Source organism: Acrocarpospora sp. B8E8, from assembly GCF_039871605.1.
In the GTDB taxonomy this organism is placed as follows: domain Bacteria; phylum Actinomycetota; class Actinomycetes; order Streptosporangiales; family Streptosporangiaceae; genus Acrocarpospora; species Acrocarpospora macrocephala.
In genome coordinates this window covers 1-57,671 of sequence record NZ_JBDPLV010000067.1, presented here as the reverse complement: position 1 = coordinate 57,671, position 57,671 = coordinate 1, and the positions used below count along the sequence as shown (strand labels likewise).

At 66.9% G+C, this 57,671-nt stretch carries 42 protein-coding genes, 2 tRNA genes and 1 pseudogene (1 of these 45 running past the window's edge); 18 read left to right on the top strand and 27 right to left on the bottom strand.

The annotated features are described in order from the left end of the window. The 3 genes from ABGB08_RS42905 to ABGB08_RS42895 all read left to right on the top strand — a co-directional run. On the top strand, nt 1-1,396 hold the 3' portion of the coding sequence (locus ABGB08_RS42905; protein ID WP_347602859.1) for an alpha/beta hydrolase. 512 nt of this gene lie to the left of the window's left edge; 1,396 of the gene's 1,908 nt are visible here — the last part of the coding sequence; its start codon lies beyond the left edge, outside the window; its stop codon occupies nt 1,394-1,396. 84 nt (nt 1,397-1,480) lie between these two features. After that, nucleotides 1,481-1,924 carry a hypothetical protein gene (locus ABGB08_RS42900; RefSeq protein ID WP_347602856.1) on the top strand — a complete coding sequence of 148 codons (444 nt, stop codon included), beginning with the start codon at nt 1,481-1,483 and terminating at the stop codon, nt 1,922-1,924. 70 nt (nt 1,925-1,994) lie between these two features. Continuing rightward, complete coding sequence (locus tag ABGB08_RS42895) at nt 1,995-3,179, top strand: esterase-like activity of phytase family protein (RefSeq protein WP_347602853.1); 1,185 nt, start codon at nt 1,995-1,997, stop codon at nt 3,177-3,179. A 318-nt stretch (nt 3,180-3,497) separates the two neighbouring features. On the opposite strand, the gene ABGB08_RS42890 is transcribed toward ABGB08_RS42895, so the two are convergent. From ABGB08_RS42890 to ABGB08_RS42880, 3 genes are all read right to left on the bottom strand, one after another. Next, nucleotides 3,498-3,568 (bottom strand) — tRNA-Cys (locus tag ABGB08_RS42890). Between the two features lie 14 nt (nt 3,569-3,582). Next, nucleotides 3,583-3,654: transfer RNA gene (locus ABGB08_RS42885), tRNA-Gly, on the bottom strand. A gap of 50 nt (nt 3,655-3,704) precedes the next feature. Beyond that, a complete protein-coding gene (locus ABGB08_RS42880) occupies nt 3,705-4,412 on the bottom strand; it encodes an ACT domain-containing protein (protein ID WP_347602850.1) in 708 nt (235 codons plus the stop codon). A 47-nt stretch (nt 4,413-4,459) separates the two neighbouring features. Here ABGB08_RS42880 and dusB point away from each other — a divergent pair, with 47 nt between their 5' ends. Next, entirely contained in the window at nt 4,460-5,578 is a 1,119-nt protein-coding gene (gene dusB / locus ABGB08_RS42875; RefSeq protein WP_347602846.1) for a tRNA dihydrouridine synthase DusB, read from the top strand. Between the two features lie 37 nt (nt 5,579-5,615). Here dusB and ABGB08_RS42870 read toward each other — a convergent pair whose 3' ends face one another. From ABGB08_RS42870 to ABGB08_RS42860, 3 genes are read right to left on the bottom strand one after another with little or no spacing between them, the layout of a single operon-like run. Continuing rightward, nucleotides 5,616-8,111, bottom strand: a complete 2,496-nt coding sequence (locus tag ABGB08_RS42870; protein WP_347602843.1) for a DUF3516 domain-containing protein — start codon at nt 8,109-8,111, stop codon at nt 5,616-5,618. Nucleotides 8,112-8,169: 58 nt separating this feature from the next. Next, on the bottom strand, nt 8,170-8,571 hold the full coding sequence (locus tag ABGB08_RS42865) for a nitroreductase family deazaflavin-dependent oxidoreductase (protein ID WP_347602840.1): 402 nt from the start codon (nt 8,569-8,571) through the stop codon (nt 8,170-8,172). Between the two features lie 25 nt (nt 8,572-8,596). Continuing rightward, a complete protein-coding gene (locus tag ABGB08_RS42860; protein ID WP_347602837.1) occupies nt 8,597-9,199 on the bottom strand; it encodes a helix-turn-helix domain-containing protein in 603 nt (200 codons plus the stop codon). A gap of 112 nt (nt 9,200-9,311) precedes the next feature. On the opposite strand from ABGB08_RS42860, the gene ABGB08_RS42855 reads away from it, so the two are divergent. Further along, nucleotides 9,312-10,886 carry an MDR family MFS transporter gene (locus ABGB08_RS42855; protein WP_347602834.1) on the top strand — a complete coding sequence of 525 codons (1,575 nt, stop codon included), beginning with the start codon at nt 9,312-9,314 and terminating at the stop codon, nt 10,884-10,886. A gap of 38 nt (nt 10,887-10,924) precedes the next feature. On the opposite strand, the gene ABGB08_RS42850 is transcribed toward ABGB08_RS42855, so the two are convergent. The 5 genes from ABGB08_RS42850 to ABGB08_RS42830 form a co-directional block, all read right to left on the bottom strand. Next, nucleotides 10,925-11,776, bottom strand: a complete 852-nt coding sequence (locus ABGB08_RS42850) for a sugar ABC transporter permease (RefSeq protein WP_347602831.1) — start codon at nt 11,774-11,776, stop codon at nt 10,925-10,927. After that, nucleotides 11,773-13,365: an ABC transporter permease subunit gene (locus tag ABGB08_RS42845; RefSeq protein ID WP_347602828.1), complete on the bottom strand. Its 1,593-nt coding sequence runs from the start codon at nt 13,363-13,365 to the stop codon at nt 11,773-11,775. Before ABGB08_RS42845 ends, ABGB08_RS42850 begins: the two co-directional genes overlap by 4 nt. After that, the gene (locus ABGB08_RS42840; RefSeq protein WP_347602825.1) at nt 13,362-14,630 is read right to left on the bottom strand and encodes a maltose ABC transporter substrate-binding protein; all 1,269 of its coding nucleotides are present in this window, start codon (nt 14,628-14,630) and stop codon (nt 13,362-13,364) included. The genes ABGB08_RS42845 and ABGB08_RS42840 overlap by 4 nt, the downstream gene beginning before the upstream one ends. Before the next feature lie 341 nt (nt 14,631-14,971). After that, nucleotides 14,972-16,390 carry an NADP-dependent phosphogluconate dehydrogenase gene (gene gndA, locus ABGB08_RS42835; RefSeq protein ID WP_347602822.1) on the bottom strand — a complete coding sequence of 473 codons (1,419 nt, stop codon included), beginning with the start codon at nt 16,388-16,390 and terminating at the stop codon, nt 14,972-14,974. A 26-nt stretch (nt 16,391-16,416) separates the two neighbouring features. Further along, entirely contained in the window at nt 16,417-17,595 is a 1,179-nt protein-coding gene (locus tag ABGB08_RS42830) for a TIGR03118 family protein (RefSeq protein WP_347602819.1), read from the bottom strand. A gap of 199 nt (nt 17,596-17,794) precedes the next feature. Between ABGB08_RS42830 and ABGB08_RS42825 the strand changes: the two genes are divergently transcribed. The 5 genes and pseudogenes from ABGB08_RS42825 to ABGB08_RS42805 all read left to right on the top strand — a co-directional run bounded on the left by ABGB08_RS42825 (nt 17,795) and on the right by ABGB08_RS42805 (nt 20,278). Then, the gene (locus ABGB08_RS42825) at nt 17,795-18,703 is read left to right on the top strand and encodes a hypothetical protein (protein WP_347602816.1); all 909 of its coding nucleotides are present in this window, start codon (nt 17,795-17,797) and stop codon (nt 18,701-18,703) included. A 60-nt stretch (nt 18,704-18,763) separates the two neighbouring features. Further along, a pseudogene (locus tag ABGB08_RS42820) lies at nt 18,764-19,123 on the top strand (type II toxin-antitoxin system RelE/ParE family toxin). Further along, complete coding sequence (locus ABGB08_RS42815; protein WP_347602813.1) at nt 19,120-19,437, top strand: helix-turn-helix transcriptional regulator; 318 nt, start codon at nt 19,120-19,122, stop codon at nt 19,435-19,437. Before ABGB08_RS42820 ends, ABGB08_RS42815 begins: the two are co-directional and overlap by 4 nt. A 65-nt stretch (nt 19,438-19,502) precedes the next feature. Beyond that, on the top strand, nt 19,503-19,772 hold the full coding sequence (locus ABGB08_RS42810) for a hypothetical protein (protein ID WP_347602810.1): 270 nt from the start codon (nt 19,503-19,505) through the stop codon (nt 19,770-19,772). A 38-nt stretch (nt 19,773-19,810) separates the two neighbouring features. Beyond that, nucleotides 19,811-20,278, top strand: coding sequence for an NUDIX domain-containing protein (locus ABGB08_RS42805; RefSeq protein WP_347602807.1), 468 nt, complete (start codon nt 19,811-19,813; stop codon nt 20,276-20,278). Between the two features lie 31 nt (nt 20,279-20,309). Here the strand turns inward: ABGB08_RS42805 and ABGB08_RS42800 are convergent, their stop codons facing one another. Both ABGB08_RS42800 and ABGB08_RS42795 read right to left on the bottom strand, forming a co-directional pair. Then, nucleotides 20,310-20,447, bottom strand: coding sequence for a hypothetical protein (locus tag ABGB08_RS42800; RefSeq protein WP_347602804.1), 138 nt, complete (start codon nt 20,445-20,447; stop codon nt 20,310-20,312). Between the two features lie 629 nt (nt 20,448-21,076). Next, nucleotides 21,077-22,372: a helix-turn-helix transcriptional regulator gene (locus ABGB08_RS42795; RefSeq protein ID WP_347602801.1), complete on the bottom strand. Its 1,296-nt coding sequence runs from the start codon at nt 22,370-22,372 to the stop codon at nt 21,077-21,079. A gap of 181 nt (nt 22,373-22,553) precedes the next feature. On the opposite strand from ABGB08_RS42795, the gene ABGB08_RS42790 reads away from it, so the two are divergent. Next, nucleotides 22,554-23,474, top strand: a complete 921-nt coding sequence (locus ABGB08_RS42790; protein WP_347602798.1) for an ATP-binding protein — start codon at nt 22,554-22,556, stop codon at nt 23,472-23,474. 5 nt (nt 23,475-23,479) lie between these two features. Here the strand turns inward: ABGB08_RS42790 and ABGB08_RS42785 are convergent, their stop codons facing one another. The 6 genes from ABGB08_RS42785 to ABGB08_RS42760 form a co-directional block, all read right to left on the bottom strand. Continuing rightward, nucleotides 23,480-24,436: a sulfotransferase gene (locus ABGB08_RS42785; RefSeq protein ID WP_347602795.1), complete on the bottom strand. Its 957-nt coding sequence runs from the start codon at nt 24,434-24,436 to the stop codon at nt 23,480-23,482. Between the two features lie 97 nt (nt 24,437-24,533). Continuing rightward, complete coding sequence (locus ABGB08_RS42780; RefSeq protein ID WP_347602792.1) at nt 24,534-27,389, bottom strand: CARDB domain-containing protein; 2,856 nt, start codon at nt 27,387-27,389, stop codon at nt 24,534-24,536. Nucleotides 27,390-27,609: 220 nt separating this feature from the next. After that, on the bottom strand, nt 27,610-28,239 hold the full coding sequence (locus ABGB08_RS42775; RefSeq protein WP_347602789.1) for an HNH endonuclease family protein: 630 nt from the start codon (nt 28,237-28,239) through the stop codon (nt 27,610-27,612). 446 nt (nt 28,240-28,685) lie between these two features. Continuing rightward, complete coding sequence (locus ABGB08_RS42770) at nt 28,686-29,561, bottom strand: nucleotidyl transferase AbiEii/AbiGii toxin family protein (protein ID WP_347602786.1); 876 nt, start codon at nt 29,559-29,561, stop codon at nt 28,686-28,688. 38 nt (nt 29,562-29,599) lie between these two features. Next, nucleotides 29,600-30,649: a type IV toxin-antitoxin system AbiEi family antitoxin domain-containing protein gene (locus ABGB08_RS42765; RefSeq protein ID WP_347602783.1), complete on the bottom strand. Its 1,050-nt coding sequence runs from the start codon at nt 30,647-30,649 to the stop codon at nt 29,600-29,602. 436 nt (nt 30,650-31,085) lie between these two features. Beyond that, a complete protein-coding gene (locus ABGB08_RS42760) occupies nt 31,086-32,435 on the bottom strand; it encodes a condensation domain-containing protein (protein WP_347602780.1) in 1,350 nt (449 codons plus the stop codon). Nucleotides 32,436-32,742: 307 nt separating this feature from the next. Between ABGB08_RS42760 and ABGB08_RS42755 the strand changes: the two genes are divergently transcribed. Genes ABGB08_RS42755 through ABGB08_RS42740 form a run of 4 tightly spaced genes read left to right on the top strand, consistent with a single transcriptional unit; the run spans nt 32,743 to nt 44,654 of the window. Continuing rightward, nucleotides 32,743-34,035 carry an AMP-binding protein gene (locus tag ABGB08_RS42755; protein WP_347602777.1) on the top strand — a complete coding sequence of 431 codons (1,293 nt, stop codon included), beginning with the start codon at nt 32,743-32,745 and terminating at the stop codon, nt 34,033-34,035. A gap of 34 nt (nt 34,036-34,069) precedes the next feature. Further along, the gene (locus ABGB08_RS42750; RefSeq protein ID WP_347602774.1) at nt 34,070-39,151 is read left to right on the top strand and encodes an amino acid adenylation domain-containing protein; all 5,082 of its coding nucleotides are present in this window, start codon (nt 34,070-34,072) and stop codon (nt 39,149-39,151) included. Then, nucleotides 39,148-44,484: an amino acid adenylation domain-containing protein gene (locus ABGB08_RS42745; protein WP_347602771.1), complete on the top strand. Its 5,337-nt coding sequence runs from the start codon at nt 39,148-39,150 to the stop codon at nt 44,482-44,484. Before ABGB08_RS42750 ends, ABGB08_RS42745 begins: the two co-directional genes overlap by 4 nt. Next, nucleotides 44,481-44,654 carry an MbtH family NRPS accessory protein gene (locus tag ABGB08_RS42740; RefSeq protein ID WP_155352247.1) on the top strand — a complete coding sequence of 58 codons (174 nt, stop codon included), beginning with the start codon at nt 44,481-44,483 and terminating at the stop codon, nt 44,652-44,654. The genes ABGB08_RS42745 and ABGB08_RS42740 overlap by 4 nt, the downstream gene beginning before the upstream one ends. A gap of 1,503 nt (nt 44,655-46,157) precedes the next feature. Here the strand turns inward: ABGB08_RS42740 and ABGB08_RS42735 are convergent. After that, nucleotides 46,158-48,362: an NACHT domain-containing protein gene (locus tag ABGB08_RS42735; protein ID WP_347602768.1), complete on the bottom strand. Its 2,205-nt coding sequence runs from the start codon at nt 48,360-48,362 to the stop codon at nt 46,158-46,160. A 165-nt stretch (nt 48,363-48,527) separates the two neighbouring features. Here ABGB08_RS42735 and ABGB08_RS42730 point away from each other — a divergent pair, with 165 nt between their 5' ends. After that, nucleotides 48,528-49,217, top strand: coding sequence for a DUF3800 domain-containing protein (locus tag ABGB08_RS42730; protein ID WP_347602765.1), 690 nt, complete (start codon nt 48,528-48,530; stop codon nt 49,215-49,217). 344 nt (nt 49,218-49,561) lie between these two features. On the opposite strand, the gene ABGB08_RS42725 is transcribed toward ABGB08_RS42730, so the two are convergent. The 3 genes from ABGB08_RS42725 to ABGB08_RS42715 all read right to left on the bottom strand — a co-directional run bounded on the left by ABGB08_RS42725 (nt 49,562) and on the right by ABGB08_RS42715 (nt 50,574). Next, a complete protein-coding gene (locus ABGB08_RS42725; RefSeq protein WP_347602762.1) occupies nt 49,562-49,822 on the bottom strand; it encodes a hypothetical protein in 261 nt (86 codons plus the stop codon). 129 nt (nt 49,823-49,951) lie between these two features. Continuing rightward, nucleotides 49,952-50,353: a PIN domain nuclease gene (locus tag ABGB08_RS42720; protein ID WP_347602760.1), complete on the bottom strand. Its 402-nt coding sequence runs from the start codon at nt 50,351-50,353 to the stop codon at nt 49,952-49,954. Continuing rightward, entirely contained in the window at nt 50,350-50,574 is a 225-nt protein-coding gene (locus ABGB08_RS42715) for a type II toxin-antitoxin system VapB family antitoxin (RefSeq protein WP_347602757.1), read from the bottom strand. The genes ABGB08_RS42720 and ABGB08_RS42715 overlap by 4 nt, the downstream gene beginning before the upstream one ends. A gap of 172 nt (nt 50,575-50,746) precedes the next feature. Between ABGB08_RS42715 and ABGB08_RS42710 the strand changes: the two genes are divergently transcribed. After that, nucleotides 50,747-51,172, top strand: coding sequence for an MmcQ/YjbR family DNA-binding protein (locus ABGB08_RS42710; protein ID WP_347602754.1), 426 nt, complete (start codon nt 50,747-50,749; stop codon nt 51,170-51,172). A gap of 26 nt (nt 51,173-51,198) precedes the next feature. Here the strand turns inward: ABGB08_RS42710 and rph are convergent, their stop codons facing one another. After that, nucleotides 51,199-53,796 (bottom strand): rifamycin-inactivating phosphotransferase, encoded by a 2,598-nt coding sequence (gene rph / locus ABGB08_RS42705; protein ID WP_347602751.1) that lies wholly within the window; start codon nt 53,794-53,796, stop codon nt 51,199-51,201. A 643-nt stretch (nt 53,797-54,439) separates the two neighbouring features. Further along, nucleotides 54,440-54,736: an NUDIX domain-containing protein gene (locus ABGB08_RS42700; RefSeq protein ID WP_347602748.1), complete on the bottom strand. Its 297-nt coding sequence runs from the start codon at nt 54,734-54,736 to the stop codon at nt 54,440-54,442. 178 nt (nt 54,737-54,914) lie between these two features. On the opposite strand from ABGB08_RS42700, the gene ABGB08_RS42695 reads away from it, so the two are divergent. Next, complete coding sequence (locus ABGB08_RS42695; RefSeq protein ID WP_347602745.1) at nt 54,915-55,256, top strand: cupin domain-containing protein; 342 nt, start codon at nt 54,915-54,917, stop codon at nt 55,254-55,256. Between the two features lie 34 nt (nt 55,257-55,290). On the opposite strand, the gene ABGB08_RS42690 is transcribed toward ABGB08_RS42695, so the two are convergent. Continuing rightward, entirely contained in the window at nt 55,291-57,111 is a 1,821-nt protein-coding gene (locus ABGB08_RS42690; RefSeq protein WP_347602743.1) for an ABC transporter ATP-binding protein, read from the bottom strand. A gap of 57 nt (nt 57,112-57,168) precedes the next feature. Further along, on the bottom strand, nt 57,169-57,567 hold the full coding sequence (locus ABGB08_RS42685; RefSeq protein ID WP_347602740.1) for a MauE/DoxX family redox-associated membrane protein: 399 nt from the start codon (nt 57,565-57,567) through the stop codon (nt 57,169-57,171). Nucleotides 57,568-57,671: the final 104 nt, after the last annotated feature.

Below are 57,671 nucleotides of genomic sequence, written 5' to 3'. Positions count from 1 at the left end.
CGCCCCCGGCCTGACCTCCCCGGCGATGGCGGCCTTCGGCCTGTTCGGCGGCTTCGCCCCCGACTCGGCCGGCGCCGCGAAAGCCCTCACCCTCGCGGCGACAGGCGACAAGAAGGCCTTGGCTCTGCTCCTCACCTTCCAGCGCACCGGCAAGGACCCGACCCTGGCCGCCCGCTTCAACGCCTGGTGGCACCTGCTCGACAAACAGACCCAGGAACACCTGATCGCCACCGCCCCGAACCTGATCGGCGGCCTCAACGGCCTCCCCGCCGCCACCCGCGACCGCGCCAACCGCGGCTATCTGACCGCACAACACACCGAGATCACCCAGCGCCTGGAACAACTACGCCGCTCAGCGGAAGCGGCGAAGGCCGAAATAGCAACGCTGGAGTTGAAGCTGCGGCAGATCGACGAGGTCAACAAGAGCCTGGCACTCGGCGAACGCGACGGACGCCCGCCGGCGCTCCTGCTCAGCATCGGCCTCGGCTGCCTCGGCCGGACCGCCATCTCCTTCGGCGACCCGGACACCGCCGACTCGGTGATCACGTCAGTGCCAGGCACCGGTACCAAGCTGGAAGGCATCTACGGAGACGTCATGCGAGCCTCCACGCTCTGGAAGCAGGCCATCTCCTCGGCTGACCAAAAGAAGATCGCCTCGATCGCGTGGTTCGAATATGAGGCCCCGCAGCTGGATCTCAGCGCGTTCCTGGCCGATCGTTCGGTGTCGGCCCCGTACGTCGCCGCGGAAGGTTCGAAGTCGCTTGTCTCCTTCACCGACGGGCTCAACGCCGCGCACAAGGTGGGGGCCGATCCGCGGTTCACGGTGCTGGGACACAGCTATGGCTCCCTGGTCGCGGGGTTCGCGGCGCGACGAAGGGCGGGGAACTTCGCCGACCAGCTGATCTTGGTAGGAAGTCCCGGGGTGGGCGCCTCAGCGGCGAAGGAACTGGGCGTCGACCAGGTGTGGGTCGGTGAGGCGCCCCAGGACCCGGTAGCCGACTTCGGCCGAGTCCCGGCCAGCGTCGAGAAAGCCCTCGGAGGAGGCCTGTCACCGGTGCTTCCCGACATGGACGGCCCATTCGGCACCGATCCCAGCGACTTCTCCTTCGGCGCGCATCAGTTTGTGGTTGACGGGCCTAAGAAGGGCCTCATCGATTATGACTTCGCTGCTCACTCCAGCTGCTGGAACGCGGACTCGCAGTCACTGGCGAATATGGGCTACCTGATCAACGGTCAGTACCATCGCGTAACAAAGATCCTGCCACCGATACCCACTCCCATTCCGCAACCTTCGCCGACCCCGCCAGAGCCCACCTCGCCTGCCCAACCTGCGGAGGTTCCGACGGCAACGCCATCGCCATCGCCGCAACCGGCGCCGACCCCGCCCGGAGGCTAGATGTTTCACCCCCTCAGGTTGATCATCGCTGGAGCCGTGCTCCTCTCCGGCTGCGCCTCAGGCGAAGCTCTGAAAGGGGGCACCATGACCACGTCATCCAACAAGCCGACGATCACGAAAGCCCAGGCGCTCGCCCGGGTGGAGCAGCTCATCAACGAGGCCGCATCCGCCATCGACATCCCCAAGAAGCTCGAACTGTTCGAACCCAGTCTCGGTGACGACCTCTGCCTCGACCCCACCGACGGCGGCTCCGAGGAACGCATCATCGTCAACCGGAAATACTTCCTCCGGGGCATACCCAAGGATCGCGTCACCGAGGTCGCCCAGCGCGTGAAAACCTACTGGGAGCAGCAAGGACACGTCATCGACGGGGTATCGGCCGACGGCCTCGTCGTCTACGGACGCACCCGCCCCGACGACTTCTACGTCACGCTCGGCTGGACGGCAGACGATGTGCCCACTCTTGCCGCCACCTCGACCTGCATCTGGCCCAACGGCACCCCGGAACCCGCCCAGCCAGGCAGTTGAGCCCTGACATCACCGGCAACGCCACCTGAAGTTAGGGCGGCTGTCACCGGGAACCCCTAACGTGCCCGACATGAGAAGAACATTGATCATGTTGGGTACGGTGGCGCTCACCCTCGCCGTCGCCGTGCCCGCCCAGGCCGACCCCTCCCGGCACGGCCAGTACGGCAGGGCGACGCTCACCGGTTTCGCCTCCCTGCCGGCGCAGACCTACGTCCCCGGCAGCGAGCCCTCCGGCTCCCTCCTGGGGACGGCGCCGAGCAACGGCATCACCCCGCCGTTCCCCGGCCAGCCGGTGCAGGGCTTCAGCGGCATCGTCCGCAACCACGACGGCACCTTCTTCGCGCTCTCCGACAACGGCTACGGCGCGAAGGCCAACAGCTCCGACTTCCTGCTCCGCGTGCACCACATCAAGCCCTCCTTCCGGGACGGCACGATCGAGGTGCTCGGCGGCTTCAACTTGACCGACCCGTACGGCAAGGTGCCCTTCCCGCTGACCCGCCAGGACCGCAAGCTCACCGGCTCCGACTTCGACGTCGAGTCGATCGTGCGCACCAGCGACGGCACGTACTGGATCGGTGACGAGTTCGGCCCGTTCCTGCTGCACTTCTCGGCCGGCGGCAAGCTGCTGGAGGCGCCGATCGCGCTGCCGGGTGTGCAGGCGCCGGAGAATCCGTACCTCAACGGAGGCACGCCGAACCTCGGCGGCAGCAAGGGTTTCGAGGGCATGGCCCGGTCGGTGGACGGGCGCACGCTCTACCCGCTGCTGGAGGGCACGGTCACCGGCGACCCGGCCGGCACGCTGCGGATCAACGAGTTCGACCTGCGCCGTCGCGCGTACACCGGCCAGCGCTGGGCCTACCAGTTGGACTCGCCGTCGAACGCGATCGGTGACTTCATCGCGATCGACAAGCGCCGGTTCCTGGTCATCGAGCGGGACAACGGCCAGGGCGACGCCGCCGCGTTCAAGAAGATCTTCGAGGTGACCCTGAGCAACCACGGCGTCAAGAAGACCCTCGTCGCCGACCTGCTCGACATCGCCAACCCCCGGCACATCGGCGGTTTCGGCGACACCTTCCGCTTCCCGTTCCAGACGATCGAGGACGTCGTCATCCTCGACGACCGCACCCTCGGCGTCCTGGACGACAACAACTACCCGTTCTCGAACGGCCGCACCGCGGGCGTGGCCGACAACAACGAGTTCATCACCATCCGCCTCGGGCGTGACCTGCACGCGGACTCGCGGGTCTATGAATGAGAAATTTTGCCTGGCCAGGGCAATTGCAGTGCGGCCGTGTATAGGACGGGTTTCTCGTTAATTTCCTGATGGACGCGTGGGCCGGGGCGTCGTGTACGGGCACCCTGGCCAAACGCGCGAAAAACGATCGTTTCGAGGCGGGAGCTACTGCTCACTTACTCGACCACGGCAACCGCGCTAGCAACCTATGGGGGCGTGGGGGGCTGTGCCCCCACATCGGGGGGCTCGGGGGGTCGCCCCCCGTGTAAACGACGAAGGGACCCGCTGGGAGCAAGCCGCCAAAGGCGGATCTTGCGACCAGCAGGTCCCAGTCACGAGAGGTGGAGACGGGATTTGAACCCGTGTACACGGCTTTGCAGGCCGTTGCCTCGCCTCTCGGCCACTCCACCGGGGAAGATCTGCGAGCGGAAGACGGGATTCGAACCCGCGACCCTCACCTTGGCAAGGTGATGCTCTACCACTGAGCCACTTCCGCGCACGCCTCGCGGCGACCCTCGGATTCTAGCGGGTTTTCGTCAGCCGCCGTTAATCCTGCACCCGCGTGGCGAGGTTGCGGAACGCCCGGTCGGCGCCCCGCTCGATGGCGGGCAGCATCAGGAAGATTTCCAGGATGCGGGTGAGCCGGTGCACCTCGATGCGGTGGAAGTCGGGGCCTTCCGCGCGGGCCAGCACCAGCGAGAGGGCCAGCGGCGGCAGCGGCGCCGTGATCAGATGCAGGCCGGATTCGAGCGTCGACGCGGTCGGCCTGGACGGGGTTTCGGCGGGATACGGGATGGTTTCCGGGGCACGCCAGCTGGAGTAGACGGTTTCCCGGGGCGTACGTTCGGTTCCGGCGGCGGCCCAGTCGGCGCTGAACAGGACCGGCATCGAGTCGATGAGGGTGGCCAGGGCGCGTTCGCCGGCCGTGGTCAGGAACTTGAGGATTTCCAGTTCCGGGTAGGTGCCGGGCGCTTCCCGGGTGGACCAGACGCCTTCGATCTTGATGTCGTCGAGCTCTTCCAGGGCGCTGATCAGGTATTCGCGCGGCGCCGCGTCCGGCCAGTACACGGTGAAGTCGTCGACGGCCCGGCCGTCGCCGCGTTCCAGCACGATGACCTGGGTGATGTCCGCACCGGCCGACCCGAGCGCGCTGGTCACCTGACCTAGCGAACCCGGACGATCCGGCACGGCGATACGCAGCCGCAACAACATGGACGCCTCCCCGACCGCTCCAGACCTCAGATTATCGGCCATAACGCGATCTTGTAACCCGAGGACCCGCTCAAAGACGGGACAATGGCATGGTGAAAATCGGGACGCTCGACGTGTGGCCGCCGGTGGTGCTCGCCCCGATGGCCGGAATCACCAATATCGCCTTCCGCACCCTCTGCCGCGAGCAGGGCGGCGGCCTCTTCGTCTGCGAGATGATCACCTCGCGCGCCCTGGTCGAGCGCAACCCGCTGACCTTCGAAATGATCAGATTCGGCCGGCACGAACGCCCCCGAAGCCTCCAGTTGTACGGAGTCGACCCGGCCATCATCGGCAAGGCCGCTCGAATGATCGCGGAAGAGGATCTGGCCGACCATATCGACCTCAACTTCGGCTGCCCCGTGCCCAAGGTGACGCGACGTGGCGGCGGGTCGGCGCTCCCGTACAAGCGGAGGCTCCTGCGGGCGATCCTGCGCGAAGCCGTCACGAACGCGGGCGGTCTGCCGGTGACGATGAAGATGCGTAAAGGCATCGACGACGATCACCTGACATATCTGGACGCGGGCCGGATCGCCGCCGAGGAGGGAATCGCGGCCATCGCCCTCCATGCCCGCACCGCCAAGCAGCACTACGGCGGCGCCGCCGACTGGGACGCCATCAAACGCCTGAAAGACGCGGTTCCCGACATCCCCGTCCTCGGCAACGGCGACATCTGGACCGCCGACGACGCCCTCCGCATGGTCGCCCACACCGGCTGCGACGGCGTGGTCGTCGGCCGCGGCTGCCTCGGCCGCCCCTGGCTCTTCCGCGACCTGGAAAACGCCTTCAACGGCAGCCCCGACCGCGCCCGCCCCACCCTCGGCGAGGTCACCCGCACCCTCCTCCGCCACGCCGAACTCCTCTGCGAGGTCATCGGCAGCGAACGGTACGGCGTGGCCGACTTCCGCAAACACATCGGCTGGTACCTCAAGGGCTTCGTCGTAGGCGCCGAAACCCGCCGCGTCCTCGCCCTCTCCACCAGCCTGGCCGAACTCGAAGACCATCTCGCCGAACTCGACCACACCCAGCCCTGGCCCGGCGAAGCCGCCGACGGCCCCCGCGGCAAAAGCGGCGAACGCCAGAAAGTTCTGCTCCCACACGGCTGGCTCGACGACCCCGACGAACTGGCCATCCCGTCCCCCGACGCCGAGGACGCCACTTCGGGCGGCTGACCCATACGGCTGATCGACGCTCCGCCGGATCGCGGAGTTACATCCGGCTCAGGCCGCTGACATGGAGGACGGCGAAGCCCGCCTCGTCGGAGGCGGCGAGGTCGACCTCGGCTTTGATGGACCAGTCGCCGTGGCCGGCGGGGTCCTCGATGACCTGGCGGACGCGCCAGAGTTCCTTTTCCTCCTCGATCTGGAGGAAGGCGGGGCCGCGGGCCGAGGGGCCGGTGCCGATCTCGTCGTGTTCCTCGTAGTAGGCGTCCATGGCGGAGGCCCAGTCCACGTCGGGGTAGAGCTCTTCGAGTTCTTCCTGCTTGTCCAGGGCGGTGAGTTCGACCAGGCGGAACATGGCGTTGCGGACCAGGACGCGGAAGGCGCGCGTGTTGGCGGTGACCGGGCGGATCTTGGATTCGAGTTCGTCGCGGGTTTCGAGGGCCTCGGAGGGGTTGGCGAGCTTCTCCCACTCGTCGATGAGGCTGGAGTCGACCTGGCGGACCAGCTCGCCCAGCCATTCGATCAAGTCGATGAGATCGTCGGTCTTGGCGTGTTCGGGGACGGTCTTGGAGAGGGCGCGGTAGGCGTCGGCGAGGTAGCGCAGGACGGTGCCCTCGGAGCGGGCGAGCTCGTAGAACTGGATGTAGTCCACGAAGGTCATCGCGCGTTCGTACATGTCGCGGACGATGCCCTTGGGGCTGACCGTGTGGTCGCCGACCCAGGGGTGGCCCTGGCGGTAGGTCTCGTACGCGCCGAAGAGCAGGGTCTCCAGCGGCATCGGATAGGTGATCTCCTGGAGCAGCTCCATCCGCTCCTCGTACTCGATGCCGTCGGCTTTCATCTGGGCGACGGCTTCGCCGCGGGCCTTGTTGAGCTGGGCGTGCAGGATCTGGCGCGGGTCGTCGAGGGTGGATTCGACGATGGAGACGATGTCCAGCGCGTACGTGGGGGAGTCGGGGGACAGCAGCTCGAAGGTGGCCAGGGCGAAGGTGGACAGGGCCTGGTTGAGGGCGAAGTCCTGCTGGAGGTCGACGGTGAGGCGGGCGCGGCGGCCCTGGTCGTCGGGCTCCTTGAGGGTTTCCACGATGCCGCCCGCGAGCAGGGAGCGGTAGATCGCGATGGCGTGGCTGATGTGGCGGCGCTGCCACTTGCGGTCTTCGTGGTTGTCGGTGAGCAGGCGTTTCATGGCCTGGAAGCAGTCGCCGGGGCGGTTGATGACGGCCAGCAGCATGGCGTTGCTGACCTTGAATCGGGAGGTCAGCGGTTCCGGTTCGGCCGCCTGGAGGTTGGCGAAGGTCTCCTCGCTCCAGTTGACGAAACCCTCCGGGGGCTTCTTGCGGGCGTAGCCGCGGCGGCGTTTGGGGTCATCGCCGATCTTGGCGAGGGCGCGCTCGTTCTCGATGACGTGGTCGGGGGCCTGGCAGGCGACATACCCGATGGTGTCGAATCCGGCGCGGCCGGCGCGGCCCGCGATCTGGTGGAACTCGCGGGCGCGCAGGCGGCGGACGCGGTTGCCGTCGAACTTGGTGAGCGCGGTGAACAGGACGGTGCGGATCGGGACGTTGACGCCGACGCCGAGGGTGTCGGTGCCGCAGATGACCTTCAGCAGGCCGGCCTGGGCGAGGCGTTCCACCAGGCGGCGGTATTTGGGCAGCATGCCGGCGTGGTGCACGCCGATGCCGTGCCGTACCAGCCGGGAGAGCGCACGCCCGAACTTCGTGGTGAACCGGAAATTTCCGATAAGTGCGGCGATGGATTCTTTTTCGGCTTTGGAGCACATGTTGATGGACATGAGCGCCTGGGCGCGTTCCATCGCGGCGGCCTGGGTGAAGTGCACGACGTACACGGGGGCCTGGTTGGTGGTCAGGAACTCTTCCAGGGTCTCGTGCAGCGGACTCATCCGGTACGAGTAGACCAGCGGAACCGGGCGTTCCGAATTCTTGACCACAGCCGTGGGGCGGCCGGTGCGGCGGGTCAGGTCCTTCTCGAAGCGCTCGACGTCGCCCAGCGTCGCCGACATCAGGACGAACTGCGCCTGCGGGAGCTCCAGCAGCGGAACCTGCCAGGCCCAGCCCCGGTCGGGTTCGGCGTAGAAGTGGAACTCGTCCATGATGACCATGCCGACATCGGCGCGCGCCCCCTCGGCCAGCGCCACCTGCGCCAGGATCTCCGCGGTGCAGCAGATGATCGGGGCGTCCGCGTTCACGGAGGCGTCCCCGGTCATCATGCCGACGTTCTCGGTCCCGAACACCGCGCACAGGTCGAAGAACTTCTCCGACACCAGCGCCTTGATCGGAGCCGTGTAGAAGCTGACCTCATCCCGCGCCAGCGCCGCGAAGTGCGCCCCGGCGGCCACCAGGCTCTTCCCGGAACCGGTCGGCGTCGCCAGGATCACGTTGCTGCCCGAGACCACCTCCATGAGGGCCTCTTCCTGCGCCGGATACAGCGTCAGACCACGTTCCTCGTTCCACTGCACGAACGTCTCGAACAGGGAATCAGGGTCGGCGGTCCGCGGCAGTCGCCGCGTGAGGTTGAGGTCCACGCCCCCTATCCTGCCCCCGACAGCCGCATTCGCCGAACGGGAATGTCAGCTCCCGCTGTCAGACCCGCTCCAGCACGACCACCGGGATCTCGCGCGAGGTCTTCTTCTGGTAGTCGTCGTACGCGGGCCAGGCCGCCGCCATCACCCGCCACATGTCCGGCTTCTCCTCGGCGGTGGCCGTGCGCGCGCGAGCCTTGAAGCGCTCGCCCAACACCTGGAACTCCACCTCGGGGTTGGCCTCCAGGTTGAGGAACCACTCCGGTGACTCCGGGGCGCCGCCCTTGGACGCCACCACCAGATACGCGTCCCCATACCGCTGGTAGATCAGCGGCGTGACGTGCTGCTTGCCCGTGCGGCGGCCCTTGGTCGTGAGCAGCGCGGCCGTCGTGCCCTGCCAGTCGTGGCCTTCCTGGCCATCCGTGGCCAGATACCTTTCAATATGTTGCGCACCAAAGAGCATGGTCGCCACCTCCTTTTCGTCCGCCTCAACCATCCGAGGCGTCGATCAATTCCAGGGCGACCTCCAGTGACGTGTCGGCACGCTGGGCGTCCGTCACGTCGGGCATCATGAACCACACCGCATGCAGCGCGAACACGGCCAGCGTCCGCTTCAGCCGGACCGCCAGCGAGTCGTCGCTGTCGACGAAGAACCCCATCAAGGTCAGCATTTTCCCGCGCATCTGGCCCATGGTCTGATGGTCCTTGAGCGCCGTCTGATTGCGCTCCATGAAGCGCATGATCTGGGTCTGGCTGCCCGCGTGCAGCCAGTCGGCATAACGCCGGATGGCCTCGCGCCGGACCTCCGACGTGCGCGGCTGGTCGCGCACCCAGTCGATCAGGGAGTCCATGAAGGACACCCGATCGATCATCATGCTCGCGACGATGTCCTCTTTCGTCTTGAAGTGGTAATACAGTGCCGCTTTCGTCACCCCGAGTTCCTCGGCGATCTCCCGCAGCGAGGTCGCCTCGTAGCCTTGCTCGGTGAAAAGCCGGAGCGCGATCTCCTGGATGCGCGCGCGAGTGTCCCGTGGACGCTCGTCGCCGGTCTCGGTGGCGAACGCACTCTCCGTGCTCGTTCGCTCGCTCATGATCACCTATGTCCCTTTTATTCAACTTGACGGGCGGCAAGTAAGGACCCTACCGTATCTCCGGTACCTAGCCGGTCGGCAAGTAAGTAAGAGTTTATCAAGGGGGCCCCCAATGACGGAAACCTCGGCCGCGCCAGCGCGGTCGAAAGAGGTCATGATCGTCCTGCCAGGCCTGATGCTGGCCATGATGCTGGCGATGCTGGACAACATGATCGTCGGCACGGCCATGCCGCGCATCGTAGGCGAATTAAACGGCCTGGAATACTTCACCTGGGTCACCACCGCCTACGTGCTGGGGACCACCGTCTCCACCCCCATCTGGGGCAAGCTGGGCGACCTTTACGGACGCAAGAACATCTTCCTCGGCTCGATCGTCATCTTCCTGGTCGGCTCCGCGCTCTGCGGCATGGCCGGTTCCGCCCTGTTCGGCGGCGTCGACGGCGGCATGACCGAACTGATCGCGTTCCGCGCGGTGCAGGGTCTGGGCGCGGGCGGTCTGATCGTCGGCGTCATGGCCATCATCGGCGACCTGGTCCCGCCCCGGGAGCGCGGCCAGTACCAGGGCATCATGGCCGCGATCATGTCGCTGGCGATGATCGCCGGTCCGCTGGCCGGGGGATTCATCACCGACCATCTCGACTGGCGGTGGGCCTTCTACGTGAACCTGCCGCTCGGGGGCATCGCGCTGGCCTGGCTGTTCCTCAAGCTCGACCTGCCCAAGCGCCGTACCGAGCACCGCATCGACTGGCTGGGCGCCGCCGTCCTCACCGTCGGCATCACCGCGCTGGTCCTGCTCACCTCGTGGGGCGGCCAGAGCCACGGCTACCCGTGGGGCTCCTGGCAGATCATCTCGCTGGGCGTGCTGGCGGTCGTGTCGCTCGCCCTGTTCGTCCCGATCGAGCGCCGCGCGCCCGAGCCGATCATGCCGCTGCACGTCTTCAAGGACCGCAACTTCAACCTGATCTCCTGGATCGGCTTCCTGCTCGGTTTCGCCATGTTCGGCGCGATCAGCTTCCTGCCGCTGTTCCAGCAGACCGTGCAGGGCTCGACCGCCACCAACTCGGGCCTGCTCCTGCTGCCGATGATGGGCGCGGCCATGGTCGTCTCCCTGTTCGTCGGCCGGGCGATCACGAAGACCGGCAAGTACAAGATCTACCCGGTGCTCGGCGGCGTGGGGATGGCGGCCGGCATGTATCTGCTGTCCCTGATGGACGTCCACACCCCCGCCTGGCAGACCGGTGTCTTCATCGCCGTCCTCGGCCTCGGCATGGGCTTCCTCATGCAGACCACCATGCTGATCGCCCAGAACAGCGTCGAGCAGAAGGACCTGGGCGTCGCCAGCAGCGCCAGCACCTTCTTCCGCTCGATCGGCGGCTCCTTCGGCGTCGCCCTGTTCGGCGCCGTCTTCAACAACCACCTCACCAGCAGCCTGACCGAGAAGTTCGGCGCCGAGGCCGGGAAGATGGTCTCCTCGGGCGGCCAGATGAGCCCCGCCGCCCTGGCCGACCTGCCCCCGGCCATCAAGACCGGCTTCCTGGACTCCCTCGCCGGTGCCATCAGCGGAGTGTTCGTCTGGGCGCTCATCTTCGCCGTGCTCGTCCCCGTCCTGGCCGTCTTCGTGAAGGAGGTCCCGCTCCGCGGTGGCAACGAGCCCACCCCGGAGCCGGAACCGGCCGCCGTCCTCTGACCAAGCAGCCGGGGTACGGCTGCGGCAGCCGTACCCCGTCAGCCTTTGACGGCCCCCGCGGTCAGGCCGCTGACGATGTATTTCTGCAGCCACAGGAAGACGCCGACCGTGGGGATGGCGGTCAGCAGGGCGCCCGCGGCGAACATGCCGAAGTTGGCGTTGCGTACGTCGTTGCCGAGCATGCCGAACATGCCCACCGCCAGGGTCTTGGTCTCCGGGTCGCGGAGGAAGACGCTGGCGACGATGAACTCGCTGATGATGCCGATGAAGGCCAGCAGCCCAGTGACCGCGATGATCGGGGTCACCAGGGGCAGGATGATCCGGAAGAAGATCTGGGCGTGGGTCGCGCCGTCGATCGCCGCGGACTGGTCCAGTTCCTTGGGGACGGTGTCCAGGAAACCCTTCATCAGATAGGTGTTCACGCCCAGCGCGCCGCCCATGTAGAGCAGGAACAGGCCGCCCATCGAGTCGAAGCCGAAGGCGGGCCAGAGCTCGCTCACCCGGGTGAACATCATGATGATGGCGACGATGGCCAGGAACTGCGGGAACATCTGGATCAGCAGCAGCGAGAGCAGGCCCACCCGGCGGCCGGCGAACCGCATCCGGCTGAACGCGTAGGCCGCGCAGACGCCCAGGAAGATGCTGGAGAAGGCCGAGATCAGCGCCAGCGCCAGCGAGTTCACCATCCACCGCAGGAACGGGTAGTTCGGGTTGCCGAAGAGCTTCCCGAAATTGTCCAGGGACGCCCCGGTGGGCAGCAGCTCCGAGGAGCCGAGGGTGCCCAGCGGATTGAGGGCCGCCGACAGCACGAACAGGATCGGGAAGACGGCGAACAGGGTGAGCGTGATCAGCACCAGGTGCCGCCAGCCCATCTTCCTGAGCCACGTCATGCGTACACCTCCTCTTGGTAACGCGTCCGGCGGAAGGCCAGCGCCGAGATGATCCCGACCAGGATGAAGATGAAGACCGAGATCGCCGCGGCGAAGCCGAATTCGGCGGAGCCGCCCTCGAAGGCCAGCCGGAAGGTGTAGGTGATCAGCAGGTCCGTGCCGCCGACGGTGGTGTTGTCGACGGAGAAGGGCGCGCCGTTGGTGGTCAGCCGGATCGCGTTGAAATTGTTGAAGTTGAACGCGAACGAGGAGATCAGCAGCGGAGTGACCGCGATCAGCAGGAGCGGCAGCGTGACCCGGCGGAAGTTGTGCCAGGGGGTGGCGCCGTCGATCCTGGCGGCCTCGCCGAGTTCCGACGGGATGGCCTGCAGGGCACCGGTCGTGACCAGGAACATGTAGGGGAAGCCCAGCCACAGGTTCACCAGGATGACCGCGAACCGCGCGCTGACCGGTTCGCCGAACCAGTCGGTGTGCAGGCCGAGCACCCGGTTGATCAGCCCGAAGTCGGTGTTGAACATGTCCCGCCAGACCAGGAACATCGCGAACGCCGGCATCGCGTAGGGCAGCACCAGCAGCACCCGGTACAGGCGCGTGCCCCGCACCTTCACGCCGTGCAGGGCGAGCGCGGCGATCAGGCCGATCCCGAACGTGCCGAGCACGCTGGCGGCGGCGAAGAACAGGTCCCAGGCGAACAAGCTCAGGAAATGCGCCGAGATCCGCGGATCGGTGAAGACCCGGGTGAAGTTCGAGAACCCGACGTTCACCTGCCAGCCCTGGGCGAGCCGGGACCCGTCGGCGGCGACGAAGGCGCCCTCATCCGGATCGGCCGTCCATTTCTGCCCGGTCGCGCTGTCGGTGACGCAGTCACAGTCCGGTGCGTACGCCTTCGCGGCCCGCCCTTCGAAAGCGCGGCTCAACCCGTTCGCCTTGATCGCGCCCGCGGCGGTCGGCACGGTCAGGGCGGAGATCTCCGCGCCCCGGGCCGCCGCCTGCGGAATCGTCAGGACCTGGAACCCCGGCGCGCTGAGCACCTTGCCGGTCAGCCCGAGCTCGGCGCCCGAGACGGGTTCCAGGCCGGCTGCCGTACCCGCCTGGACCTGCTTGGTGGCGGTGTCGACCAGCAGGAAGACCAGCTCGCCGTCGCGTACGGCGACCGACAGGTTGTACTCGGGGGAGCCGGGGACCTGGGCGACCGACGAGGTCTGGATGGAGGTGATCGCCTCTTCCTTGGTGCCCCGGTGGCCCTCGCCGAAGTTGGTGAAGGCCGTGCTCAGGGTGAAGAGCACCGGGAAGATCTGGAAGGCGATCAGGAACACCGTGCCGGGAACCAGGTATTTCAGCGGCAGGTGCCGTCGGCTGAGGTAGACGTAGGCGATCAGCGCGGTGGCGGCGGCCAGGACCGTCAGGCCGGTCCAGCTCTCCGCCGCGATCAGCGGCGGCGCGGCGTAGAACGCGACGGCGGAGCCGACCGCGAGCACGAGGATCCGGCTCACCACGAACCCGGTGCTCAGCTCCCGCCGGGGCCGGGCGAGCGCGCGCCGATGCCCGGAGGGCGGGGAATCCTGCCCCGCCCTGGGCTTCGTCTTCACTTCTCGATGGCCTCGGTGATCGCCTTGTTGGCGGCGGCCGCGGCCTTCGCCGGGTCCCCGCCGTTGATGACGGCGGCCTCGGCCACGCCGAACGGCTGCCAGATGGCGGCCATCTGCGGGATCGCGGGCATCGGGATGCCCGTCTTGCCGGCTTCGATGAACTTGCCCATGTCCGGGTTGGCGGCCTTGGCCTGGTCCAGGGCGGCGGTCAGCGCCGGCGGGCGCGGGTCGGCGTTGTAGAGGGCCATCGCCACGTCCGGGTTGGTCACGTAGTTGGTGACGAACTCCTGCGCGAGCGCCTTGCTCTTGCCCTTGCTGGCGACGTAGAAGGTCTGCACGCCCACGAACGGGGTGGCGGGGGAGCCGCCGTCGAAGGCGGGCACGGCGGTGACGTCGTAGCTGATCCCGGCCTTCTTCACATCCGCGATCGCCCACGGGCCCGAGATCAGGTAGGCGCACTTGCCGGACGCGAACGTCGCGATCGTGTTGTCGTTGCCCAGCGACGTCTTGAGCGCGCCGACGCCCTTCTTGCCCAGCTCGTTGAGCTTGGTGAACGCCGGAGCCGAGTCACCGACCGTGATCTTGGTGGGGTCGGGGTCGCCGCTGGCGGTGGTGCCGAACAGCGAACCGCCCGCCGAGGAGTAGAACGGGTAGATGTGATAGGCGTCGCCTTCCTGGCCGACCGGGACGCAGAGGATCTCCGACACCTTCCCGGCCTTCTTCAGCGCCTGGCCGCTCTCGATCAGCGCCTCCACCGACGCCGGGGCCTCCGGCGCCAGCGCGGTGTTGCGGATCAGGCCCAGGTTCTCCACCGCGTACGGCGCGCCATAGGTCTGCCCGCCGAAGGTGACCGCCTTGATGGCGATCTCCTGGAAGGCGCTCTTCTGCTCCGCGGTGAGCTGGACCGGGTCGATCGAGCCGTTCTGGACGAGGTTGCCGATCCAGTCGTGCGCGGCGATCAGCACGTCGGGGCCGCTGCCCTGCTGGGAAGCGGTGAGGAACTGGTTCTGGAGCTCCTCGGCGATCTCCTTGATCTCGACGGTGACGCCGTTCTCCTTGCCGAACTGCTCGGTGAACGGCTTGAGCGCGGCCGTACGGACCGGGTCGGCCCAGATGACGAGCTTGCCGTTGCCCTTGTCGACGGCGGGAGCCGAGGCGGGGGCGGAATCGGCGGGGGCGGCGGCCGGCTGGTCGCTGCCGCAGGCGGTCAGTCCGAGCACGATGCCGAGCAGGGCGGCACTCAGACCCGCGGCGCGCTTGCGCATGGGTTTCTCCTCTGAAGGGGTCAGGCCCGCAGACGCGGTCCTCGGGGGAATCCACCGTTGGTGCCGCGAAGTTAGCAACCCATTGCAAGAACTGGAAGAGTTTTCAACCAGCCAACATCAGGCTTGGGCGAGCTGCGCGGCAAAGCGCGAGCTTGCAGCGTCCTTGCACAGTCGCCGAGACCTAATCGTTAGGAAATGTCCAGCTAAATCAGCACGCGTTGGGGCGATTTTGCCTCCGATCTTGGTTGGAAGCTTGCTGCAAGTTTCTGGGTCGACGTTGCTGTCCTTCGGTCGTCCTGGGCAGCACGAAGCCAGCCCAGGACGACCAGAGACGATCAGACTCAGGCAGGGCGCTCGGTCCGGTCGCCGGACCAGTCCGTGTGGAACGTCCCGTCACGGTCGATCCGGCGGTAGGTGTGCGCGCCGAAGTAGTCGCGCAAGCCCTGGATGAGCGCGGCGGGCAGCCGCTCCCGGCGCAGCCCGTCGTAGTAGGCCAGCGCCGAGGAGAACCCAGGCGTCGGCACGCCGATCTGCGCGGCCGTGGACACCACCCGCCGCCAGGCCTGCTGGGCCTCGGTCAGCGCGTCGGCGAACGTCGGGTCGGCCAGCAGCGTGGGCAGCTGCGGATTCGCCTCGTACGCCGCCCGGATCCGGTCCAGGAACCGGGCCCGGATGATGCAACCGCCCCGCCAGATCGTCGCCATCGCGCCGCGGTCGATGTTCCAGCCGTATTCCTCGCTGGCGGCGGTGATCTGGTCGAAGCCCTGGGCGTACGCGATGATCTTGGATGCGTACAGGGCCAGCCGGACGTCCTCCACCAGGGAGTAGTTCGGCGCGGTCCCGTTCGGCCCCTGCAGGTGGCGCGCGGCGTCCCGCTGCTCCGGGTGGCCGGACAGCGCGCGGGCGAACACCGCCTCGGCGATGCCGGTCACCGGCACCCCCAGATCCAGCGCGCTCGTCACGGTCCAGCGGCCGGTGCCCTTCTGCTCGGCCTGGTCCACGATCACGTCCACCAGCGGCTGCCCGGAGGCGTCCACATGATCGAGCACCTCGGCGGTGATCTCGATCAGGTACGACTCCAGGTCGCTCCGGTTCCACTCCCGGAAGATCTCCGCCAGCTCGGCGGGGGAGCGGCCCAGCGCCTGCCGGAGCAGGTCGTAGGCCTCCGCGATGAGCTGCATGTCGGAATACTCGATGCCGTTGTGCACCATCTTCACGAAGTGCCCGGCGCCGTCGGGGCCGACGTGCACGCAGCACGGCACGCCGTCCACCTGGGCCGCGATGCTCTCCAGCATCGGCCCCAGGTCCCGATACGCCTCCGCGGCGCCGCCCGGCATGATGCTCGGGCCGTTGAGCGCGCCCTCCTCACCGCCGGAGATGCCCGCCCCGACGAAGTGCAGCCCGCGCTCCTTCAACGCCGCCTCCCGGCGCCGGGTGTCGGAGAAGTGCGCGTTGCCGCCGTCGATGATCATGTCGCCCGGTTCCATGTGGGCGGCCAGTTCCTCGATCACCGCGTCGGTGCCGGGACCGGCCTTCACCATGATGATCGCGCGGCGCGGGCGGCGGAGCGAGGCCACGAACTCGGCCATCGAGCTCGCGGGCAGGAACGCGCCCTCGTCCGAATGATCCGCCATGAGCTGCTTGGTCTTGCTCTCCGAGCGGTTGTGCACCGCCACCACGTAGCCGTGGTGGGCGAAGTTCCTGGCCAGGTTGCGGCCCATTGTCGCCAGGCCGGTGACTCCGATGTCTGCTGTCTCCATGAGCCGCTCCTTTCCTTGAGGCCAGGTCAGTAACCGTACGACGAGCCCCCGGCTTTACTCGGCGTCGGGGTGGGGGTTGCGGTTGGAGTCGCGGACGCCCCGGTGCCTGCTGCGGCGGCGTTGGACGGCTTCAGCAGCCCCAGCAGACCGTGCTGGGCCTTGCTGATCCCGGCCGAGAACCAGAGCGAGTTCACGCCGCCGTTCTCGGCGGTCCCACGTTCCAGATCCCACAGACCCTCGATCGCGATCGGCGAACCGTTGGCGTTGCGCAGCGGGCCGAGGTAACGGCCGTTACGTGGATTGTAGGCGTTGACCCAGCCGTCGCCGAAGTTGCCCACCAGCAGGGCGCCGGAGAACCCGCCGAAGCCCTGCGGCGCGATCGTCATCGCCCACGGCGCGTTGAGCGCGCCCCGGTTGACGACCCGCCCGAGGAACCGGCCGTTCGCGGTGAACTGGCTGACGAAGCCCTTGCCCTTGCCAGGCACGACCTTGCCCGTGGCGTTGTCGCGCACGGCGTACGCGACCAGGACCGAGTTGCCGACGATCTCGACGTTCCACGGCGAGTAGGTGGCGGGCATGGTCGGGTCGCGGAACTGCCAGCGCGCCAGCCGTACCCGGTTGAAGTCGCTGTCGAAGACGTGCACCTTTTTGTGGGAGAACGACGGGGCCAGCAGGAACTGGCCCTTGTTGGTCTCCATCAGGGCCAGGCCCTTGTAGTCGGCGTTGCGGGTGAACGCGGCGATCTGGGCGTTCTTCGCGTCCACCTCGGCGTTCCACGCGGTGATCGCGCCGGACGGGCTGGAGAAGATGAACGTGGCCGGTTTGCCCTTGATGGTGAAGCCGTCACCCTTGTTGACGACCTGTCCGGTGGGCGCGCCGCCCGGGATCGCGACCTCGGTCTGCTCCTTCTTGACCGCGCCGGAGTAGACGGTCGCGGTGCCCGTGCCCGTGCCCGAGACCCAGAGGGTCTTGCCCATGGCGAGCCCCCACGGGTTGACCAGCTTGGGGTCGGTGACGGTGGCTTTGCCCGCCACGTCGGAGACGAGGTTGACCTGGCTGAACCGGGTCGCCAGGCCTCTGGGTGTGTGTCCTGCCGTCGCTTTGGGTTTAGATTTCGTGGCCGGGGTTTTCGTGGTCGCGTGCGCCGTGCCGGGGATGCTCAGGATGAGAGCGCCGGCACAGAGAACGGCGATGCGTGATCGCATCGAGCCTCCTAGAAACCTGCTCGGGGTTCTTGACTGCTGAGGTAGCTGAGTTCGCGAAGCTCCCTTACGGGCCGAGATACGCGGACGTTTCAGGTTCGGTTCAGCGGATGAAAAAACCTGGTAATCAGATAGGCTTTGTGGAGTTAACGACCCGGCAAAGCTCGGCGGCCGCCGGGACCTGGGCGTCTATCGTCGTCGTGTGATCAACGGAGACCCGCACGTGTTCCTACCGCAGCCTGCCCTTTCGGCCGTCGCAGTCCCCCCGCCCGGCGAGGGTCCCGGCTTCTGGGCGGGCGCGCCCAGCGCCGTCGCCGCCGACGGCTTCGTCTACCTCGCCTACCGGCTGCGCCGCCCCGTCGGCGAGGGTCGTGGGTACGCCGTGGTGGTGGCCCGCTCGACCGACGGCCAGAGCTTCGAACCCCTGCTCACCATCACCAAAGAGCAGATGCACACCGAATCCCTGGAACGTCCCACCCTCGTCCGCACGCCCGCCGGTTCGTGGCGGCTCTACCTCAGCTGCGCGACGTACGGCACGAAACACTGGCGGGTGGAACTCCTCGAAGCCGCCACCCCCGCCGCCTTCGACCCCGCCCAGGCCCGCGTGGTCCTCCCCGGCGACCTCAAAACCGGCGTCAAGGACCCCGTCATCGTCCACCACGACGGCATCTGGCACCTGTGGGCATCATGCCACCCGCTGGAAATCCCCGCCGAAGCCGACCAGATGGTCACCGACTACGCCACCAGCCCCGACGGCCTCGACTGGACCTGGCACGGCACCGCCCTCGACCGCCGCCCCGGCCACTGGGACTCCCGCGGCGTCCGCGTCTCCGCCGTCCAGTTCACCCCCCACGGCCTCACCGCCTACTACGACGGCCGCGCCTCCGCCCCCGAAAACTACGAGGAACGCACCGGCCTGGCCACCGGCCCCGATCCCTCCACCCTCGCCGCCCACGGCCACACCCCCCACGCCCAATCCCCGTACGGCGGCCTCCGCTACCTGGAAATCCTCCCCCTCCCGGAGGGCCACACCCGCCTCTACTACGAGTACACCCGCCCCGACGGAGCCCACGAACTCCGCACCGAACTCCTCCAATCACCCCAGAACTGACCACATCAACTCTGGTTGTGCTCGCCCCTCTTGAGGTATACCAATCGCTATACTCGCTCTGTGAGTGCCGGAGAGTGGGACGTCTACGTCGTCAACGAGGTACGGGGACTGGATCACTGCGCTTGACGACGCGACCAGGTCCCGGATCGTCCAGGCGATCGATGCCCTGGCCGAGGGCGGACCTGGGCTCGGCCGTCCTCTTGTCGACACGATTACCGGCTCAAAAATCTCAAGGAATTGCGTCCCGGCACCGTTCGGATTCTCTTCGCCTTCGAGCCATGGAGATCGAGCATCCTTCTGGTCGCCGGTGACAAGGCAGGCCGATGGAACGCTTGGTACCAGGAGGCCATCCCCCTGGCGGAGCAGCGCTATGAGATCTACATCAAGGAACGAGCACAGGAAGAGGAGGGTGGCCGATGAACAGTTACGTGCGATGGCAGGACATTCGGGCGGAGCTTGTCGAGCAGGCCGGTGGCGAGGAGGCTGTGGCGGCTGGCAAGGAGGAGCTTCTCGCCGAGGTTCGCGGTCACCGGCTAGCTGAGATCCGGCGTGCCCGGGGTCTTACGCAGCAGGAGGTCGCCAACCGGATGGGCGTCACCAAGGGCCGCGTCTCGCAGATCGAACAGGGCAAGATCTCGGGCTATGAAGTCCTGGTGCGCTACGCGATCGCACTTGGCGGCCGCCTCCACCAGTCCATTTACTTCGATGACGGCGATATAGCGGCCATCGCGTAAGCCGTTGCATAGGCCGTTGCCGGGGCCAGCCTCGGGTGCGGCCGTTGCGGGATTGGGATTGGCCGGTGGAGCGGGTGCCTACCAGGCCGCCGGGGCGGGGGCGGAGATGGCGGCTCTACCTCAGCTGCGCGACGTACGGCACGAAACACTGGCGGGTGGAACTCCTCGAAGCCGCCACCCCCGCCGCCTCCGACCGCGGGCAGGCGCTCGGCTGCGCACTGTACGGCTGGCACCACCTCACCGGCGAACTGCCGCGCCGCCCGCTGGCCGCCGCCCGCTTCGGCCGCCCCTACAGCGACAGCGAGATCGGCCTGAGCGAGTCACTGAGAACGTAGGGCTGAGCTGCAACAGCTGAGCTGCAACAATGAACCCCATGACGGCCCCACCGCTGCGGTCCGCCGCCCGCGTGATCGCACTGGACGACGACGACAACGTGCTGCTGCTGCGCTACGACGAAAACGGCGGATTCTGGGCAACCCCCGGAGGATCCCTCGACCCGGGGGAGGATTACCCGACCGCGGTCCGCCGCGAGCTACGCGAAGAACTCGGCGTCGATGACGCACAGGTTCGCCTTGGCGCGCAGATCGCCGAACGCAGCAAGATCCACCAGGTCGGCGGCCACGACGTCCGTCAGGTGGAGCAGTACTACCTCGCTCACCTCGCCGCCACCGCGATCAACCCAGCCCGAGCCACCCAGCCCGACACCATCCGTGCCTGCCACTGGTGGACCCTCGACGAACTACGCGATACCCGCGAGACTATCTACCCGTTCGGCCTCGCCGACCTGATCGCAGAGATCCTCGCCGCCGGAGTGCCGGACACGCCGGTCGTCCTGCGCTGACGAGCGCGGCTGCGGGGTGTTGCCACGGGCGTCAGTCCTCGTCGTCCCCGTCGTGGGACGCGTCGGGGTCACGCAGGTCGCGGATCGCGCCTGGAGCCAGATCCGGCAGAAGGGAACTGTAGGTCCCTTGCGTGAGATCGGCGAGAAGATCTACGGCGCCGGAGATCATCTGGATGATGTCATTGAGGATCTTGGCTGGGGTGACCCCGCGCCCGACGCCGCTTGGGCCGATACTGACGCCGCCTCCTGCAACTCCACTTCATCGGGTAGCCCCAGCGCCCCTCGAACATGCCGCGTCACCACCGGTGGCACCTCGGCGAGTTTCGGGAAGTACCCCAGCGGCGGGTAGGACTTCAGCCACACCACCAGCGCCAGTAGATGACGTTCATCCTGGGTCCGGCCCCGCGCCCACGCCGCCTCGGCGTCGGTCGGCGTGAAGGACTCCGCCAACTCCCGGGCCGACACCACCCGGACAAACCGCGGATTACGCGGTCCGATCGATCGAGGTCACGTACAACCCCCGAGACCGCCACCAACACGACGACGATCACCCTAACGATCAACCATCAGCCCGCGATCCCTGGCAGCCCTGGCGACCAGGACCGCTCGCAGGACGGCGATGGTGAGCATGAGCGGCCAACTGCTCATCGGTCCTGATGAGCCGCAATCCTTCCTCGAACGTTCGCTGCAAATTCACGAGCCGAGCAAGACCGCTGACCGCGAATGTCGTGCACACCCCCTGGTTCGGCTAGCTTGGGAGGCATCCGTAGGGATTCGTGGATCCTTTCCAAGCTGCAATTACGTCTTCGGTGGGTCGATGGCCAGGACCTCACTTAGTTCCCTGACGGCAGCGAAATTACGCTGGGCCAAGGGGATAGCTCGCAGTACCATGCGCGCGGTCTCCAGCACATGACTGCTGCGATAGGCGGCGGGCGAGTCCGCGATCACGGCGGCGGCCAGTCGTGTGCCTTCCTCGATGCCGCCGTTGGCGACAGTGCACAGGGCTCGATGCAGGATCACGTTGGTGCCGTACACGTAATCGGTGGTCAGCGCCAAGACGGTATCCCTCTGTGCGTCGTGGTGGCTTTCGCGGCCTGCTGCGGCGTTGATCCAACTAGCCGCGAAATGGATCTGGTCTGGCTTCCAGAACCCCAGTGGATCCCCCTTTATCGTCTCGGCCAGGCCCGTCAGACTGTGCATCACCGCGAGTGCTTCGCCATGGCGGCCGATCATGCTGAGTGCCTTGGCCTCCGTGGCCATCAGGCTGGCACCTGTGGTCGTCAGCCCCGTATTCGGGCGGCTTGTGAGTTGCTGAGCTGAGCGAACGAGGTGGAGCACGGTTTCCGGGCTTCGCTGGCCGTACAGGCCATGAGCGGCCTCCTGACCCCGGATCAGCAGGTCGAGCGAAAGATCTCCGGAGGCGTCGGCGGCCCGGCGTGCGGTACGCCACCATCGAATCGCCGCCCCGTGATCGGCCAAGCGCGTCAGTGCGTTGGCATGGACAGCGGACAGCGCCGCAAGGACGCGCTGCAACTCGATGATCTCCGCAGGCTTCGCGATCTTCATTTGCCGTTCCAGGGCAAGCAGATCGATGGCCAGGTCCGCGGCCACCTGGGCCGGTGGGCGGGTGCGCAGTGCGTGGAGGTGATCGGCGCGGGAGATCTCCCACTCTTCGATGCTGCGGGCGTGGTCTTGGTCAAGTAGTTGGCGAACGGGTTCGGAACCGCCGACGAGTCCCAAGGTGAGATTGGCGGCGGCGATCTGGAGTAAACGACGGCGTTCCGTGGCGTCCTCCTGCGGGACTGGTGTCTTGGTTTCCAGGGTATGAAAACGGTCGAGATCCGTCACAACGCCGTGAAGCGCTACAAGGTGGCCCTTGGCGTTCAGCGCGGAATCCAGGCGTTCCACAACACTCGAATGCGGACGCACCAGCCCCCGCTCCCATTTGGAAAGATCTCCGTGGTCGCTGTAGGTCTGCTTGGCGACTTCCTGCAGGGTGACTCCCCGAACATCCTCACGCCAATGCCGAATGGCCGCCCCCAGCAGATGCCACGGCGAAGCACCTGGGTCCACACGCTCGGAGGCTCGCGACATGCCTGCTCCCGCATTTTGGTGATTGTGGCGACGGCGGCCCCACAATCATTCCCCTTGGTCGGCTGCTGGTTCATCTCCAATATGGCATTGCCGTAAGCCCAAAAGCCGAAGTTTCGGCGGGCTCGTCAAGCCGTTGCCCCGCGCTCGACGAGCCCTTGGACAGGAATCGAGGCCCTGACCCATGAATGCGACTGAAGCGATTCAGGGATCACCCATCACTGTGCTGGGCGTCATCGACCTTCCCGGGCGACCAGTCGCGGCGCCGAGCGCGCGGAAGTTCGCTCGCGCGCTGTTCGCCGGTGTGGCCGATGACCGGCTGGATGACCTGGCACTGGTCGTCGGCGAGTTGGTCGCGAATTCGGTGCGCCATTCGGACTCCGGCCGCAACCCGAACGGGGAGGTCACCGTCGCGGTCGCGAGCTACCAAGGCACCATCTATGTCAACGTGACCGACGACGGGTCGGCCACCAGCGTCCCGCACCTACGGCTTCCCTCCGACGTGGAACGCCTCGGCGGGCGCGGTCTGCGTGTGGTCGACCAGATCGCCGACAATTGGGGCTACCGCGACCGGGACACGAGACGGGTAGTCTGGCTCCGCCTGAACGAGCGAGACCACAACCCCGACGACCCTCCGCCATGGCCGCCGCCCTGGTCACAAGCCATCCGCGAGATGTCGGAGGGACCGTCGTACGAGATCGTGCCGGGCTTGTACTTCGAGGTCCCGCCTGGGCTCATTCCCGATCCCACACCCGGGCTCATTCCCGATCTCGCGCCCGGGACGGCCGAGCCCGAACCCCCACGGCCGCCCGTCCACGATCAGATCACGATGATCGCCATGGCCGTGGCCGAGAGGATCCGTACGGGAGAGATCGTCGCGCACCAGCGGCTGACCACCCGCCAACTGATGGCTGAACACGGCATTTCCCGAGGCAGCGCCTGGTCAATCCTTCGGCGGCTGGTTTTCACATGGTGGGCATACGACACCGAACGCAAAGGCGTCCGGGCTGCTCCCTACCGCGACTGGCCTCGGCAAGGGGCCTCGATGGCCCTCATACCGGCACCCGCCGACCGCCATGACGGGGCAAGGTCCAGGGTCGCCTAAGAATGTCAGCCTCGGGGGCGGCCGTTGCGGGACTGGGATTGGCCGGTGGGGCGGGTGCCTACCAGGCCGCCGGAGCGGGGGCGGGGGCGGAGCCAGTCGGAGAAATCCTCGTTTGTGGTGGATTGCAGGAGGGCGATGTCGGGGGCGAAGTGGGGGAGGAGGGACTGGCGTTGGGTCCAGGTGAGGGGTTGGCGGGGGTTGGCACGGTGTTGGAGGAGGCGGGTGAGGGGGGCGGTCAGGCGTTGGCCGGCGAGGCGGTCGGATAGGCGGACCAGGTGGGAGAGGAGGCGGTGGCGGGGGGTTTCGGCGGGGTGGGCGGTGACGTTCTCGCGGGGGATCGTGGTGAGGATGTCCTGGTCGACGTCGAGGAACGCGCAGATGCGGTTGAGGGTGGGGGCGGGGCGGTCGAGGAGGTCGCGGTAGCGGAAGAGCAGGACTTGGTCGCGGGGGAAGAGGGTGTAGAGGTGGGCGAGTTGCTCGCCGTAGCGGCCCAGGGAGATGTAGTGCCAGAAGGGGGCCCAGCCGGCGCGGATGCGCTGGGGTTCCTGGGCGCATGCTTTCAGGAAGTCGCCGATGGGTTCCAGGCCCGCGGACCAGAGGTGGGTCCAGTTGGAGTGGGCGCGTTCGACCGGGTCGCGGAGGGTGACGATGAGTTTGGCGTGCGGGATCAGGTCGTGGATCCGGCGCTGGGCCTCGAGGTCGTACAGGTAGAACGGGGTGGATTCGCCGTTGACGGCGCCGGGGCGGAATAAGGACTCGTAGTCGGGGCGGCGCCAGATGTGCTCGCGGTAGGTGTCGGCGTCGCCGGGGCCGCCGGTGGTGGGGGGCGGGCCGTCGGTGAGAAAGAACTTGGGTTCCTTGACGGCGGACAGGTGCAGCTGGGGGTGGCCGGCCAGGGCGGTGTGCAGGGCGGTGGTGGCGGCCTTGGGCGCGCCGATCACCAGGAAGTCGGGCAGCGGCATGGGCAACCTCCTACTTTTCCTACAAATTTAGTTGGTAATTATGCCTCCTGAAAAGGGGCAGCGCCTCCCGGGTGATCCGGGAAGCGCTGCCGGGTGATCAGTAGCGTTCTGCCAGGTTCGAGTTGATCTCCGTGAGGATCAGCGTCGAGTCGGTGTAGCGGATGAGGTTGGCCAGGGTCGGGGGCTGGGCCAGTGTTGCTTGCACGTAGCGGACGGCGTCGCCCACCGTGTGCAGGCCCAGGCGCTGGATGGTGATCGTGTGGATCTGGGTGCCCGCGTTGATCCTGCGGGTCGCCAGGTTGAGGGTGGTGGCCAGGAGTTCCGCCCGGAGTGTGCGCGGCTGGGTCACCGGCAGGAACAGGACGGCCGAGGCCTCGGACTGGGACAGCGCGCCGTTGGCGGCGGAGTTGTCCGCGCCGTCGAAGCGGGTGTCGGTGGCTTGGACGCGAGCCAGCGCCTCCGGGGTGCGGAGGTTCGTGTTCAGCGCCCACAGGGTGGAGAGCAGCGGCTGTCGGCTTGGCGCGACCGCGGTGATGGTGGTCGCCGAGGAGCCCGTCACCGGGGCGAACGCGCAGCCGTTCGTCCCGCCGTAGGTCACGGCGGCGGCGCCGGTCACCGTGGCGCCGGCCTCCAGGAGCAGGCTGGGCCGTGCGGTGAAGACGACGGCGCCCGTCCCGGCCGCAGCGACCGTGCCGAGGTTCCAGGTCAGGGTCGTCGTGCCGTCGGAGTTCCTGGTCACGGAGGCCGGGCGGGGACCGGCGCCGGTGTCGAGAGCCGTGCTGTAGTACACGTTCGCGGGGAGCGTGTACTTCAGAGTGGCTCCGGTGGCGGCGGCGCTGCCGGTGTTGCGGTGGGTCACCGTGTAGGTGATCGCCTCACCGGCGTTCACGGTCGCGGTCGCGGCGGAGGTCACCGCCATGACCGGGACGTGCGCCTTGGTCGTGGTCGTGGCCGTGTTGTCGGCCAGGGTCTCCGCCGGTTCCGGGGTGCCTTCGGCGTTCTTGCCGGTCACCGCGGCGGTCGCGGTCAGCGTGGCGCCGTCGGTGGCCGTGCACGGCACCGTGTATGTGAACGTCTCGGTCCTCGATCCGCCCGGCGCGAGGTTGGGGACCGTACGGGTGACCGGATCGCCCACCGGAGGAGTAAAGGTCACCGAGGTGGCGGTCGAGCCGCTGCCGCCCTTGTTGCCGATGGTCACGGTCGCGGTCACCGTGTCGCCACCGGCCGCGTCGGCCTTGTCCACGGTCAGCCCTGCGGTCAGGTCGGCCGAGGTCACCTTGAGCGCCGAGTCACCGGTCAGCTCCTGGACAGTCGGCCCGTGCGAGCCGTCGGACCAGTACGGGCTGCTGGTGAAGCTGTACTTCAGCCGGTCCCAGTCCGGCGGACTGAGCAGGGTCTCGGTGTTCGAGGTGTTCGTGCAGCCCGGGTCGATGGTCGGGATGTGGTTGATGTTGGCCTGCGCGCTGGCCGAGAACGGCGGGCCGTCGCCGGTCCAGTCGATCGGCGCGCTCGCGGAGCCGAGGGTCCAGTTGCCGCCGACCCCGTAGATGACCGGACGGGCGACGCCGGGCAGGCCCGGGTTCGAGGTCTCGTCGAGGTCGTCCTCCTTCAGGTTCATCTTGCCGAACCGCTGGTAGTCGAGCGGGCGGTTGCCGTCGATGTTGGCGAACTGCCAGGAGTAGCTCATCACGCTCTGGTAGTTCGGCTTGCAGTTGAGGTCGTCGACGGTCCCGTTGTCGCGGCGCCCGCCGTGGCCCAGGCCGAAGGTGTGGCCCAGCTCGTGCAGCAGGGTGGCCTGCTCGGCGGCGGCCCTCCCGCCGACATTGTTGAACATGTTGGCGGTCCAGACGCCCAGCGAGACGACGAAGTCGTTGCCGCCCTGCTCGTGCAGCTCGGCCCGGCCGGAGGTGGTGCCGCTGTTGGTCAGCCCGTTGATGAACAGGCCGTACCGGAACCGCTGGCGCTTGAAGTTGAGAATGTCGCTGCACAGCGGGCTGGCCCGGTCGGCGGCGCTGCCGAAGCTGCCGGTGCCGGTGGTGCCGCAGGCCATGGCGGGGTTGCCCTGTTTGATGTCGTCGAAGTCGTCGTACGTGCCCGGTGGCCGTACATCACCGAAGTCGATCCTGCCGGCGAACGGGACCTGCTCGTCTTCGATCAGATGCAGGGCCAGGCCGCTCGCGCCGGTCTGCGTGTTGGTCACCAGGGCGTTGTTGAACACCTGCTCCACCCTGCTCAGCACGCCGGGCTGCGGCTTCAGGCCGGCCATCCAGTCGATCTCGACGTAGATGTCGCGGCGGGTGGGATCGGCGTCCGGCAGCGTCATGTCGACCACGTTGTCGTTGTTGAAGTCCCGGCCGCGGAACTCCTCGTAGTCGGTGAATCCGTCGCCGTCGGAGTCGGCCGCGCTGGCCGGGGTGATCTCGAAGCAGACCTGTACGGCTGGCTTCGGGTCGGCCCCGAAGATCCCACCGCCCTCCTCGCCGTTGCCGGCCACACATCCGGTGGACGAGGTCAGGTCACCGGTGACACTGCCGTTGATCATGTTCACCGTGACCCGGGTGAACGGGTCGCCCTCCCGCGGCGAGGTGTCGGCCCAGTCGTCCCCGCTGGTGGAGTCGTGGTCCTTGATCAGGATGGAGATCTCCTGTTCGACCACGGTGGTGGGGATGTCCCGGGTGAGCTCCCAGAACGGGGCGACCTGTTCCTGGTCCTCGGCCGCTCTCGGGGTGGTGTGTACGGGGAATCCGGCAAAGGTGATCTCGCCGTAGAAGTCGGGTGCGCTCTCTCCGGCGGCTTCGAGCCCTTCATTGCGGCAGGGATCGATGCAGTTCACCAGGAGGATGCGCACGGTGAGCGGCTGGGTCGCGGCCGCTCTCACTTGGGCGGGAACGATGGACAGGCCCGCGATGACCAGGAGGAACGCGAGCGCTGCCCGTAAGGGTCTGGTCAGCATATTTGCAACGATGTTGGGGATTGCGGGTGGATGGCATGAGTAGCCCCGTACTCAACCGAACACGCTGCGTGGTGATTTGTCCTGGCTTGTTGTGGTTTCGGGGAGTAATTAGTTGTGCCGGATCTGTTGTTCTCGCGGTGGCCGGCGGGATTGGGCCATGCTGGTGAGGGCTGCCGTCGCTTCGACCGGCGGCAGCCCCCGGTGGGTCAGCGGCCGGGCGTCAGCAGCTGCCGAGCATGCTGGTGAGGGCGGACTTCTCCGAGCTCTGGAGCTTCAGGGCCCACTTGTACTTCACGGCGATCCAGGCCTTGGCGTACGTGCAGTAGAAAGCGGTGCGGGAGGGCTTCCAGGCGGCCGGGTCCTTGTCGCCCTTGGACTGGTTCACGTTGTCGGTCACGGCCCAGAGCTGCGGGCTGGACAGGTCGTTGGCGAAATCCTGGCGCTTGGCGGTGGTCCAGGCGCTGGCGCCGGACTTCCAGGCCTCGGAGAGGGGGACCATGTGGTCGATGTCGACGTCGGAGGCGAGCGTCCAGGTGGCGCCGTCGTAGGGGCTGTACCAGCTGCCGGAGGTGGCGGCGCAGCTGGAGTTGACGACGACGCCGCTGCCGTCGCGCTTGAGCACGGTCTCCCGGGTGTTGCAGGCGCCGGAGATCGTGATCCAGTGCGGGAACAGGTCGCGGTCGTAGCTTGACGCGTTGGCCTCGTTCGCGACGGTCAGCGCGGCGAGCTGCGAGGTGGCGGTGGCCGTGGACGGGATCCCCGGCGGGGTCGCCGCCGCGGGCCCGGCGAGCACGCCGGCGAGGGCGAGAGTGGCGCATAACGCGGTGAAGATCGCGAAGACTCGCTGCACGAGTCCCTCCTTCTGTCCGCAACCCCGGCCAGTGGTTGATCCTGGACGCCAACGGGGCTGAACTGGACTAAGTGGGACAGTCGCATTCACTCACAAACGCTGAAATATCAGCCTTTGACCATCCAGACGGGGACCATTCGTGTGATCCCGCCCGATGCTCGCGCACGCGACGCGCTGATCAGGACATACGTCGCCGACCGCCTTTGCTGCGCCCCCGAACTCGGGGTGAAGTTCGTGTTAACACGCTCAGTCGGTACGTCGCTCCGGCCTTCAGGCAGACGTGGAGCTTCCCTGGAACCAGGGCTGGTGCCAGGCGAAGGCGGGTCGGTGCGCGTTCGCGTGGCATCCGCCGAACAGGCGAGAGGTGCCCAGGCATGACCGGCCTGCCGCCCATCGGCCCGCGGCCTTACGCGTAATACTCATCAGAGTCGATTTGATACGCGTGCTCATCGACGAAAGGACCACGTTGAATTTGTGTGATCCCAGTGGTTCGGAGCTGGGCCGCCTAATATCGGCGTGATGAATGTATGGGCTGCCGCAGTGGCTTCCGCGAATGATCGGCAGCCACGCAGGCCGGTGACGTCCCTGGCAGCGGATTCGTATCCGGCCGTCCAGGCAGGCCCGGGAGAACAAAATTCTCCCGGTAGCTCCAGATCGAGCCCGAGGCCTGTTCGTCGTAGCCTTTCGCTTTCCAAGGCGATTCGTAGGGCCGTTCCGTCCAGGTCCTCGCGCTGGCTGATCAGCAGGAGATCCGCCAGGTCGCGCCATCGGCTCGATGGGAATCCATTGTGGCGTTCGTACATGGCGCAGATCTTGTCCGCTATATGATCCGACAACGGATAGAGCTGAGCTTGAGGCCAGTCGTCCGGCCATGGCATGGCAATGCCGGATCTGAGGTCCACGGTCTCCGGGATTCCGGTAGGGAATCGGCCGGTAACGAAATCGACCCCAATCGAGTCCATTTTTCTGGTACCCAGGAGGACGTTAAAGGACTGTTTAGCACCTCCGATTTCGTCGGAGTGCTCGATGAGGCTCGTAGGTATGAACCGGAAAAAGTCCTGGAGGTCAAGTGCCGCAGCGTCAAGCAGGGCGGAACGAGCTTCCTGAATGCTCCTGGTCCCTGGTCGCTGAAGATCGATATCTCGACTCAGGCGTGCTTCCGACGGGTAGCGTACCAGCAGAGCCTGGCCGCCTTTCAGGAGCCAGCCGGTCGGATCGTGATGAAATATTCTTGCGGCGAGGCGGCTGAAATAGAAGCTTCGAAACGCCATGTTCGCATGTAGCCCGAGCGATTTCGCATGCGTGACGATTTTGACCTTCATGGCCTTCTCGAAATCCCGAGGATTCGCATACGGCGAGCTCAAGTTTCATCCCCTTCGGATTTTCCGCAGGTGTTCCTGTCCACCGGTTTCGGCTTGGCTGACGGCTTATTGATATTGAGAATCTTCCTACGCTTTGAGGAAGTCTTTCGATTTGGATCCCGTCGATGTTTTCCATCGTTGCTGGCTCGCTGTTCCTGGGCGGCACGCTCAAGAGCCCATTCGGGAACGTGGTCTCCGGCGAGTATAGTTCGAAAATCGGCGAGTGTGGCTTCGGACGCTGATCCTGAGTCGAAGGGAAGGCCCGCGAGTATATTACGGATGGCCGCCGATATTTCGGTATTCTGACCGGATTGTGCATTGGCTATGAGCGCGAGGGCTGAGGCGAAGCCTTGGATGGCGGCGTTCTGAGTGATGCGAGTTCGTTCGCTGACCGGAAGCCCTCGGTCGGCTTGTTCCACGAGATAATCGAGCAGCTCCCGGCCCGACGATGAGCGAGGCAGGCCATACGAGTGCGCGAACGAGGCGATCCGCTCCGCGAGGCGCTCATCATTGGTGAGACCCTGCCGGACGGTATCGGCGACTACTCCGCCAACGTGGGCGCCGTCCACCCGGGCAGCCAGCAGATCTACCACGGTCCGCTCGGCCGTAGTGACGGGAAGTCCATCAACGATCGTGACATCCGAAGCTTCCAGGGTCGCCCGGTGGAGGCGAACTCCATCCTCCCGCGTGGTACGGCGCCGGGGGACCGAGATCTCCACAGTAGACGTCGGAAGATCGCCAAGATGATGCAGATCGCACGCTGAGCCGTGCGAGACGACACCCCCGTACGTCTCCGGATGCTGGCGTTTCCAAGCCAGAGTGCCTGGTTCGAGTCGGAGCCAGGCGACCTTGATCTCAAGATGGTCGGGCGGCGCTGCTCCGGCGACAAGGTAAACGCCACGGCCGACGCTCTCCAGGAGATCCGCCTCCGCCAGACGCAGCAGGTCAACGGAGTTGAGACCGGCGAGTTTCGCCTGAGATGTGGTGACGAGCCCCCACTGTCCCGCGGCGTGGTCGCTCACGATCCGGAGCGCCTCATGACGCTTCATGCTTCAAAGGTTACATCGTGGTGACAGCGATAGCTACTCCTAAGGTGTAACTATCGCTGCTTCAGGCAGAATCGATCTTACTTCTACGGCCAAGGTAGCGGCGAACGCTACAGGCGCGGTAGGTGTCGTGCGCTGTTCCAGTGTGATTTCGTCAGGGTTTCTTCCGTTTTGAGACGCGGGTGTTGCGGGCGGGGGTGGGCGTGATCGAATGCCCGGAGCGGTTCCGGTCGTAGGTTGGCCCGTTGTGCTTGGCGCGGCGGTCGAGGCGTGCTGGGAGACGGCGGTGTGGGTGTTCGGTGGGAGCGGGGAGCAGGGTCCGCGCCCATTGGCGGGCCTGCGATTACCGAGTTTCGGATTAGCGGAATACCGCTTATCGGATTGCTGCTTTTCGGGCTTCCGCTTGTGGTTGCCGGGCTTTCGCTTGTCGGGGGGCTGGTCAGCGGGTTTCGGCGAGTTCGGTCAGCAGGGTGGCGAAAGTAGCCGGGAGGGCGTGGATTTCGGCGGGGGAGAAGCGAGCCAGGCGGCCGGTGAAGGCGAGTTCGTACTGGTCGCCGCGAGGGGTGGCGGACAGGGTCAGGTCGAGGGTGGCGTCGTCTACCTCGTGGTCCCAGACTTCGGCGGTGAGGTCGTTCCAGCCGGCGGGGGGTTTGGGGTCCTCGCGGTGGATGAACGAGGCCTGGAAGACGGGGTGGACGCCGGGGATGCGGGGGATGCCCGCTTTGGAGACGAGGGTGTCGAAGGGGATCTCGTTGGCCAGGGCTCCCGCGGCCGTTTCCCTGACCCGGGTGAGCAGGGCGGCGAAGGTCTGGCCCGCGGGCAGGGCCACGCGCAGCGGGATCATGTTGATGAAGGTCCCGACGACGGATTCCAGCTCGCGGCGGCTCCGGGAGGCGGAGACGATTCCGACGTTCACGTCGCGGTGGCCGGTCATCCGCTGGAGCAGCACGGCGTAGGCGGCGCACAGGGCCACGAACGGCGTGGCCGGGCCTTCGGCGACGCGGCGGAGGCGGTCGACGGTCTCGCGCTCCACCCGGATCATGCGGGTCGCGCCGGAGCGGGCGGCGGTCTCGGCCGGCTTGCCGCCGAACAAGGGCGGCGGCAGGCCGCGCAGCCGTTCGGTCCAGTACGGCAGGCGTTCCGGCAACCGCCGCGCGCTGCGCTCGGCGGACCAGGCGGCGTAGTCGGCGTACTGCACGGAGGGCGCGGGAGGTTCCGTACCGGAATAGAGGGCGGCGAGGTCGTCGGCCACGATGGCGAGGGAGCCGCCGTCGGCGGCGATGTGGTGGCAGACCAGGAACAGCCGGTGCTCGGACGGCGAGATCCGGTAGACGGTCAGGCGCATGAGCGGGCCCGAGGTCACCGGGAAGTGTTCGGCGCTGGCCGTCCTGGCGAGGGCGAGCGCGGTGGGCTCGCGGTCGGCTTCTGGCAGCCCGCTCAGGTCGGCGAACTCGAAGGGCGCCGGGAGGCCGGGCCGGATGGTCTGGTACGGCTCGCCGTCGATGAGCGTGTAGATCGTGTGCAGGACCTCGTGCCGGGCGATCAGCGCGGTGAAGGTCCCCGCCAGGCGGGCCAGGTCGAGCGGGCCGGTGAGCCGTACGGCGAGCGTGACGTTGGGCGCGGCGGTAGGGTCGGACTGCTGGGCGAGCCAGATACGGCGCTGTTCGTGGGAGCACGCGAGCGGCGAGCCGTCCCGGGGGATCGGCGTCACGCCCTGCGGAGCGGCCTTCTGGGCGAGCAGTTTGGCCACCAGCTCGCGCCGCCGATCGGCCTGCTCGGGCAGGGGCATCCCGTGCTCCTCTCTGATTTCGGGTATGGCAGAGAGGCCTGGGAGCGCTCCCAAATCAGCATAGAAGAAACCGCCCCCGGCGCGTCAAGCCCCAATTATGGGCGGATTAAATATCCCCAGATGAAAGCCGTATTCTCGGCGAATCTTTCTGAAATATGGATGATCTATTGACGCCGTCACACACGAAATCTAGCCTCAGAATGCGTGGGAACGCTCCCACGCCACGCACGCTCCCCCTCACGGCGGTGCGGCTTTTTCTGATGCCTGCCCTCTGGTTGCCTGACCACCGGCTTGGGAGACACGAGCGATGACCGAAACGACCGGCTTGCACACGCGTTCCGAGTTGCCGCTGCCGGACGTCCCGGCGATCGTCGACCTGTTCGAGGAACGTGTCGCCGAAGGCCCGGATCGGGTGGCGGTGGTGGCACGTTCCCGTTCCCGCACCATGACGTACGGCGAGCTGAACGAGGCCGCCGAAGCCGTCGCGGCGCGATTACAGCGGGCCGGGATCGGGCGGGGGGACCTGGTCGCGCTGTTCGCGGATCGGTCCGCGGAGATGCTGGCCGGGCTGCTGGGCGTGCTGAAGGCGGGCGCGGCCTACCTGCCGCTGGACCCCGGATACCCGGCGGCGAGGATCGCGATGGTGCTCGGCGACTCGGGCGCGCGCGCCGTGCTCACCCTGACCCACCTGCGCGAAAGCCTCCCGCCATTCACCGGCCCGGTGCTCGCCCTGGACGACCCCACCCCCCACACCGAATTCACGAAATATCCGCATAAAAGGTCTGACAGGGCATATGTCCTTTACACCTCAGGCTCCACCGGCCGCCCCAAGGGTGTCGTCATCTCGCACGGCGCGCTGCTCAATTTCCTCTGGTCGATGCGCGACATCCTGGACGCCGGCCCCAGCGACGCCTGGCTCGCCCTGACCTCCCTTTCCTTCGATATTTCCGGACTTGAGCTGTACCTGCCGCTGATCACCGGCGGCCGCGTGATCGTCGCCGACGCCGAGACGGCCAGGGACGGCACGAAACTCCGCGACCTGATCTCCACCCAGGGCGTCACCCACGTCCAGGCCACCCCCTCCGGCTGGCGCGTCCTCCTCGACGCCGGTTTCGCCGCGAACGTCGTCGGCCTGGTCGGCGGCGAGGCCCTCCCCGTCGCCCTGGCCAGAACCCTCGCCGACCGCTGCGCCCGCCTCGTCAACGTCTACGGCCCGACGGAGACGACGATCTGGTCCACCTCCTGGGAGGTCCCCCGCGGCACCGCCTCCGTCAGCATCGGCGCCCCCATCGGAAACACCCAGGTCCACGTCGCCGACGACCACCTGAACCCCGCCGAGGAAGGCGAACTCCTGATCGGCGGCCTCGGCGTCGCCGACGGCTACCTCGGCCGCCCCGCCCTGACCGCCGACCGTTTCATCCCCGACCGCCGACCGTTTCATCCCCGACCCGTACGGCAGACCGGGCGCCCGCCTCTACCGCACCGGCGACACCGTACGCCTCCGCCAGGACGGCACGCTCGACTTCCTCGGCCGCTCCGACAACCAGGTCAAACTCCGCGGCCACCGGATCGAACTCGGCGAGATCGAGACGGTCCTTGAGGAGATCCCGGGCGTCCGGCAGGCCATCGTCACGGTGCACAAGGACGTCCTCGTCGCGTACGTCGTGGGCGAGAACGACGATCCGAGGGACGAGTTGGCCGAGCGGCTGCCGCCGTACATGGTGCCGTCGATCGTGGTGCCGATGGCGGCGATGCCGCTGACCCCGAACGGCAAGGTGGACCGGCGGGCGCTGCCCGCGCCGGTGGCCGGGGCCGGGGAGATCGAGCCGCGCACCGAGTCGGAGCGGGTCGTGGCCGAGGCGTTCGCCGAGGTCCTCGGCCTGGAGCGGGTCGGCGCGGACGCCGACTTCTTCGCGGCCGGCGGGCACTCGCTGCTGGCCACCAAGGTGACCGCCCGGCTGACCCGGCGGCTGGGCGTGGAGATCCCCGTCGGAGAGCTGTTCGCGGCCCCGACGGTGGCGGGTCTCGCGGCGGTCCTGGACGGCCTGGACACGGTGTCGGTGCCGCTGGAGCCCCGCCCGCCCGGCACGCCGGTGCTGCTGTCGCCCGCCCAGGAACGGCTGTGGTTCCTGCACCGCTTCGACCCGGGCGACGCCTCCTACAACATGCACCTGACCCGGCTGCTCCGCGGCCCGCTCGACGTGCCCGCACTGGAGGCGGCGCTCGCCGCCACGATCGCCCGCCACGAAGCCCTGCGTACCCGCTTCCCCGACGTGGACGGCCGCCCGGTGGCGGTCATCGAGGAACCCGGCGAGGTTGCGCTCGACCATCTCACCGCCGCCACCGAAGCCGACGCGCGAGCGCTGCTGTCGGCCCGGGTCAACGCGCCGTTCGACCTGGCCGCCGCCCCGCCCGTCCGGATCTCGCTGGTACGGCTGGCCTCCGGCGACCACATCCTCTGCGTGGTCTTCCACGCGATCGCCGGAGACGAATGGTCGCTCGACGTCCTGGTCGAAGACCTGGCCGACCCCGGCAGGGACGCTCCCGTGGTCCAGCACGGCGACGTGATCGCCTGGCAGCAGGGCCGGGAGGCGCTCGGCGCCGGCGCCGACGCGCTGCGGCACTGGCGGGAACGCCTGGACGGGCTACCGGTCCTGCGCCTGACCACCGACCGGCCCCGCCCGGCGGTGGCGTCGCGGCGCGGCAGGTCGATGCGCGTGCGGATCCCGGTGGGACCGTTGGAGCAGCTGGCCCAGCGCCATGGCACGACCTTGTTCACCGTGCTGCTCGCCGCGTACCAGGCCGTGTTGTCGGCGGAGACCGGCCAGCACGATTTCGCGGTCGGCGCGCCCACGGCGGGCCGTAGCAGGGTCGAGCTGGAGGCGGTGGCCGGGCGGCTCGGCAACGTGCTGGTGCTGCGCGCCGACCTGTCCGGAGACCCGACTTATGCGGATCTGCTGGCTCGGGCCCGGTCGACGGTGCTGGCGGCGATGGCGCACGAGGAGATCCCGGTCGAGCGCCTGCTCTCCGACCTGGACCTGGCCAGGGACACCGGCCAGACCCCGCTTTATCAGACCATGCTCGCCCTGGACACGATGCCGGAGCCGGTCGAGATCGCGGGCGCGTCCTGCGTGCCGTTCGACCTCGACCACGTGCCCGCGCGATTCGACCTGACGCTGGACGCCTGGCGGACCGCCGACGCGCTCTCCCTCGTGTTCACCTACGACGCGAACCTGTTCGACGACGTCAGGATCGACGCTCTCGCCGCGCGGTTCACGGCTCTCCTCGACGCCGTCGTGGCAGGCCCGGAGCGCCCGCTGGCCGACCTGCTGTTCCCGGGCGTCACGCTCGGCGGCGCGGCCTGGCGGGCCGAGGGGCTCGCCGCACGCCCGGTCGTCCGCGCCGAACCCGCTCCCGCCCAGCGAACCGGACGCCCCCCGGCCAACCCCGCCGAACGTCTCATCGCCCGCGTGTTCGGCGAGGTCGTCGGCGTGGACGGCGTGGGCGCCGACGACGACTTCTTCGCGCTCGGCGGCAGATCGCTGCTGGCCCCGCGCGCCGCCGCCCTGCTCGCCAAGGCGTTCGGCGTGCCCGTCCCCGTCCGGGCGCTGTTCGCCCATCCCACCGTCGCCGCGCTGGCCACCGCGATCGGCGCCGACCCCGGCGTGATCCCGCTCGAACCCCGCCCCGAGGGCGCGCCGGTGCCGCTGTCGGCCGCCCAGGAGCGGCTGTGGTTCATGGACCACTTCACCCCCGGCGACGCCTCCAGCAACATGTACCTGGCCAGGCGGCTGTACGGCCCGCTAGACCGGAACCGTTTCGCCGCCGCGTTCACCGCCCTGGCCGCCAGGCACGAGTCGCTGCGCACCCGCTTCCCCGCCGACGACGGCCGCCCCGTCCTGGTCATCGACCCGCCGCGCGAGGTCGAGATCGAATGGGCGGAGCTGCCGGAACGTGAGGCGCGGGAATTCTGCGCGGAACGGGTCAACATCCCGTTCGACCTGGCGGCGGCCCCGCCCATCCGGGTGTCGGTGATCCAGATCAGCCCCGAAGATCACGTGCTCTGCGTGGCGATGCACCACATCATCGCCGACGGCTGGTCGATCAACGTGATGTTCAGCGAGCTCGCCGCCCTGTACGAGGGTGTGGACCTGCCCCCGCTGCCCGTACAGGCCGGAGACGTGTCGATCTGGCAGCTCAAGCGGGAAGCCCTCGACGAGGGCGAGGCCGCGCTGGCGCATTGGAAGAAGAAACTGGCCGGAGTCCCCGTGCTGGAACTCCCGCTGGACCGGCCGCGCCCGCTCGACCTGGTCAGGCAGGGCGCGGTGCACAACGAGCACATGCCCGCCGACCTGGTGGCCGGTCTGGAATCGGCGGGCCGGGAGAGCGGCGTCACGCTCTTCATGGTCCTGCTCGCCGCCTACCAGGCACTGCTCGCCCGCCACACCGGCAAGCTGGACTTCGCGATCGGCTCGCCGACGGCGGCCCGGGGCCGGGTCGAGCTGGAGTCGGTGATCGGGTATCTCGCGCACACGCTGGTGCTGCGCGCCGACCTGGACGGCGATCCGCCGTTCCACGAGCTGCTGCGCCGGACCTGGGCCACGCTGGTGGACGCGCTCGCGCATCAGGAGATCCCGGTCGAACGGCTCAAGTCCATCCTTGGCGTACGGCGCGAGCTCGGGCAGACGGCGCTGTTCCAGACCATGTTGATCCTGCACAGCCAGACCGCCGAGGGCAACATGCCGGCCACGTTCGCGGGGCTGCGGCACGAGCCGTACGACGCGGGGGCGATCAAGACGGCGTTCGATCTGACGCTGACCGCGTGGCCGGCGCCGGACGGGCTCAACCTGGTCTTCGACTACGACGCGCGGCTGTTCGACGCGCGGACGGTGCAGCGGCTGGCGGCGCGGCTGGTCGAGTCCCTGTACGACATCGCCGCCGACCCGACGACTCGCCTGTCCGTCCTGTCGATGCGCACCCTGGAGGACGACGCGTTCCTGGCCGAGTCGGCGCGCGGCCCGGAGCTCGAACTGCCCGCGCCCACGCTGCTCGGCCTGATCGAGCCGAGCGACCGGATCGCCGTCGACGGCCTGACCTACGCCGAACTCGACGCGGCGTCGCGGCGGCTCGCGCTGCGCCTGCGGCGGCTGGGCGTCGGGCGCGGCGACGTCGTCGGGGTGCTGGCGGAACGATCGGTGGCCTCGCTCACCGGGATGCTGGCTGTGATGAAGGCGGGCGCGGCTTACCTGCCGCTGGATCCCGCCTATCCCGAGGCGCGGATCGCATTCGTGCTGGACGACGCCAAACCGCGCGCCCTGCTCACCGACGGCGACGCGACTTGGGACGGCCCGACCATCCGGCTCGGAGAGCCGATCACCGAGGACGGCGAACTCGACGTCGAGGTCCTCCCCGAGGACCCCGCCTACGTGCTCTACACCTCCGGCTCCACCGGCCGCCCCAAGGGCGTCGTCGTCCCGCACCGCGCGCTCGCCAACTTCCTGATCTCGATGCGCGACCTCCTGAACGCGGGCCCCGGCGACGTCTGGCTGGCGCTGACCTCCCTTTCCTTCGATATTTCCGGACTTGAGCTGTATCTGCCGCTGATCACCGGCGGGCGGATCATCATGGCCGGGAACGCGCTCGACGGCGAGGAGCTCGCCCAGCTGATCACCGAGCAGGGTGTCACCCACGTCCAGGCCACCCCGTCCGGCTGGCGCGTCCTCATGACCGCCGAGCTTCCCCAGGTGACCGCCCTGGTCGGCGGGGAAGCGCTGCCCTCCGGCCTCGCCCGCGACCTGCGCGCCCGCGTCTCCCGCCTGATCAACGTGTACGGCCCGACCGAGACCACCATCTGGTCCACCGCCTGGGAGGTCCCCGAGGACCCCGCCGAGATCACCATCGGCCGCCCGATCGGCAACACCCAGGTCGCCGTCGTCGACGACCTGCTCCGCCCGGTCCCGCCCCGCGCCCCCGGCGAGCTCGTCATCGGCGGCCTCGGCCTGGCCCACGGCTACCTCGGCCGCCCGGCCCTGACCGCAGAACGATTCGTCCCAGGACCCGGCGGAACCCGCCTCTACCGCACCGGCGACCTCGTGCGCTGGCGCTGGGACGGCACCCTCGAATTCCTCGGCCGCAACGACGACCAGGTCAAACTCCGCGGCCACCGGATCGAGCCCGGCGAGATCGAATCCGTACTCGAAAGCCTTCCCGCTGTCCGCAGGGCCGCGGTGACCGTCCGGGCCGACAACCTCGTCGCGTACGTGGTGGGGGACACCACCGGCCTGCGCGAGCAGCTGATCGCCCGCCTGCCCTCTTCCCACATCCCCAGCACCTTCGTCCGCCTGGACGCCCTCCCGCTCACCCCCAACGGCAAGCTCGACCGCCTCGCCCTGCCCGACCCGGAGCCCTCCCGCGAGGAGGCGTTCGTCGCGCCGAGAACCGACGCCGAAGCCCTGGTCGCCGACGTGTGGAGCGAGCTGCTCGGCCTGGAGGGCATCGGCGCGTTCGACGACTTCTTCCTGCTCGGCGGCCATTCGCTGCTGGCCATCCGGGTGGCCGCCAGGCTCAAGGCCGTGGTCGGCGTGGAGGTGCCGATCCGGACCATGTTCACCCACACCACCGTCGCGGACCTCGCGGCGACCGTCGAGGACATCCTGCTCGCCGAGCTGGACGACCTGTCCGACGAGGAAGCCCTGCGCCTCATGGAGTCCCCGTGACCAGTACACCTGACCTGTCTCTGGCCAAACAAGCCCTGCTCAAACAGCGCCTGCGGCGCCGTACGGCGGCGGCCTCGATCTCCCCCCGCCCGCCCGGCACGGTCCCCCCGCTCTCCCACGCGCAGGAACGCCTGTGGTTCCTCGAGCAGTACCGCCCCGGAACCGCGTCCTACATCGTCCCCTTCGCGGTCTGGCTGGACGGCCCGCTCGACCCCGGCAACCTCAGGAACGCGCTGATCCAGGTCACCGAACGGCACGAGACCCTGCGCACCAGCTTCACCACGTCCGAGGACGGCCTGCCCGCCGTCGTGATCTCCGGCGAGCCCGTGATCGACCTGACGATCCTGACCGCGGACACCCCCGAGGAGGCCAGGGACTTGATCTCCGCCGACCTGGCCCGGCCGTTCGACCTGGCCACCGGTCCGCTCCTGCGCACCACACTGGTGAGCCTCGGCCCCAGCCAGCACGTGCTCCAGCTCGCCGCCCACCACGCCATCACCGACGGCTGGTCCGGCGACGTCCTCCTCGGCGACCTGCTGGCCGCCCTCGACGGCCGCCCGCTCACCCCCCTGCCCATCCAGTACGGCGACTACGCCGCCTGGCAGCGCGAACGCACCGGCACCCCCGCCTACCAGGCCGACGTCACCTACTGGCGGGACCGCCTAGTCGGAGTCCCCCCGCTGGAACTCCCCACCGACCTGCCCCGCCCCGCCGAACAGGGCTCCGCCGGCGCCGGGTACGGCTTCGGCGTCGACGCCCGCCTCGAAGCCGCCGTGGGCGCGCTGGCGACCTCGTGCGGGGCGACGCCGTACATGACCTTCATGGCGGCGCTGCAGGTGCTGCTGTCGCGGTGGTCCGGGCAGGACGACTTCGCCGTGGGCAGCCCGGTCAGCGGGCGCGGCCTGCCCGAGCTCGACGGCATGGTCGGCATGTTCGTCAACACCCTGGCCATGCGCGCCGACCTGGACGGCGACCCCACGTTCACCGAGCTGCTCGGCCGGGTCAAGGAAGCCGCCCTGGACGCGTTCTCGCACCAGGAGCTGCCGTTCGACCAGCTGGTGAACGAGCTGAACGTCGAACGTGATGTGAGCCGGACGCCGATCTTCCAGGTCATGTTCGCGTTGCAGAACTACGCCAGCGGTCCGGCGTCCGCGCCCGGCGCGGTGGCGGTGAGCGGGTTCGCCGCCGATGTCCAGGTGAGCAGGTTCGACCTCGCCTTCTACCTGTACGAGGGCTTCGAGGGCATGGGCGGCGCGATCATCTACAGCACCGACCTGTTCACCGAGGACACGGTCGCCCGCATGGCGGCCTCGCTGGACGCCCTGCTGCGCTCGATCGTCGCCAACCCGGACGCCCGGATCTCCGAGCTCGATCTGCTGCCGCCAGGGGAGCACGAGCGCGTGCTTGCCCTGGGGACGTCGGAACCGGCCACGCCGCTCGACCGCGACCTGCTGCACGACCTGGTCACCGCCGCCGCGGAACGCACGCCGGACGCCCCCGCCGTGGTGTTCGGACCGGATTCGCTCACGTTCAGGGAGCTCGACCAGCGCGCCAACCGGCTCGCGCACCGCCTCAGAGACCATGGCGCCAGGCCGGGGGATCGGGTGGCGGTCTGTCTGGAGCAGTCGGCGGAGCTCGCGGTGGCCATCGTCGGAGTGCTCAAATCGGGTGCCGCCTATGTCCCGATAGATCCGGAACTGCCCGCCGAGCGGGTGGCGTACATGGTGGCGGACGCCGGGATCAGGATCGCGGTCACCACCGAGGAACTGCTGCCGGACGGGCTCGCCCCCGTATACGTGGACGACCAGGGCGGACAGGACACGCCCGTGCACAGCGGGGTCACGCCCGGCGACCTCGCCTATGTGATCTTCACCTCCGGGACCACGGGACGGCCGAAGGGCGTCGCCGTCCAGCACCGCGAAGTCATGACATATCTGGCGGGCGTACACGAACGTTTCCAGGTCGCACCCGGTTCGGCGTTCGCGCTGCTGCAATCCCTGGCGTTCGACTTCGGCGTGACCGTGTTCTACCTGTCCCTGATGACCGGCGGCTGCCTGCACCTCCTGCCCTCCCGAACCGCCGCCCCCGACTTATCCGAATATTTCCGCAGACGTCCCGCCGACTACCTCAAGATCACGCCCTCCCACCTGGCCGCGCTCCTCGCCGAAGCCGAACCAGCCGAGATCCTGCCCCGCAAGCTCCTCATCCTCGGCGGCGAGGCGGCCCCCGCCGAATGGGCCGCCGACCTGGCCACCCGCGTCCGCGTGGTCAACCACTACGGCCCGACCGAGGCCACCGTCGGCGTCACCACCCACGAGGTCACCGCCGCCACCGGCCTGCTGCCCATCGGCCGCCCGCTCCCGGGCGCGCTGGTCCGGCTGCTCGACGCGCACGGCCGCCCGGTCCCGGTCGGTGTACCCGGCGAGATCAACCTCGGCGGCGAGCGCCTGGCCCGCGGCTACCTGAACAGGCCCGCGCTGACCGCCGAGAAGTTCGTCCCCGACCCGTACGGCCCGCCGGGCACGCGCCTGTACCGCACCGGCGACCTCGGCCGCTGGCTGCCCGGCGGCGACCTGGCGTTCCTCGGCCGCCGCGACCTGCAGGTCAAGGTCCGCGGCTACCGCGTCGAACTCGGCGAGATCGAGACCGTCCTCGCCACCTACCCCGGCGTCACCCAGGCCGTCGTGGACCTGCGCGACCAGCGCCTGGTCGCGTACCTGGTCGGCGAGGAGTCCGGCGAGCTGCGCGCCTGGCTGAAGGAACGCCTGCCCGACTACATGGTCCCCGCCCGCTACGTCTGGCTGGACCGGCTGCCGCTCAAGTCGCACGGCAAGGTCGACCGCGCCGCGCTCCCCGACCCGACCGGCGGCCCCGCCCTCGGCGCCGAGTTCACCGACCCCGCCACCCCCATCGAGGAGACCGTCGCCGCCATCTGGGCCGCCGTGCTCGGCCTGGAACGCGTCAGCGTGCTGGACGACTTCTTCGACCTCGGCGGCCACTCCCTGCTCGCCATGCAGGTCGTCGCCCGCCTCCGCAAGGCCGGACATACCACGACATTGTTGGATTTATTCAAGCATCCGACCGTCCGCGAGCTCGCTCACCTCCTCGACCCTGACACGGTCAAGGGCCCCGACCGGCTCCTCCACCGCCTCACTCCCGCCCGTACGACCACCGCTACCCTCGTCTGCGCGCCCTACGGCGGCGGCAGCGCCGTCATCTACAAACCCCTCGCCGACGTGATGCCGGCCGACTGGGCGCTCTATTCGCTGGCCGTACCGGGAAACGAGCTGGGCGAGGAACCCCGGCCCATCGACGAGGTGGCCGCCGCGTACGCGCAGGAGATCCTGGACACCGTCACCGGACCCGTCATCATGTACGGCCACTGCGGCCTCGGCGTGATGCTCACCACCAAGGCCGCCAGGATCCTGGCGGAGGCAGGACGCCCGGCGGAGGCCGTCTACCTGGGAGGAGTCTTCCCGTTCGCCCGCCCGCGCGGCCCGATGGCCAGGTTCGGCGAGTGGTGGGACGAGCTGGGCGGCGACCAGGGCAGGATCAACGCGCTCAGCGCGGCCGGGCTGGACGTCTCCGAGTTCGACCAGGACGAACTCCGGCTGATCGTCAAGAACCGCAGGGTCGGCACCCGCGAGGCGGAACGCTACTTCGCCCAGATCTTCGAGCAGGAGCTGACCCCGCTGACCTCCCCGGTCATCGCCGTGGTCGGTGAGCGGGACCCGGCCGTCGAGTACTACCAGGAACGTTTCCGCGAGTGGCACTGCGTGGCCGAAACCGCCGCCTGCGTCGTCCTCGACGAAGCCGCCCACTATTTCATGAAATATCGGGCGGAGGAGCTGGCGGACATCGTCACCGGCACCCACCGGGCCATCCTCGACGAGGACACCGCCGCCCTCGAACGCACCACCGGCGAGGAGACCTGGTGGCTGCAGGGCGTCTCCCGCCGGGGCGCCGAGCAGGACGTGCGGATCGGGCCCAAGCCCAGCATGCGCCGCTTCGCCGCGCTGGCCGCCGGACAGCTCGTCTCGATCACCGGCTCCGCGCTGACCGAGTTCGCCCTGCCGCTGTGGATCCTGCTCACCACCGGCTCCCTCGCCAACTTCGCCCTCTTCTCCGTCCTGGCCCTGGTCCCCGGCATGCTCGCGGCCCCCCTGGCCGGAACGGTGGCCGACCGCTTCGACCGCCGCAAGGTCATCCTGTTCAGCGACATCGCGGCGGGCGCCACCCAGCTCGCCCTCGGGATCCTGACCTGGACCGGCAACCTCCAGGTCTGGCACATCTACCCGCTCCTGGTCAGCCTGTCGATCGCGCTCACCTTCCAGCGCATCGCGTATGGATCGGCGATCCCGCAGCTCGTCCCGAAACGATTCCTCGGGCACGCCAACGGCCTGATGGGCATGGTCAACGGCATCGCGCTGCTGGTGGTGCCGCTCATCGCCGCCGGTCTGATGGCGGTCATCGGCCTCGGCGGCATCCTGCTCATCGACGTGATCAGCTACTCGGTCGCGATCATCACCGTACTGCTGGTCCGCTTCCCGAAGACGATGGCCTGGCGCCGCCGCGAGCCGATGCTGACCGAGATGGTCAACGGCTTCAAGTACACCTGGGGCAACCACGGCATCCGCCGCATGCTGCTCTTCTTCGCGGTCGTCAACCTGTTCATGTCGCCCCTGTTCCTCCTGATCTCGCCGCTGGTCCTGTCGTTCGCCGAACTCGCCGACGTAGGCCGGGTGACATTCTTCGGCGGCCTCGGCGTCTTCCTCGGCGGCCTGATCATGACCATCTGGGGCGGCCCCCGGCGACTGCGACTGCGCGGCCAACTCTGGTCCACCGTGGCCCTGTCCGCCGCCGCGATCGTGGTCGGCTCCCACGAACACCTACTGGTGATCTCCGCCGGCGTCTTCGGCATGTTCCTGTCGCTCACCGTACTCAACGGCATCTACGCCACGATCATCCAGGTCAAGGTGCCCCAACGGTTCCACGGCCGCGTCTTCGCCCTCAACCAGCTGGTCGCGTTCTCCACCCTGCCCCTCGGCTACGGCCTGGTCGCCCCGTACGGCACCGCGCTCTTTGAGCCCATGTTCGCCCCCGGCGGCCTGCTGGCCGACACCGTCGGCGCGGTGATCGGCACCGGCGACGGCCGCGGCATCGCCTTCATGTACGTACTGTTCGCCCTGATCATGGCCTCCGCCGTGTTCGTGGCCCGATGGATCAAGGGCCTGTGGCGCTTCGACGACCTGGTCCCAGACGCCCTACCCGACGACGTGATCGGCTTCGAAACCCTGAAGAACCGATCCTTTAAGAAGAAGGAGAAAGTGTGAGCGAGTATCTGGTCGTACTGAACGACGAGGAGCAGTACTCGATCTGGGCCGCCGACCGCCCGGTCCCGGACGGCTGGCGCGCGGAGGGCTTCTCCGGCGAGAAGGAGGCATGCCTGGCCCACATCGAAGAGGTCTGGACGGACATGCGCCCCCTCAGCGCCCGCCACTGACCCTGGGGTTCGATTCCCAAGGCGGCTCCGCCGATCAGGGGCCCATCGCGATCACCGCGATGGGCCTCTTGGTCTTCGCACAGCAGTGGAATACGACCCTGTTCGGCTGTGAGCGGGGGAATCTCGGGCACGAGACAACATGCTCGACGAGCAGACTGCCGTGATCAAACCGGGCCAGCGCCACAGGTCACGAGAGCCCGTGAATGGACACTGGTATATGGCAACTGTGAGCAACCTCCTCGTTTGGGCGACGGGCCTGTGAGCATTCCGCTCCGTTATTTCCGATTGGAAGTGGAGGAATGGCACAAGGAATCCACAACGGCACAATCAGGACATCCGGAGAAAAGGAGGCGACTCCGGAATAAGGCAGGCTCGCATCCAACGCGCATGGCGATAGCGTAGCTATGGACACATTCACGGGGCGCTGGACTATCATTCCGAAAAGCTAAGGACCACTCTAAGCATGAGAGATTGGTTTGAGCCTGCGTCTCCGTCTAAGAGCAGGCCCCCCACTCGCCGCCCTCCCCATAGTCGCGTCGAAGAAGAATCATCGGCAACTAACGCTCACTCTACTGAGGCTGACCTTGCGGATTTCTTAAAAAACCACAGCGGGACGATTGGGCTCCTATTAGTATTGTTCCCAGTCGGTATAGCGCTGGCTCGGATCTATTACCTTGCGCATGGCAGCTATGACGCAATCCTTGCCCTAGCACATAAGATAGACCTGCCCGCGTTTGCATACTCCAGTTTTGCCATTTCATTTCCTCTCGTCTTTAGCGTCATGGGGGCACTGGTCGCGGGAATAGCATATCGAACTCCCTGGGGGCGGGAGATTCTGGTACTCGTATCAATATTGGGAGGTCTTTTCCTGCCACTATTTTATCTCGCCGCGTATGGCTTGACGGTTATGAGTGCTCGTCGGGCAATCGTATATGCGTCAATGGGAATAGAGAGATCCAAGAATATGCTTTTATTGATTATTATTATTCCCTTTCTGGTAACGATCCCCAGATCTCAGGACCTGCCACTTGAGGCCATTCAGATTGCCAACGAGCCCGCCGCAACCGTATATGTTGTCAATTCGGACGATCATCAAATAACTGTTCTATACCCTGACGCCCGAGTGCGTGTGGTCGTGCCACCTGATTCAGTTAAGTCGCGCGTCTCGTGTTCACGGGATGAGTCTAACATTTTCCACCTTTTCCTTCTGATGCCCGTTCCGCAAATTATGACGGATTTGGGGAAGAATAAACTCAGTCGCCCGTTCAGCGCTCCAAGATGTCCGACGCCCTGGTGAACGGCCAATTGGCGACGGATCTGGTACTACATTCGCAGATCTTGAGGGAGGGGATCGCCTCGCCGATGGTAGTGGCCGCCCGGGTTTGGTGGACAAGTCGGAAGTGCGACCAGGCCAGGACGTGGTCGATGGCGGTGGGGGGATCAAGAGGCGGCCCAGGACCAGGCGGATTTCGGCGAGGGAGGGCCGGATCAGCCGTGGCGGGATCAGCGGGCCGGCTCACGCGCTCGCTCAAAGACTGCGGAAATGGCATTATGAACCGCTCTTACGACTTCCACGGCGGAGGCATGCCTAATTGTTGTCGGTCTCTGGCCATGTGCGATTGAGTTACGCATCTGAAGCGCTTGGGTGAGTACTTGCGCTTCTTCGGGAGTGATGAGTTTTCGATTCCCGGCCGCTTCGACGGGACTCGCGAGCGGGCCCTCATGGGGCGGAAGAATGCCCCGTATGCTTGCTTCAAAGGTCGCCCATATCCACGTAACAGCAACGAGCGCCAGTTCCGAATTGGATTGCGATTGCTGCAAGAGGTCCTGGACGGTCGCCAGCCCATCGGCAACGCCCTTGGGCACGGCCGAGCTGATGGGCCAGCGAGCGGAATCGAGGTGGGATGATGTATCGTCCGGATGATCGAGGCCGGCCAATCTGTCAGAGTAGTCGCCCACGGTCGACTCGACGGCCGTAGCAATTCGACCTCTCAGAGGGTTCGGTAGATCTGTGACTTGGGAGGTGTCTGATAGGAAGTGAAGAATCTGACTTCGCTCGGTTGGTGCAACCGTCTCCGAATGGCTCAGTAGCCAATCGATAGCTGTTGCCGCACCGCGATCAAAATTCTGATCCACAAGCTGGATGGCGAGCTTCCCAGTAGCGATCCATTGAGGCGCTGAGACACGAGCCAAGAGCTCCTGCGCCAACCGTTCCGGTCCGCCGCTGATGCGAACAAGCTGTTGAGCGGCCAGGTACTCCATAAATGATTTATGGACGAACCGATAAGTCTCCTGCCCGTCGTCCCGCATCCCTATGCTGGCAAGCACCCAGGCCCGATTTTGGAGGAAATCCAGTATTTCGTGGGTTGCTTGATCGGCTTCAACGAATTCGCGCCTGCTTTCAAGGAATTTGCGAGTTGTACGAAGGAAATCCCTGTCGGTGAACTCGTGCTTGTCGTCTCCCAGCATCTTGAGAGCTAGATTCCCAAGTACTGGCGCGACAAGTGGGCGAGCCTGCATGGACCACGCGATGCCCCGGCTTGCATCCCATTGCTGAAACATTAGACCCATAAGCTGTCCATAGATCTGCGGCCTGTCGCGAGGAATGCTTCGCGTCCTGCGGTAGAGTTCGCAGAGAAACGTTAGAAGGAGTGGATTCCTGCGCAGACCCGAGAGATCCATGGTCTCTTTGAGGAAAGCGTCGGCACGTCTGTCTGCTTCCCCAGAATGGGAGCCATCCCTAGCAAACCACCGGTGTACATACCGCGCAACACGCGCGTCGTCGAAATCTTCGATTCGAAAAGTCTCATAGGTACTCGGATCAAGCTGAGACGGGCTGTACCCAGCTACTCGCGAGGTAACGAGAATCCGAGAGATCGGGTTCTCCTTGGCGAATAGTTCGATGATGGAGACGACCTCCGCTCGGTGGGGTGGGCTTAGGACCTCGTCCAGGCCGTCAAATATGACTAGCGTGGGACTGCCCGCAATCTGTCTCTCCACCATCCCCCTTGGTGGACGGATTTGAAGCACGGCTTCCACACGCCTCTCGATAAATCCGATGATGGATTGAGGCGGTGGAAACTCGGCTGCGAACTCACGAAGAGGGATGAAGAACGGCGTTGGAAGATCATCATGGACTGCGTAGTATCGCATAAGCGCGTGGCATAGAGTAGTCTTGCCTGAACCCGGATCCCCCAACAGCACCGTGCGATGAATATTGTTGTTAGAGAACTCTGCGAAGTCGATCGAAGTGGGGTGGGACCCTGTGGGCGAGATCCGGCCTTCAGCAAGTCTCGGTGGTACGAAAATATCGTCCATGCTGGCCCGGTAGAAGCCGGAAACACCCAATCCGTGCAGCATTGCGTAGTAGCCGGCAGCGAGTTCTAGGTAACGACCTAGGAAGGCGCTATCTTCGCGTTCATGTTCTGTTGGCGCCGGTGATTCGTTAGTGGCTGCCGCCCATAGCCGACGGAAGATCGGTTCGACGTCTGCCCCGCCCAGTTGCCGAACAATGCTCGCCACGACAGGCCATGTGGGAACACGTCGGCCACTCAGCGCCTCGGCAACCGTTGTATGGCTGACCGTGCCGATTTCCGTGGCCAACCGGCGGGCGCTCGGCTTCCCTGCCTTGGCGTGAAGGTCTTGTAGTGCAGAGGCGAATGCCTGGGACGGACCGATATCGCCAACCTCGCTGCTCTTTGTCGACATTGTCCCCTCGGTTGCGTTACGAAGCAGGGTACTCTACGCTCAGAGGGCGTAAAAACGATCTTACACGAATCTGCCAGGTGCCGTCGAGCCGGAGCGTCGACGCGATGGCAAACATGATCAAGTCGGCTGCGCGGTCTCACGGGCAGCGTTCAGAGGAGGACTGTCATGACCACCGCGCCTGTCCGGCTCTTCTATATCGACGACTCCGGCGCCGAGAGCACTGGCTTCATTGTGTACTCCTGGATCGAGTGTGCCATTGAGGACTGGCGACTCATCCTTCGCGGTTGGCTCGACCTCCGCAAGGAGCTGTACGCTCAGTACGGCATTCCGCCCGCCTACGAACTGCACGCGACGAAGTTCATCCGTGGAATCGGCAACCCCTCCACGAACCTCGGGTGGAACCGGCGCAAGCAGAATCGGTCCATCGTGATGAGGGAAGCCCTCGCTGCGATCGGGAGCACACCCGCGCTGAAGACCGGAACGGCGTATCGACGCACGAGCATGCGCGGAGGCGCGTACCAGGTCGAACGCGACCAGGTGTACGAGGTACTGGTTGCGAACCTTGACGCCCGCGTGGGCGCTGCGGGCGAGTTCGGCATGATCTTCATGGATGGCGACGGCACCGCGACTGGGTACTATAACGCGCACCGCGCACTGAAGCTCGCTCACCGCAATATCATTGAGGACCCGCTGTTCGTACCGGCGCACCGTTCCGCCTGGGTGCAGATGGCGGACCTGGTGGCCTGGACCGCTTATCAGAGCCTCCTGTGCCACCCCGGCAAGCGCTTTGCCTGGCAGTGGTACGACGAGTACCTGCTCACATGCGACGTCAACTCTGGCCCGCTGGCGCTCTGAACAGAACATAGGCACCAAAAAAGCTAGACCCGCTAGTCCACATGTGTGGGGCGGGTCCGCAGTCCCAACGATAGCACAGGTTGTGCCGCTTGCTACCCCGCGTGAGCAGGTCGGTCGGCCGATGGGTGCGAAGCAACGGTGTGCTGGCGCTCTGGCGTATCGCCAGGAGCGCCAGCCTGCGTTCGGCGCGGTGTCCATTGCCTGCACGTGTTCGACGGGGATGAGGATCTCGCCGTTCTCGGCTCGGGAAATGCGGTGTTGAGCGCGCACGTGCGCTCGCTGGTGAAGATCAGCCCTTCCTGGCCGGTCCCGTACTCCGCGATATGAATGGCGAGCGCCTCAGTTCACGTCCAGGGAGATGGTTTGCGGGTGATCAAGCCCTTGGACTGGTACGGGTGATCGGCGATGGTTGAAGCGACAGCTTGCGGTGGTTCGTGCCCGGTGGTGTATTCCAGTAGATCGAGGCCGTCCTCCGTCAGTGGCCCGGTCGTCTCCTGATACAGGGCAGTCTCGGCATGGCTGGAGCCCTCGTGCTCGAACCGGGAATGCATGCCGCGCTCGCGTAGCCGCTCCTCCAGAATGTCCGGGGCAGCGGTGACCAGCAAGGCGAGGCCGGCGCGTTCCCCGGTCCGGCCGGAATTCGGGGTTGATCGCCGTGGCCAAAGCAGGGGTTCGTCAGTGCCTGCTCATACAATGTGTCTGTATCGCTCTGGCGTGGCGCAGCGTGTGCCGAGTCAGCTAATCCAACGGGCTGGCTGTCCGCTTAGGCGGGAGATGGTGTCGAAGTCGGCGTCTGCGTGTAGCACGGTGAGCTTGTGATGCCGAGCTGTTACCGCCATGAGCAGATCGACAGGAGAGGCGCATTGGTGCCACCCCTTGTCGGCGAGGTCGCGCTGCAGTCGGCTTGTCTCGTCCCACGCCGATTCAGGGATGACGTAGTACGGGAAGGTCTCCTGGAGCAGGCTGTCGGCCTCGTAGAAGGCTGGTCGGCCGCCGACCGCTCGGAGGTACTCCTGCCTGACCGGCTCACAGATGCCAACAAGCCCGGCGGAAACCGTTTGATCCCATTCCGAACCGACCTGACCGCGGTAGAAGCGGACCAAGGCGCTGGTGTCGATGAGATAGAGCTCTGTCACGCCACCGCCTGGTGTCCGCCGTCACCCTTCTCGATGACCGAGAAGTCGATCTCTCCCTCGGCCACCATCTCACGCATGCGAGCTATGGCCGCTGCCCGTCTGCGCCGGTCGACGATCTCTCGTAGGGCGGCGTTGACGGTGTCCTTCTTGGAAGAGGTGCCGAGCAGCTTCGCGGCCTCGGCCAGGGCCTCGTCATCGAGGTCGATCAGGGTCTTGGTCATGGAAGCCTCCTCACTCGTATATATGAATTCAGATTAGTATATCAGGAGTGTCGATCACGGGGAGCTACCGGCGGCGGGATCTCTGCTCGCCGTACGGGACCGTGATGTTGAGGAACCGCGCGCAGTTCAGCAGGGTCGGACGTTTCACCGGGAGCCGCCTACGCTGGGGCCTGTGTCCGATAACGGAGGCTGGCCCGCCCGCGTCGAGGACGTGCACGAACTGGCTCTGTCCATGCCGCATGTCACCGTCGTGTACGGGACTGGCGACAATCCGGTCTATCAAGTGGGCGGGAAGTCGTTCATCTTCTTCCGCAACCCACGGCCGGACGCAGTCGACCCTGACAGTGGGGAGCGCTATGTGGATGTGATCGTCTTCTGGGTTGCGTCCGAGGCGGACAAGCAGGCGCTGGTTCAGGACGAGGCGTCGCCGTTCTTTACCAACGCGCACTTCGACGGTCACCCGTCGGTGCTGCTGCGGGGGAGTCGAATCGGCGAGCTCACCCGGAACGAGCTGGCCGAGGTGGTCCAGGACGCGTGGCTGTCCCGCGCATCGGCGCGCAGAGTGGCAGCCTGGCTCCGCGCACATCCCCCGGCGTGATCGTCCCTTGCCTTCTGAGTGGTCAGTCAAGGCAGAATCTCGACGTACCCGTCGCTTCCGTGCACGCGGATCCGCTGCCCATCGGGAATCAGCCGGGTGGCATCCACCACACTGACGACAGCCGGCAGGCCGTACTCCCGTGCGATCACTGCGCCGTGTGTCATCAATCCTCCGACCTCGGTCACCAGGCCTGTGATGGCGACGAAGAGGGGCGTCCAGCTCGGGTCCGTGTGGGCCGTGACGAGGATGTCACCCGGTTCGAGATCAGCCTGGGCCATGTCCAGGATGACGCGGGCGCGTCCTTCGATGGTCCCGGCGGAGACCGGTAGGCCGATCAGGGCGCCGGCCGGCACGTCGTCGCGTCGGTACGCCCCGGCGATGACCTCGCCGTCCGATGTGAGCACCCGGGGCGGCGTGAGCGCGTGGTACGACCGGAACGCGTCCTTGCGCTGCTGGATGAGCTTGTCATCCACCCGGTTGGTGCGCACGACGTCGTGGAGCTCCTGGAACGTGAGGTAGAAGACGTCCTCCTTCTCGGGGAGCGCGTTGGCCCGCACGAGGCGCTCGGCCTCTTCCAGCAAGGCCTGCTTGTAGACGAAGTAGCGGCTGACGATGCCGTACTTCGGGTACTCCCGGTAGCCGATGAAGGTCCGGACCCGGTCGATCATCCGCTTGGTCTCGTCGGCCTTCTGCTCCCCGTCCGGCAGTGCCCGCAGGCGTTCGAGCACCTCCTGCGCTTTCTTCCGCGCCCTCTGCCGTCCTTGCTCGAAGCGCCGCTTGGCGGCGCCCGGCTCGAAGTTCCTGACGTTGTCGAGGATCACGGGCACGAGCGTGGTGGGGCGTTCGCGCCAACGCGGCCTCGTGATGTCGATCTCGCCGACGCAGCGCATGCCGTACCGGTCGAGGTAGGCCTCGATGGCGTCGCGCGCTTCGGTCCCGCCCGCGAACTTCGGCAGCTCGTCCAGGAAGCCGTCGTCCTCGACGCCCTGCAGGAACGCCACCACCTCCGGATGCGGGCGGATCACGTCCGCGACGTCGAGCAGCGCCAGTCCCATCTCCGACGTGACGTTGCCGGGGGCGGACAGCGTGAGGGTGTCGGCCGCGTTCTTCTCGCCCAGCCATTCCCGCAGCCGGTCGTTGAGCCACCAGGTGGCCTCCATCCCCGCCATGATCGCCTGCATGCTCAATGGATCACTGAGGACTCGCTTGTGTTCCTGGAAGGCCTCCAGCAGGAAGTCGAACAGCGCCGGTCCGGTCTTCGTCCGGATGTCGCGCCGCAGCGCGGCGATGGACGCCTGGCTGCGGTCGATCAGCTCGGTGACGATGGCCGGATCGGTCTCGATCGGGGCGGACGCGCCGCCGACCGGCGGTCCGCCGGGATCGCCGTCCGGGAGCGCCGGGACGAAGTCGTGGCGGTCGAGGACGGTCTCCAGCGCGTCCCTGATCAGCGGATCGGACCTCCCCGCCAGCTCCAGGAGGCCGGCGCGGCTCGCGGGCGAGGCCAGGCGCCGGGTGACGTCGACGAACAGCCTCCCGCCGGCCTCGTGCATCGGCGCCATGGCCGTCAGCTGCCACATGGACAGCCCCAGTGGCTTCATGGGGTCGGTCATCATCTGCTGATGACCAACGGAGAGGTAGACGTGGTTCTCCCGGTCGCGGGCCGCGGGGATGGGGAACAGCGTGGTGATCGGCCGGCTCTGCACGATCTGGAAGTCATCGTCGACCAGGCACCATTCGATGTCCTGCGGGCGGCCGAAATGCGCTTCGATCCGCCGCCCGAGTTGCACGAGCCGCACGACCTGCGCATCCGTCAGCGCCGGCTGCTCCTGCCGCTGCGGGTCGATCGCCACTTCCTGCGTTCCGCCAGCCGGCAGGGCGTAAATGGCACGCTGTTTGGCGGCGATCGCCTCGGCGACGACCTCGCCGTCGCGCACCTTGAAGACGTCCGGGTTCACCAGGCCGGAAACCAGGGCCTCGCCGAGACCGAAGCCGGCGTCCACGGTGGCGACCTTCCGGTTGCCCGTGACGGGGTCGGCCGTGAACAGGATGCCGGCCGCATCCGGGAAGACCATCTGCTGCACGACCACGGCCATGTGGACCTTCCGGTGGTCGAAGCCGTTCCGCAGGCGGTAGGTCACGGCCCGCTCGGTGAACAGCGACGCCCAGCACCGGCTGAGGTGCTGGAGGATCGCCGCCGGCCCCACGACGTTCAGGTACGTGTCCTGCTGGCCCGCGAAGGAGGCCGTCGGCATGTCCTCTGCCGTCGCGCTGGATCGCACGGCGTAGGCGGCTTGCTCGCCTCGCTGGGCGAGCGCGCGGGTGATCGCCGCCGCCAGATCGCCCGGGATGGCGATCCCTTCGACGGTCCGGCGGATCTCCGCGCTGAGCGTGCGGATCGCCTCCCGGTCATCCGGGTTCAGGCGCGACAGCTGATCGAGCCGATCGTCGATCGACGGCGCTTCCGCCATGATCCGCCGGAAGGCGGCCGTCGTCACGCAAAACCCGGCCGGCACGGGGATGCCTTCGATCCGCGACAGCCCGCCCAGGTGCGCGGCCTTGCCGCCAACGACCGCGACCTGCGTCTCGTCAACCTCTTGAAGATCCAGCACGTACTGCTCGATCATTGCGATACCTCCGAGGCAGCCGTGCTCCGTCGCACTGCACTGGCCGATCGAATCACCGGCGCCTCGAGCTGTGTCGAACCTCTTGCTGGGCACGTCCTCATGTCTGGTTGGCTTCCCTCTGACGAGTCGGCCGGCCGCTGCTTCCGGTCGGACGGCGCGCACCCCCGCACCTCCGCGTCAAACGCCCGCAACTGCACCGCCAATCTCATCAGCGGTTCGAGGTTGCCGCGTTCCCCGTACATCGACAACACACCCACGTCGTGCCCCCCATTTCCTCGTCGGCGCTGTGTCCGGCCGCCGATTCTGCGGCAAGACCCGGGTCTTGCCGCAAGCCTCCCTGCGCGCTATACGTTGGAAGTGGCGAGGAGCGAGATCTGGGCCCGGCCGTCCCGGTTCTTGCCGCTCACGTCTACACCATCCTCGTGCTGATCCCGGTGATGATCGCCGTCTTGCGTAGGAAGTCCATCCGGTTGAGGGGCCGGGGGTCTTTTGCGTTGGCCCTCACCAGCCGTGCAAGCCCACCGTTTTCCCAGCCAGGTAATGTGCGACGCCTGCCATGGTGTAGGGCACCGTGTTGTCCGGGAGCAAGTCCGCTGGCACCCAGTCGACTTTTGCGCATTTGCCCGGTTCGGCGTTGGTTGGTTCACCCGTCCAGGTGCGCGTAACGAAGAAGAATCCCACCCGTGGGCGGCCTTCGGGTGAGAGGTGATGCAGGACGGTGGCGGGTCGCAGGTGTTTCGGGTCGATGGTGACTGCCGACCTCTTCCCGGGCTTCCCGGATGGCACAGTCGACGATGGTCTCGCCCTCGTCCAAGTGGCCTGAGGGCAGACAGTACAGGCCGTCGGCATAGCCGGTCCCCTCGCGGAGGCACAACAGGATGTGCCCGGCCTGCTCCAGGATGACGTGGACATCGACCGTGACCCGCTGGCGCTGCGTCATCGAGCCGGAACCCTTCCGCCGGGATAGTCCGCTACCGGCGTGACGATAGCCGACGTATGTGATTGGCGATGGCTGAAGCGACAGCTTGCGGTGGTTCGTGCCCGGTGGTGTATTGCCGAGGACGGCCGTCGCCCGCCGTATCTCCAGGTGCCTGGAACCGGGAGGTACGCTGGCCGCCATGCAGATCATCAAGGGTGCGGGGGAGTGGGCGCAGCCCGTCGCCGGGGCTGCCAACGACTGGGTTGAGCAGCACAAGGTGCCAGACCTGTCCGTTGGGACGTACTGCATCCCGGTTGGCGGGGTCGACGACCAAAGTCCGCACACCGAGGACGAGATCTACGTGGTGACCGCAGGTCGAGCCCGGGTCGTGGCGGCGAGTGGTGAGGCGGAGGTCGGCCCTGGAGCGGTGATCTTCGTTCCGGCAGGTGAGGAGCACCGCTTTGTGGACATCACTGAGGATCTGGCACTGCTGGTCGTGTTCGGGCCGGCCTATGGCTCGCGCACCGGGTCCCTGGCCTGATGCCCCAGAGCGCTCCCGGTGACTGTCGAAGGGGTTAGGCGCGGGTGACGATCGGGTCGCGGTAGCCGGATGCCTGGAGTCTGAACAGGCGGGCGTAGAGGCCGTTTTGGGTCAGGAGTTCGTCGTGGCGGCCGATCTCGGCGAATACGCAGTCCTGAAGGACGGCAAGCGTGTCGGCGTGCCGGATGGAGCCGAGTCGGTGGGAGACGAGCACACTTGTCCGGCCGTTTCGCAGGGCCGCTATGCGGGTGTGGACCTCGTGTTCCGCTTCCGCGTCGAGGCCGGAACTCGGCTCGTCGAGGATCAGGAGATCGCTGTCACGGCGGAGCATCGCGCGGGCAAGCGCCACCCGCTGCCATTGCCCGCCGGAAAGGAATATCCCGGTGGTGTCGCCGTCCTGGTCGGGCTCGTCGATGAACAGTCGAGTCAGGAGGGTTTCGTAGCCGCGGGGCAGGGAGTGCAGCGTTTCGTCGATTCCCGCATCGTGAGCGGCGGTTTTGATGGCGAGTGTGTCCTTCATGAGTTCGAGTCGGCCGATCGCGATGTTCTCCCGTGCCGACATGTCGTACGCCATGAAGTCCTGGAAGACGGCGCCTATTCTGGCTCTGAGCTCCCCTGGCTCGAAGTCCCTCAGGTCGATTCCGTCCCAGGTGATACGCCCTGCGCTCGGGTCGTACATGCGGGTCAGGAGCTTCACTATCGTGCTCTTTCCCGCGCCGTTCAGGCCCACCAGCCCCATCGACGTTCCGGCCGGAATCTCGAGGCACGCGCCACGGAGAATCCAGGGATGAGCTTCGCTGTAGCGGAACCAGACATCGTGCAGCCTGATGCCCTGGGACAGGGAAGGGACAGGTGCGGGGTGGGGCGCCACGACAAGGTCTGGTTCTGTGCTCTCGATGGCCAGGAAACTCCTGAACAACGCGATCTGCTCATGGGTTCGCGCCATTTGGCCGATGAGCCCGGCGAGTTGACCCTGCATCCCTCGCACAGCGGCGATGAACATCGCAATGTCGCCGACCAGCAGGGCACCGTCATGAGCGCGGATGATGGTCCAGACCAGACCACTTCCCGCGATCAGCGCCGCCAGGCCGCCAAGCGCGAGCTGGGTTACGAGATCACGCCGATCCAACGTCCGGTTCTCTGCATTCGCCGCCTGCCGCTCGGAGACCATCCGGGTATGCAGGAAGGAGCCGATGCCGAACAGCCGGACCTCTTTCGCGGCCTGGCCGTCGGTCATCAACTGGGCGTAGAAGATCTCCCGTCGTTGGAGGGGACCGAGTCTCATGTGCATGGAGATCCGGCGCCGGGAAAGTGAAATCTCCGCCAGCAGGGTCGGCACCACACTGATGAGGATCACACCGGCCATGATCGGGCTGAGGGAGAACAGGGATCCGACAAAACCCGCGATGCCCAGGGTCGCTCCGGCGATGGCCAGGAACCCGGAGAGGATCTGGCTGGGGGTGCGACCGCCCATGGTCTGGGCCAGCTGCAATTGGTTGAGAAAGGCGGGATCTTCGAAATGCGCGAGTCCGGGCAGCCGGTTGAGTGCGACGTACAGCCTGCTCTGCGCCTTCAGCGCGATCAATCTGTCCAACTCTGATTGGCAGTAGCGCGAACCCTCCGCCAGTGCCTTCGAGACCAGCCCCAGCGTCGCGAGCAGGCTCGCGAGAACGAGCAGCGTCCTCGCTGGCAGGTTCATCACGATGGCGTCCAGAATGAATTTGGTCAGCCACGCGACGGTGACGGGTACCGCGGCGGTGGTCACGGCGATGACCACCGCCAGGATGACGAGCCGTGACCTCGCCTGCCAGGCCAAGGTAAATGCCCTGGCGGTCGTGTGGACGCTGTCTCGCATTGATTTCATGGAAATCTGACATCCAAACCATGCCGGGAAATGGCGGGACCTGCTCGTTTAAGTGAAGAGATCTACCAGGTCGTCCATCAGGATGACCAGAAACGACAGGACCAATCCCGCGGCTACGGTGATTCCTGTTTCCATGGTCCAAGAGCTGACCCCGACGTCGGCGCTGAGCATACCGACGACAGCTGCGGCCGCAAGCAGGGTATTGCGCACGATATGCCGGGCGGAAAATTCCGACGCCTGTCGTCCAAAACAGTTGCAGGTCACGGAGCTGCCTCGATGAATCATGGTGATAATCGCCAGATTGAATACCACGCAAAGCACAACAGAAAGGGCGAAAGCATACACGAGCAGAGCCGAGCTCGTCAGCAGGCCTATCGGTATCGACAGAGCGGCGACCAGCTCGGCGGTTATTATCAGGATTGCGGCCAGGGCTGAATGCGTTCTCACATCGTGAGACCGAGAGCGATCAGTGGGTGTTCGAAGTTGTCGCGTGCCCATCGGGTTCCATCGGCGATGTTGGTGAAGTTGAGCAGGCGTAACGCGCCAATCGC

Coding starts and splice junctions, on each gene's coding strand:
- ABGB08_RS42900 (WP_347602856.1), top strand. CDS start 1,481: ATGACCACGTCATCCAACAAGCCGACGATCACGAAAGCCCAGGCGCTC.
- ABGB08_RS42895 (WP_347602853.1), top strand. CDS start 1,995: ATGAGAAGAACATTGATCATGTTGGGTACGGTGGCGCTCACCCTCGCC.
- ABGB08_RS42880 (WP_347602850.1), bottom strand. CDS start 4,412: ATGGCCGATAATCTGAGGTCTGGAGCGGTCGGGGAGGCGTCCATGTTG.
- dusB (WP_347602846.1), top strand. CDS start 4,460: ATGGTGAAAATCGGGACGCTCGACGTGTGGCCGCCGGTGGTGCTCGCC.
- ABGB08_RS42865 (WP_347602840.1), bottom strand. CDS start 8,571: ATGCTCTTTGGTGCGCAACATATTGAAAGGTATCTGGCCACGGATGGC.
- ABGB08_RS42860 (WP_347602837.1), bottom strand. CDS start 9,199: ATGAGCGAGCGAACGAGCACGGAGAGTGCGTTCGCCACCGAGACCGGC.
- ABGB08_RS42855 (WP_347602834.1), top strand. CDS start 9,312: ATGACGGAAACCTCGGCCGCGCCAGCGCGGTCGAAAGAGGTCATGATC.
- ABGB08_RS42850 (WP_347602831.1), bottom strand. CDS start 11,776: ATGACGTGGCTCAGGAAGATGGGCTGGCGGCACCTGGTGCTGATCACG.
- ABGB08_RS42840 (WP_347602825.1), bottom strand. CDS start 14,630: ATGCGCAAGCGCGCCGCGGGTCTGAGTGCCGCCCTGCTCGGCATCGTG.
- gndA (WP_347602822.1), bottom strand. CDS start 16,390: ATGGAGACAGCAGACATCGGAGTCACCGGCCTGGCGACAATGGGCCGC.
- ABGB08_RS42830 (WP_347602819.1), bottom strand. CDS start 17,595: ATGCGATCACGCATCGCCGTTCTCTGTGCCGGCGCTCTCATCCTGAGC.
- ABGB08_RS42815 (WP_347602813.1), top strand. CDS start 19,120: ATGAACAGTTACGTGCGATGGCAGGACATTCGGGCGGAGCTTGTCGAG.
- ABGB08_RS42805 (WP_347602807.1), top strand. CDS start 19,811: ATGACGGCCCCACCGCTGCGGTCCGCCGCCCGCGTGATCGCACTGGAC.
- ABGB08_RS42800 (WP_347602804.1), bottom strand. CDS start 20,447: ATGATCTCCGGCGCCGTAGATCTTCTCGCCGATCTCACGCAAGGGACC.
- ABGB08_RS42795 (WP_347602801.1), bottom strand. CDS start 22,372: ATGTCGCGAGCCTCCGAGCGTGTGGACCCAGGTGCTTCGCCGTGGCAT.
- ABGB08_RS42790 (WP_347602798.1), top strand. CDS start 22,554: ATGAATGCGACTGAAGCGATTCAGGGATCACCCATCACTGTGCTGGGC.
- ABGB08_RS42785 (WP_347602795.1), bottom strand. CDS start 24,436: ATGCCGCTGCCCGACTTCCTGGTGATCGGCGCGCCCAAGGCCGCCACC.
- ABGB08_RS42780 (WP_347602792.1), bottom strand. CDS start 27,389: ATGCTGACCAGACCCTTACGGGCAGCGCTCGCGTTCCTCCTGGTCATC.
- ABGB08_RS42770 (WP_347602786.1), bottom strand. CDS start 29,561: ATGAAGGTCAAAATCGTCACGCATGCGAAATCGCTCGGGCTACATGCG.
- ABGB08_RS42765 (WP_347602783.1), bottom strand. CDS start 30,649: ATGAAGCGTCATGAGGCGCTCCGGATCGTGAGCGACCACGCCGCGGGA.
- ABGB08_RS42760 (WP_347602780.1), bottom strand. CDS start 32,435: ATGCCCCTGCCCGAGCAGGCCGATCGGCGGCGCGAGCTGGTGGCCAAA.
- ABGB08_RS42755 (WP_347602777.1), top strand. CDS start 32,743: ATGACCGAAACGACCGGCTTGCACACGCGTTCCGAGTTGCCGCTGCCG.
- ABGB08_RS42735 (WP_347602768.1), bottom strand. CDS start 48,362: ATGTCGACAAAGAGCAGCGAGGTTGGCGATATCGGTCCGTCCCAGGCA.
- ABGB08_RS42730 (WP_347602765.1), top strand. CDS start 48,528: ATGACCACCGCGCCTGTCCGGCTCTTCTATATCGACGACTCCGGCGCC.
- ABGB08_RS42715 (WP_347602757.1), bottom strand. CDS start 50,574: ATGACCAAGACCCTGATCGACCTCGATGACGAGGCCCTGGCCGAGGCC.
- rph (WP_347602751.1), bottom strand. CDS start 53,796: ATGATCGAGCAGTACGTGCTGGATCTTCAAGAGGTTGACGAGACGCAG.
- ABGB08_RS42700 (WP_347602748.1), bottom strand. CDS start 54,736: ATGACGCAGCGCCAGCGGGTCACGGTCGATGTCCACGTCATCCTGGAG.
- ABGB08_RS42695 (WP_347602745.1), top strand. CDS start 54,915: ATGCAGATCATCAAGGGTGCGGGGGAGTGGGCGCAGCCCGTCGCCGGG.
- ABGB08_RS42690 (WP_347602743.1), bottom strand. CDS start 57,111: ATGCGAGACAGCGTCCACACGACCGCCAGGGCATTTACCTTGGCCTGG.